At 41.0% G+C, this 49,781-nt stretch carries 50 protein-coding genes, 1 tRNA gene, 1 other RNA gene and 4 pseudogenes; 19 read left to right on the top strand and 37 right to left on the bottom strand.

The features are described from left to right. Positions 1–1,760 precede the first annotated feature (1,760 nt). A complete protein-coding gene (locus ACFIMM_RS09545; RefSeq protein WP_375681374.1) occupies positions 1,761–2,132 on the top strand; it encodes a helix-turn-helix domain-containing protein in 372 nt (123 codons plus the stop codon). 428 nt (positions 2,133–2,560) lie between these two features. Here the strand turns inward: ACFIMM_RS09545 and ACFIMM_RS09540 are convergent, their stop codons facing one another. The 4 genes from ACFIMM_RS09540 to infA all read right to left on the bottom strand — a co-directional run bounded on the left by ACFIMM_RS09540 (position 2,561) and on the right by infA (position 6,401). Beyond that, positions 2,561–3,769 (bottom strand): MFS transporter, encoded by a 1,209-nt coding sequence (locus ACFIMM_RS09540; protein WP_375682723.1) that lies wholly within the window; start codon positions 3,767–3,769, stop codon positions 2,561–2,563. A gap of 1,151 nt (positions 3,770–4,920) precedes the next feature. Continuing rightward, the gene (yacG, locus tag ACFIMM_RS09535; RefSeq protein ID WP_375611670.1) at positions 4,921–5,205 is read right to left on the bottom strand and encodes a DNA gyrase inhibitor YacG; all 285 of its coding nucleotides are present in this window, start codon (positions 5,203–5,205) and stop codon (positions 4,921–4,923) included. A gap of 21 nt (positions 5,206–5,226) precedes the next feature. After that, positions 5,227–5,940: a Maf family nucleotide pyrophosphatase gene (locus ACFIMM_RS09530; protein WP_375611669.1), complete on the bottom strand. Its 714-nt coding sequence runs from the start codon at positions 5,938–5,940 to the stop codon at positions 5,227–5,229. A 242-nt stretch (positions 5,941–6,182) separates the two neighbouring features. Beyond that, positions 6,183–6,401 carry a translation initiation factor IF-1 gene (gene infA, locus ACFIMM_RS09525; RefSeq protein ID WP_004857577.1) on the bottom strand — a complete coding sequence of 73 codons (219 nt, stop codon included), beginning with the start codon at positions 6,399–6,401 and terminating at the stop codon, positions 6,183–6,185. Between the two features lie 2,014 nt (positions 6,402–8,415). Here infA and ACFIMM_RS09520 point away from each other — a divergent pair. Beyond that, positions 8,416–8,787, top strand: a complete 372-nt coding sequence (locus tag ACFIMM_RS09520; RefSeq protein WP_375682724.1) for a helix-turn-helix domain-containing protein — start codon at positions 8,416–8,418, stop codon at positions 8,785–8,787. Between the two features lie 745 nt (positions 8,788–9,532). Then, on the top strand, positions 9,533–9,898 hold the full coding sequence (locus ACFIMM_RS09515) for a helix-turn-helix domain-containing protein (protein WP_375638485.1): 366 nt from the start codon (positions 9,533–9,535) through the stop codon (positions 9,896–9,898). Positions 9,899–10,958: 1,060 nt separating this feature from the next. Here the strand turns inward: ACFIMM_RS09515 and ACFIMM_RS09510 are convergent. From ACFIMM_RS09510 to ACFIMM_RS09500, 3 genes are all read right to left on the bottom strand, one after another. Continuing rightward, complete coding sequence (locus ACFIMM_RS09510; protein WP_375638483.1) at positions 10,959–11,102, bottom strand: hypothetical protein; 144 nt, start codon at positions 11,100–11,102, stop codon at positions 10,959–10,961. A gap of 708 nt (positions 11,103–11,810) precedes the next feature. Continuing rightward, a complete protein-coding gene (locus ACFIMM_RS09505) occupies positions 11,811–12,392 on the bottom strand; it encodes a disulfide bond formation protein B (protein ID WP_375610657.1) in 582 nt (193 codons plus the stop codon). Positions 12,393–12,402: 10 nt separating this feature from the next. Then, the gene (locus tag ACFIMM_RS09500) at positions 12,403–12,555 is read right to left on the bottom strand and encodes a DUF5993 family protein (RefSeq protein WP_273790835.1); all 153 of its coding nucleotides are present in this window, start codon (positions 12,553–12,555) and stop codon (positions 12,403–12,405) included. An 821-nt stretch (positions 12,556–13,376) separates the two neighbouring features. Between ACFIMM_RS09500 and purE the strand changes: the two genes are divergently transcribed. Further along, positions 13,377–13,874: a 5-(carboxyamino)imidazole ribonucleotide mutase gene (purE, locus tag ACFIMM_RS09495; protein WP_375692708.1), complete on the top strand. Its 498-nt coding sequence runs from the start codon at positions 13,377–13,379 to the stop codon at positions 13,872–13,874. A gap of 1 nt (position 13,875) precedes the next feature. Continuing rightward, positions 13,876–15,111, top strand: a complete 1,236-nt coding sequence (locus tag ACFIMM_RS09490; protein WP_375682671.1) for a 5-(carboxyamino)imidazole ribonucleotide synthase — start codon at positions 13,876–13,878, stop codon at positions 15,109–15,111. Between the two features lie 220 nt (positions 15,112–15,331). Here ACFIMM_RS09490 and ACFIMM_RS09485 read toward each other — a convergent pair whose 3' ends face one another. After that, positions 15,332–15,496, bottom strand: a complete 165-nt coding sequence (locus ACFIMM_RS09485; protein WP_375613595.1) for a hypothetical protein — start codon at positions 15,494–15,496, stop codon at positions 15,332–15,334. 990 nt (positions 15,497–16,486) lie between these two features. On the opposite strand from ACFIMM_RS09485, the gene ACFIMM_RS09480 reads away from it, so the two are divergent. The 3 genes from ACFIMM_RS09480 (at position 16,487) to ACFIMM_RS09470 (ending at position 19,316) form a co-directional block, all read left to right on the top strand. Continuing rightward, positions 16,487–16,867, top strand: coding sequence for a hypothetical protein (locus ACFIMM_RS09480; RefSeq protein WP_375613596.1), 381 nt, complete (start codon positions 16,487–16,489; stop codon positions 16,865–16,867). A 1,381-nt stretch (positions 16,868–18,248) separates the two neighbouring features. Beyond that, positions 18,249–18,374: a type B 50S ribosomal protein L36 gene (gene ykgO / locus ACFIMM_RS09475; protein WP_004863016.1), complete on the top strand. Its 126-nt coding sequence runs from the start codon at positions 18,249–18,251 to the stop codon at positions 18,372–18,374. A gap of 156 nt (positions 18,375–18,530) precedes the next feature. Continuing rightward, positions 18,531–19,316, top strand: coding sequence for a tetratricopeptide repeat protein (locus ACFIMM_RS09470; protein ID WP_375611659.1), 786 nt, complete (start codon positions 18,531–18,533; stop codon positions 19,314–19,316). Positions 19,317–19,783: 467 nt separating this feature from the next. On the opposite strand, the gene ACFIMM_RS09465 is transcribed toward ACFIMM_RS09470, so the two are convergent. Further along, positions 19,784–19,951, bottom strand: coding sequence for a hypothetical protein (locus ACFIMM_RS09465; protein WP_375682673.1), 168 nt, complete (start codon positions 19,949–19,951; stop codon positions 19,784–19,786). A gap of 178 nt (positions 19,952–20,129) precedes the next feature. Between ACFIMM_RS09465 and ssrS the strand changes: the two genes are divergently transcribed. The 3 genes from ssrS (at position 20,130) to ACFIMM_RS09450 (ending at position 22,282) form a co-directional block, all read left to right on the top strand. Next, a non-coding RNA gene (gene ssrS / locus ACFIMM_RS09460) (6S RNA) lies at positions 20,130–20,290 on the top strand. A gap of 546 nt (positions 20,291–20,836) precedes the next feature. Beyond that, a complete protein-coding gene (locus ACFIMM_RS09455) occupies positions 20,837–21,442 on the top strand; it encodes a 5-formyltetrahydrofolate cyclo-ligase (RefSeq protein ID WP_375682725.1) in 606 nt (201 codons plus the stop codon). 18 nt (positions 21,443–21,460) lie between these two features. Beyond that, a complete protein-coding gene (locus tag ACFIMM_RS09450; protein WP_375607046.1) occupies positions 21,461–22,282 on the top strand; it encodes a TIGR00282 family metallophosphoesterase in 822 nt (273 codons plus the stop codon). A gap of 343 nt (positions 22,283–22,625) precedes the next feature. Here ACFIMM_RS09450 and ACFIMM_RS09445 read toward each other — a convergent pair. The 8 genes and pseudogenes from ACFIMM_RS09445 to ACFIMM_RS09410 all read right to left on the bottom strand — a co-directional run bounded on the left by ACFIMM_RS09445 (position 22,626) and on the right by ACFIMM_RS09410 (position 30,475). After that, positions 22,626–22,981 (bottom strand): annotated as a pseudogene (locus ACFIMM_RS09445) (helix-turn-helix domain-containing protein). A gap of 895 nt (positions 22,982–23,876) precedes the next feature. Beyond that, positions 23,877–25,784, bottom strand: a complete 1,908-nt coding sequence (gene traG / locus ACFIMM_RS09440) for a Ti-type conjugative transfer system protein TraG (protein ID WP_375682674.1) — start codon at positions 25,782–25,784, stop codon at positions 23,877–23,879. 527 nt (positions 25,785–26,311) lie between these two features. Then, positions 26,312–26,680, bottom strand: a complete 369-nt coding sequence (locus ACFIMM_RS09435) for a helix-turn-helix domain-containing protein (protein WP_375682675.1) — start codon at positions 26,678–26,680, stop codon at positions 26,312–26,314. Positions 26,681–26,960: 280 nt separating this feature from the next. Next, positions 26,961–27,353: a helix-turn-helix domain-containing protein gene (locus tag ACFIMM_RS09430; protein WP_375682676.1), complete on the bottom strand. Its 393-nt coding sequence runs from the start codon at positions 27,351–27,353 to the stop codon at positions 26,961–26,963. 392 nt (positions 27,354–27,745) lie between these two features. Then, a pseudogene (locus ACFIMM_RS09425) lies at positions 27,746–28,077 on the bottom strand (UDP-N-acetylglucosamine 1-carboxyvinyltransferase); the annotation flags it as partial. Positions 28,078–28,431: 354 nt separating this feature from the next. Next, positions 28,432–28,759 (bottom strand): annotated as a pseudogene (locus tag ACFIMM_RS09420) (UDP-N-acetylglucosamine 1-carboxyvinyltransferase); the annotation flags it as partial. Positions 28,760–28,850: 91 nt separating this feature from the next. Next, positions 28,851–30,146 (bottom strand): UDP-N-acetylglucosamine 1-carboxyvinyltransferase, encoded by a 1,296-nt coding sequence (gene murA / locus ACFIMM_RS09415; protein ID WP_375682677.1) that lies wholly within the window; start codon positions 30,144–30,146, stop codon positions 28,851–28,853. A 176-nt stretch (positions 30,147–30,322) separates the two neighbouring features. Next, positions 30,323–30,475 carry a hypothetical protein gene (locus ACFIMM_RS09410; RefSeq protein WP_375607050.1) on the bottom strand — a complete coding sequence of 51 codons (153 nt, stop codon included), beginning with the start codon at positions 30,473–30,475 and terminating at the stop codon, positions 30,323–30,325. A 172-nt stretch (positions 30,476–30,647) separates the two neighbouring features. Between ACFIMM_RS09410 and ACFIMM_RS09405 the strand changes: the two genes are divergently transcribed. After that, positions 30,648–30,722, top strand: a tRNA-Thr gene (locus ACFIMM_RS09405). A 185-nt stretch (positions 30,723–30,907) separates the two neighbouring features. Here the strand turns inward: ACFIMM_RS09405 and ACFIMM_RS09400 are convergent. Together ACFIMM_RS09400 and ACFIMM_RS09395 are read right to left on the bottom strand one after the other, a co-directional pair. Then, a complete protein-coding gene (locus tag ACFIMM_RS09400; protein WP_375682678.1) occupies positions 30,908–31,096 on the bottom strand; it encodes a hypothetical protein in 189 nt (62 codons plus the stop codon). Between the two features lie 763 nt (positions 31,097–31,859). Beyond that, positions 31,860–32,048 carry a hypothetical protein gene (locus tag ACFIMM_RS09395; protein ID WP_375646966.1) on the bottom strand — a complete coding sequence of 63 codons (189 nt, stop codon included), beginning with the start codon at positions 32,046–32,048 and terminating at the stop codon, positions 31,860–31,862. Between the two features lie 479 nt (positions 32,049–32,527). Here ACFIMM_RS09395 and ACFIMM_RS09390 point away from each other — a divergent pair, with 479 nt between their 5' ends. The 3 genes and pseudogenes from ACFIMM_RS09390 to ACFIMM_RS09380 form a co-directional block, all read left to right on the top strand. Further along, entirely contained in the window at positions 32,528–32,833 is a 306-nt protein-coding gene (locus tag ACFIMM_RS09390; protein WP_375682679.1) for a hypothetical protein, read from the top strand. 31 nt (positions 32,834–32,864) lie between these two features. Continuing rightward, positions 32,865–33,041 (top strand): hypothetical protein, encoded by a 177-nt coding sequence (locus tag ACFIMM_RS09385; protein ID WP_375682680.1) that lies wholly within the window; start codon positions 32,865–32,867, stop codon positions 33,039–33,041. A gap of 228 nt (positions 33,042–33,269) precedes the next feature. Beyond that, positions 33,270–33,509 (top strand): annotated as a pseudogene (locus ACFIMM_RS09380) (DnaJ domain-containing protein); the annotation flags it as partial. A 659-nt stretch (positions 33,510–34,168) separates the two neighbouring features. Here the strand turns inward: ACFIMM_RS09380 and ACFIMM_RS09375 are convergent. From ACFIMM_RS09375 to ACFIMM_RS09360, 4 genes are all read right to left on the bottom strand, one after another. Then, a complete protein-coding gene (locus tag ACFIMM_RS09375) occupies positions 34,169–34,363 on the bottom strand; it encodes a hypothetical protein (protein WP_375682681.1) in 195 nt (64 codons plus the stop codon). Between the two features lie 146 nt (positions 34,364–34,509). Then, on the bottom strand, positions 34,510–34,758 hold the full coding sequence (locus ACFIMM_RS09370; protein WP_375682682.1) for a hypothetical protein: 249 nt from the start codon (positions 34,756–34,758) through the stop codon (positions 34,510–34,512). Positions 34,759–34,964: 206 nt separating this feature from the next. Continuing rightward, positions 34,965–35,729: a lambda exonuclease family protein gene (locus tag ACFIMM_RS09365; RefSeq protein WP_375646990.1), complete on the bottom strand. Its 765-nt coding sequence runs from the start codon at positions 35,727–35,729 to the stop codon at positions 34,965–34,967. 464 nt (positions 35,730–36,193) lie between these two features. Beyond that, positions 36,194–36,463 carry a hypothetical protein gene (locus tag ACFIMM_RS09360; protein ID WP_375611645.1) on the bottom strand — a complete coding sequence of 90 codons (270 nt, stop codon included), beginning with the start codon at positions 36,461–36,463 and terminating at the stop codon, positions 36,194–36,196. Between the two features lie 449 nt (positions 36,464–36,912). Between ACFIMM_RS09360 and ACFIMM_RS09355 the strand changes: the two genes are divergently transcribed. After that, on the top strand, positions 36,913–37,122 hold the full coding sequence (locus tag ACFIMM_RS09355) for a hypothetical protein (protein ID WP_375682726.1): 210 nt from the start codon (positions 36,913–36,915) through the stop codon (positions 37,120–37,122). Here the strand turns inward: ACFIMM_RS09355 and ACFIMM_RS09350 are convergent. The 3 genes from ACFIMM_RS09350 to ACFIMM_RS09340 form a co-directional block, all read right to left on the bottom strand. Continuing rightward, positions 37,064–37,252: a hypothetical protein gene (locus ACFIMM_RS09350; RefSeq protein ID WP_273790850.1), complete on the bottom strand. Its 189-nt coding sequence runs from the start codon at positions 37,250–37,252 to the stop codon at positions 37,064–37,066. The two genes, ACFIMM_RS09355 and ACFIMM_RS09350, sit on opposite strands and share 59 nt — an antisense overlap. A gap of 2 nt (positions 37,253–37,254) precedes the next feature. Further along, positions 37,255–37,644: a hypothetical protein gene (locus ACFIMM_RS09345; protein ID WP_375611644.1), complete on the bottom strand. Its 390-nt coding sequence runs from the start codon at positions 37,642–37,644 to the stop codon at positions 37,255–37,257. A 312-nt stretch (positions 37,645–37,956) separates the two neighbouring features. Next, the gene (locus ACFIMM_RS09340; protein WP_273790852.1) at positions 37,957–38,274 is read right to left on the bottom strand and encodes an XRE family transcriptional regulator; all 318 of its coding nucleotides are present in this window, start codon (positions 38,272–38,274) and stop codon (positions 37,957–37,959) included. A 416-nt stretch (positions 38,275–38,690) separates the two neighbouring features. Between ACFIMM_RS09340 and ACFIMM_RS09335 the strand changes: the two genes are divergently transcribed. Then, positions 38,691–39,761, top strand: a complete 1,071-nt coding sequence (locus ACFIMM_RS09335) for a YdaU family protein (protein ID WP_375682683.1) — start codon at positions 38,691–38,693, stop codon at positions 39,759–39,761. 253 nt (positions 39,762–40,014) lie between these two features. Here the strand turns inward: ACFIMM_RS09335 and ACFIMM_RS09330 are convergent, their stop codons facing one another. From ACFIMM_RS09330 to ACFIMM_RS09310, 5 genes are read right to left on the bottom strand one after another with little or no spacing between them, the layout of a single operon-like run. Continuing rightward, positions 40,015–40,236, bottom strand: a complete 222-nt coding sequence (locus ACFIMM_RS09330) for a hypothetical protein (protein WP_375682684.1) — start codon at positions 40,234–40,236, stop codon at positions 40,015–40,017. Then, positions 40,227–40,451 carry a hypothetical protein gene (locus ACFIMM_RS09325; RefSeq protein ID WP_375692707.1) on the bottom strand — a complete coding sequence of 75 codons (225 nt, stop codon included), beginning with the start codon at positions 40,449–40,451 and terminating at the stop codon, positions 40,227–40,229. Before ACFIMM_RS09325 ends, ACFIMM_RS09330 begins: the two co-directional genes overlap by 10 nt. Continuing rightward, positions 40,442–40,666, bottom strand: coding sequence for a hypothetical protein (locus ACFIMM_RS09320; protein ID WP_375692707.1), 225 nt, complete (start codon positions 40,664–40,666; stop codon positions 40,442–40,444). The genes ACFIMM_RS09325 and ACFIMM_RS09320 overlap by 10 nt, the downstream gene beginning before the upstream one ends. Continuing rightward, entirely contained in the window at positions 40,657–40,881 is a 225-nt protein-coding gene (locus tag ACFIMM_RS09315; protein ID WP_375692707.1) for a hypothetical protein, read from the bottom strand. The genes ACFIMM_RS09320 and ACFIMM_RS09315 overlap by 10 nt, the downstream gene beginning before the upstream one ends. Continuing rightward, complete coding sequence (locus tag ACFIMM_RS09310; RefSeq protein WP_375692706.1) at positions 40,872–41,072, bottom strand: hypothetical protein; 201 nt, start codon at positions 41,070–41,072, stop codon at positions 40,872–40,874. Before ACFIMM_RS09310 ends, ACFIMM_RS09315 begins: the two co-directional genes overlap by 10 nt. Before the next feature lie 293 nt (positions 41,073–41,365). Here ACFIMM_RS09310 and ACFIMM_RS09305 point away from each other — a divergent pair, with 293 nt between their 5' ends. Then, complete coding sequence (locus tag ACFIMM_RS09305; protein ID WP_404977375.1) at positions 41,366–43,858, top strand: toprim domain-containing protein; 2,493 nt, start codon at positions 41,366–41,368, stop codon at positions 43,856–43,858. Here ACFIMM_RS09305 and ACFIMM_RS09300 read toward each other — a convergent pair. The 6 genes from ACFIMM_RS09300 to ACFIMM_RS09275 form a co-directional block, all read right to left on the bottom strand. After that, entirely contained in the window at positions 43,849–44,409 is a 561-nt protein-coding gene (locus ACFIMM_RS09300) for a hypothetical protein (RefSeq protein ID WP_375682685.1), read from the bottom strand. The two genes, ACFIMM_RS09305 and ACFIMM_RS09300, sit on opposite strands and share 10 nt — an antisense overlap. Positions 44,410–44,468: 59 nt before the next feature. Then, complete coding sequence (locus tag ACFIMM_RS09295; protein ID WP_375682686.1) at positions 44,469–45,152, bottom strand: hypothetical protein; 684 nt, start codon at positions 45,150–45,152, stop codon at positions 44,469–44,471. A gap of 319 nt (positions 45,153–45,471) precedes the next feature. Then, complete coding sequence (locus ACFIMM_RS09290) at positions 45,472–45,795, bottom strand: hypothetical protein (protein WP_375668419.1); 324 nt, start codon at positions 45,793–45,795, stop codon at positions 45,472–45,474. Positions 45,796–45,851: 56 nt separating this feature from the next. Continuing rightward, the gene (locus ACFIMM_RS09285) at positions 45,852–46,484 is read right to left on the bottom strand and encodes a hypothetical protein (protein WP_375682687.1); all 633 of its coding nucleotides are present in this window, start codon (positions 46,482–46,484) and stop codon (positions 45,852–45,854) included. Between the two features lie 15 nt (positions 46,485–46,499). Then, positions 46,500–46,904: a hypothetical protein gene (locus tag ACFIMM_RS09280; protein ID WP_375651153.1), complete on the bottom strand. Its 405-nt coding sequence runs from the start codon at positions 46,902–46,904 to the stop codon at positions 46,500–46,502. Beyond that, positions 46,864–47,058 carry a hypothetical protein gene (locus ACFIMM_RS09275; RefSeq protein WP_375651155.1) on the bottom strand — a complete coding sequence of 65 codons (195 nt, stop codon included), beginning with the start codon at positions 47,056–47,058 and terminating at the stop codon, positions 46,864–46,866. Before ACFIMM_RS09275 ends, ACFIMM_RS09280 begins: the two co-directional genes overlap by 41 nt. 87 nt (positions 47,059–47,145) lie before the next feature. Between ACFIMM_RS09275 and ACFIMM_RS09270 the strand changes: the two genes are divergently transcribed. Beyond that, a complete protein-coding gene (locus ACFIMM_RS09270) occupies positions 47,146–47,715 on the top strand; it encodes a hypothetical protein (protein WP_375682688.1) in 570 nt (189 codons plus the stop codon). Positions 47,716–49,781 lie beyond the last annotated feature (2,066 nt).

The following is a 49,781-nucleotide window of genomic DNA, read 5'->3' as shown; positions in this document are numbered from 1 at the left end:
GCTTCCCTCCTCGATTCACAAGCTCGTTCTCTCCCCATTTATCTCACCCCATCCATGCAAAAACCCAACGTGCCCCCAAAACACGCACAATGCATAAATCCATAAATCCTCCTCTTCACTTTTACAGATTCACATTTTTACGCTTTTACATCATTACAGAAAACAGCCAACGAAAGATTCACCCCACGCACTGCTCTGTAAACACTGCTCTGCAAAAATCTGATTTTCTTGTCTATTAGATTCCCCTGCTGATTATTTCATATGGCTATCCCACATATCAAAAAATGCTGTTTCATCAGACAAGACAAATAAGCCCTTCCTCCAAATATTCTCCACATACTCTTCTCCAGAAAACGCACTTAACACCCCTTTTCATCCCAGCTTTCCCCTCTCCACTCACAAATGCATTCCCCCATTTATCTCACCACATTCCACGCCAAATAAAAGTATACACAAAGCACAAATCCCCCGCATCATTTTACGGATATACGTTTTAACGCTTTTACGTTATTACAGAAGTCAGCCAAATAAAATTTCCACATCACCACCCGCGCTGCACTGTAAACACTGTTCTGAAAACGAACCCAGCTTTTTGCCTAGTACCTTACAGTCTCCACCCCCCAAAAAAGACAGCACTTCACCAGGCTCAACAAATCAAGCCCTACCCTGAATATTCAAGCTCTTCACTCCTCCTTCAAATAGCGCCGTTTTACGGTATAACAGAATAGAAAATTTTTCATTTTTCTTGCCAACCTTCTGAAACTGCCTTATGAATAAATATCGTAAGTTTGATCGTCTACGCAGCGATCAACAGGGAACTAAAAGCCCTAAACCCTAACGTACAATTGAGCCCACTTTTGCGAATATCCTTAGAATTCCGGGAGTTTTTGTTATGTCCAGGTGCGTTTCCGCACTAAAAGCAAAAAGCTGACTAGGGTTCAGTACTTGTTACTCCCGGAATACCAATGCGAGGGCGCTCGCAACCGGAGGGGGGCTTGAAGTGCCAACTAAAAATCCACATTTTATCGACATTTCTGATTAAGCAAAAAACGCGATTTATAATCCATATTTCGCACTTTTTTAAAAAGTACCCAATTTTATAGTCTTTGAAATTATTTTCATTTCTCTTGCCAATCTCCTGAAATTACTTTATCACTTAAAGTGTGTTTTTGATCGTCCACGCAACGATCAAATAGGGAGTTGAAAACCCGAACGCTCAGTACATAAATTTATCCCGCTTTGCGGGTATCCCGGAATTCCGGGAGCTTTTGCTATGTCCAAGTGCGGTAAGCACTAAAAGCAAAAGGCTGACTGAGCTCAGTATTTTCAACCTCCCGGAATACCAATGCGAGGGCGCTCGCAACCGGAGGGGGGCTTGAAGTGCCAACTAAAAATCCACATTTTATCGACATTTCTGATTAAGCAAAAAACGCGATTTATAATCCATATTTCGCACTTTTTTAAAAAGTACCCAATTTTATAGTCTTTGAAATTATTTTCATTTCTCTTGCCAATCTCCTGAAATTACTTTATCACTTAAAGTGTGTTTTTGATCGTCCACGCAACGATCAAATAGGGAGTTGAAAACCCGAACGCTCAGTACATAAATTTATCCCGCTTTGCGGGTATCCCGGAATTCCGGGAGCTTTTGCTATGTCCAAGTGCGGTAAGCACTAAAAGCAAAAGGCTGACTGAGCTCAGTATTTTCAACCTCCCGGAATACCAATGCGAGGGCGCTCGCAACCGGAGGGGGGCTTGAAGTGCCAACTAAAAATCCACATTTTATCGACATTTTGATAGGCAAAAGAATCCGCCACAGACGCATTTCAATGAGCCTTTCCCAAAAAGAATTAGGAAGCCATTTAGGTGTCAGTTTCCAACAAATCCAAAAATACGAAAAAGGCTTAAATCGTGTAAGCGTAGGATGTTTACTCAAAATCGCCCAAAAACTGGAAGTTCCTATAAGCTTTTTTTATGCAGACATTGCTACAAAAGAAGATATCTCAACAAAAGAAAATACCCCACACCGTGATCAAGAAACCTATAGCGAAAAAGAACACACCCTTTTAAAAAATTTTAGAGACCTCCAGCCGAAAAAACAAAAAGCAATCTTGTGGTTGATTTCTGATTAAGCAAAAGCACAACAATCAACATACCCCCTGCCTAAAGTTTCCCATACCTGATATCACCATACCTCCAAGAATGATATTTTACGGCATATAAGATAATTCACACTATAGCTCCTCGTTTTCTGTTTCCATTATTGCTTCAAGTCAAGCTGATTAAGGATTGGCAGCTGAGTTTTTTAAGTTTGGCTATTCGTAGCAAAGCGGAGTTAAACAAAAATGACATTGTCGCTCAAAACCATGCCCCCTATTGCGTTTACGAGACAGTGGAACCGTATCAAGAAGGCAAAGCCCCGAAAAAAACATATGAGCGTTTAAGTAAAAATCAAAGATTAAACCTATAACGTCAAAAAAGCTGCTCTATGTTGGATTATCTCCACGTCCTCTAAATCTCAGAAAAATGATTTAAAACATTTGTTTTATTGATGAGCCAATCATTGAGATCGAACAATTAACAAAGAACGGTTCAGCAATATCCTGATAGCCAATAAACAGAATAATCCACTCAATCCAGAAAGAAGGAACAATTTTCCAGCCGAAGTGTGACCTAAAACAAACGCTCCAACAAAGGGCGCCACCAACATAGCTAAATTTTGTATAGACTGCACCCATCCGGAAGCCAATCCAATCTGTTCATTGAAATTGCTTACCAGATAAACGTTAGAAGATATGGAAAAGTAAGCGCTAACCATTCCAATAAGGAAAAAACAGAGCAACAAAGTCTCAATACGGAGTAAATCAAAGTAAAAAAAGCACACTGAGATCATGACAAAACCAATCATTGTTGACATTGCCGGCATTAACAACTCTGATATTTTGCCTGTAAGGGGTTTATGCTTTGATTGTTTCACACTCCAAAATCCATAGAGAAAATTACCGATTGCCGAAGCCGATACCAGCATCCCAAGAGCCTGTTTATTCATTTTCATTGCACTAAGAATAACCGGCAACTGATTATTCACCATAAAGATCATGGCAAAATACACAAACATCACCGCCACATAGGCATACCAAGTTGTCCCATAAAGCCTCTGCTTTGATTTTATGGTATTCGCTGTTTTTATCATGAGCGACGAGACAGGTTGTGCACCAAGACAACAAAACACCATAAAGCCTAGCAATGTCAAAAATCCAGAAAACAATAAAGTATAGGTATCTGATAAAAGTACAGACAGAGCACTCCCCAAAGCAGGTCCTATCATCTTTGCCGCGCTATTGATCATGTTAAGCACAGAATAGTAACGAGTCCGTCCGTTTTCAGGCACCGAATTTGCACTGAGAACGGAAATTGCAGGCATGGCTAGACTGTTGAATGTCGCTCGAATAACTGCCAGTATAATAAATCCTTGCAGACTCGTCGCCATCAATAAACCGACAGTACAGAGTGCCCGTAACAGCAGTGACGCCCGCAACCAATAGATCATAGAACGGTGACTTACCAACATTCCAATTGGCTTAGACAGAACGATACCAGGTAATAATGTTGCCGCTCCAATAAAAGCGACATCATATTGATCAGCTTTCCACGTGAACACAGATACGGTCAAAATCACGATATAATCAATCCAACCGCCAAATGACACCACGCCATTACCCAGCAAAAGCACCAACAAGCGATTTTTTACTGCCCCGTCTCTTTGCACCAAAACACGCGCCCCTTCTTTTTCGTTAGCAATACTGATTGAACTATCAATTTTTCCTCACACCCTAAAGGCACCAACAACTTTCACGCAACAAAGCACTAACAAGCGATTTTTTATTGCCCCGTCTCTTTGCACCAAAACACGCGCCCCTTCTTTTTCGTTAGCAATACCGATTGAACTATCAATTTTTCCTCACACCCTAAAGGCGCCAACAACTGTCACGCAACAAAGCACTAACAAGCGATTTTTTCTTGCCCAATCTCTTTGCACCAAAACACGCACCCCTGCTTTTTCGTTAGCAATACTGATTAGATGATCACTTCTTCCTCACACCCTAAAGGCACCAACAACTTTCACGCAACAAAGCACTAACAAGCGATTTTTTACTGCCCCGTCTCTTTGCACCAAAACACGCGCCCCTCTTTTTTCGTTAGCAATACTGATTAGATGACCAATTTTTCTCTCACACCCTAAAGGCACCAACAACTTTCACGCAACAAAGCACCAACAAGCTATTTTTTGTTACCCCGTCTCTTTGCACCAAAACACGCACCCCTTCTTTTTCGTTAGCAATACTGATTGAACTATCAATTTTTCCTCACACCCTAAAGGCACCAACAACTTTCACGCAACAAAGCACTAACAAGCGATTTTTTACTGCCCCGTCTCTTTGCACCAAAACACGCACCCCTTCTTTTTCGTTAGCAATACTGATTGAACTATCAAGTTTTCCTCACACCCTAAAGGCACCAACAACTTTCACGCAACAAAGCACTAACAAGCGATTTTTTACTGCCCCGTCTCTTTGCACAAAAACACGCACCCCTTCTTTTTTGTTAGCAATACTGATTGAACTATCAATTTTTCCTCACACCCTAAAGGCACCAACAACTTTCACGCAACAAAGCTCCATCGACCTTCATGCAACAAAGCAATTTATAATTATCCATGGTAAACAAAACCTCTGGAGATAAGTCTTAGATATGTATTAAAACTTCCATCGTTGATTGAACTTAATCTGCGTCTTTGCGAATGACGATAATAAGCAAGCCGTTAATCCAGCTCTTAAATACATTTACGATAATCCCGCGCGCCTCCCCTTCAGTTTCCACACAAAAAACGCTTTAGCGTTCTTTTCTCAAGAGAACTCTTTATTCTTCTTCATCACTTACTTGTGGTGGGGGTGGTAAAATATAAGAGCCTGAAAGCCAACGATTAAGATCAATAGCTCGGCACCGTGTGGAACAAAAAGGATAAGAAGATTTTTGTGACATCTGACCACAAATAGGACAAGGATGCGGAGGACGGGTCTCTTTTTGCAAATTTAGCTCTTTTTGTTCTTGGCACACCTTTGTCATTGGCTTCTTCATTAACTTTTCTTCTGTTGCTTTTTTTTCATTTTTGCTTTTCTCTTTTTGTTGCTTTTCACCTTGCATTGATCTTACCTTAGAGTTTTTCTAATGCGTTTGTTCAGCCCAGTGAGTGAAAAGTGGATAGTGATAAGCGGTCAAGAGATCGGCTGTTTCAGCCAAAGGCAATCCCACAACATTAGAATAAGAACCCGTGATATGGACAACAAAAGCCCCTGCTTTTCCTTGGATAGCGTAGCCACCCGCTTTCCCTTGCCATTCTCCTGAAGCAAGGTAAGCCTTCATCATGGCAGAGGTTAAGCGTCTAAAGCGAACACGACTTTCAACCAATTTTACGGTTATTTTTCCACGTTCATTGAGCGCACAAATGGCACCATAGACCTTATGCGAACGCCCAGAAAGGTATCGTAAACATTCATAAGCCTCATCCTCGCTTTCTGGTTTGGGGAAAATGGTCCGCCCAACAGCCACCACCGTATCAGCCGCCAAGATAATCATTTTCTGTCCAGGTAATTTTTCTTGACCATTCTGCAACTCGTCTTGACCATTCTGACTGTACCAGCGCAAAATTTTTTGGGCTTTCAGTGCTTTTTCTTTTGCCAAACGTTTGGCAAGGTTTGCAGGATGTTCTTTTAATTTTGGCGTTTCATCAATATCGCTTGCATAAACCTGCTGGGGATCAATCCCTATTTGTGCCAAGAGCGCTAAACGCCTTGGCGAAGCGGAGGCAAGCACCAAATGAATTTCTTCTGTAAGAGTATCTGCCAAACGTTTTTCCCCCCACTCTCTTATATTTCTCATTTCCACCCCTTCACAATTGACTTCCCTCTCACCCCCTTAAGCACCCCCTTTTAAGCGCCCCTTTAGCCTCCCTTTTAAGCGCTATTGATCTCCTTATCCTTTTTCCGCATCGATTTTACAGTTTTTCAAGGCTCTTCAAACACTCCCCTTTTTTCACTCATGAAAAGCAAACTAAAAAACTGTTAAAAAATAATAGAAATAATATGATAGCTTTTAGAAAAAAGTGCAAGCCACCCACGAGGCTACTTATAGCGATATGTAATACGCCCTTTTGTCAAATCATAAGGTGTCATTTCCACCATGATTTTATCACCGGCCAACACCCGTATACGATTTTTCCGCATTCTACCAGCGGTATGAGCAATAATTTCATGATCATTTTCCAGTTTCACACGAAACATCGCGTTAGGTAAGAGTTCAGTAACGATACCAGAAAATTCTAAAACTTCTTCTTTTGACATAAACAAACATTTCCTTTACAGTGCACATATTTTGTTAAGCTGCGCGTTATTTCCAGCGTTCATATCCTATTTTCTTAAGTTTGTGAATAAAAATTCCACAAAAAGGGAAAGGTTTTTCAAGTTTACTCTCTCATGTTCTCAAAAAACGTCATCCCACACCTTAAGAATAAAAACTTTTTTTTCACCAATTTTACCCGCTAATTTCCTTCAATTTTTATGATGATTTTGGTTTCAGTGTGACAAGAAATTACGCTAATTTTTTCCCCTAAAGCATTTTCCCAACACCTCTGACTAATCCCTCCACAACTTACTCACAATCATCCTCTCTCCAACTTTTCCTCACCTTCCACACCTTAAACATGCGCCCTTCAGATAAACACCACTCCCCCACGCCAGAAGCCCTTCCTTTTCTCAAAAACCTTCTCCATTCTTCACACACCATTCACAACATGCTTCACTGCCCCACACTTCATACTCTACGCATTTCCCATACAGCCTTCCCCATTTTCTCTCTCTTCACACGCTTCCTCTAAGCCACTCTTTCCATTTATGTTGTTCTTCCTACCTTCGAAAACACGATCCCTATACATTGCGTACCATTAACCACAACGCCTCTAACGACATAAAGCCTTTTCCTTTTTTACACATTTCCGTTTTTACGCTTTTACGTATTTACAGAATAAAGCCAAATGAAACTTCCACACCGCACCACTCTATAAACAATAGTATTACCCCAGCTTCTTGCCTAGCCAATCTCCCCAAGCACTTCAGATCACCCACCCACGGACTTCAGATTCCCCTCAAATGACACCACTTCATCAAGTACCATAAAAGCAAAGCGCTATCTCCTTCACACCATCCTTCACGCATCCCTTCGCACCACCGCCTCTTCCCCCTCTAGTCTGTTCATTCCTATTCCGCCCCCACACTCTCTTCTCCCTTCAATCTCCCGCAGGCTTCATCCCAGCTTACCACTCCATTCACAAAAACTCTTTCCCCCATTTATGTCACCACATTCCATGCCATGCCAAAAGCATACACAATGCACAAATCCTCTACTCCTTTTTCACGAATATACGTTTTCACGCTTTTACATATTTACAGAATAAAGCCAAATGAAACTTCCACACCGCACCACTCTATAAACAATAGTATTACCCCAGCTTCTTGCCTAGCCAATCTCCCCAAGCACTTCAGATCACCCCACATTCACGGACTTCAGCCCCCCTCAAATGACACCACTTCATCAAGTACCATAAAAGCAAAGCGCTATCTCCTCACACCATCCTTCACGCATCCCTTCGCACCACCGCCTCTTACCCCTTAGTCTGTTCATTCCTATTCCGCCCCCACAACACTCTCTTCTCCCTTCAATCTCCCGCAGGCTTCATCCCAGCTTACCACTCCATTCACAAAAACTCTTTCCCCCATTTATCTCACCACATTCCATGCCATGCCAAAAGCATACACAATGCACAAATCCTCTACTCCTTTTTCACGAATATACGTTTTTAAGCTCCCCTTCTAATCATGATTTCGGAGCCGCGTGAGAGGGACAAAACAAGCCGTTAAGTTCTGGGGGTCAAGGACGCCGTTAGGCGCCATGTAATGGTCTCCTTGACCTTAAGAACCTAGGATTGTTAGTCCCCTCATTAAACGCGGGTCTGATCTCATGATTTTGGTGAGCGTTCCGGAGAGTTTGAGAGGCGGAAAGCCTCTCATTAAAAAATAAAGTTTATAAATAAAAACTATTTTCATTTGCCAATCTTCTGAAATTACTTTATCACTTAAAGTGTAATTTTGATCGTCCACGCAACGATCAACAGGGAACTAAAAGCCCTAAACCCTAGCGTACAATTGAACCCACTCTTGTGGGTATCCCGGAATTCCGGGAGTTTTTGCTATGTCCAGGTGCGTTTCCGCACTAAAAGCAAAAAAGCTGACTAGGGTTCAGTACTTTTAGACTCCCGGAATACCAATGCGAGGGCGCTCGCAACCGGAGGGGGGGCTTGAAGTGCCAACTAAAAATCCAAATTTTATCGACATTTTGATAGGTAAAAGAATCCGCCACAGACGCATTTCAATGAGCCTTTCGCAAAAAGAATTAGGAAGCTATTTAGGTGTCAGTTTCCAACAAATCCAAAAATATGAAAAAGGCTTCAATCGTGTAAGCGCAGGGTGTTTACTCAAAATCGCTCAAAAACTAGAAGTTCCCGTAAACTTTTTTTATGCAGACATTGCCACAAAAGAAAATCTTCCCACAAAAGACACTCTCTTACACCACAATCAAGAAACATACAGCGAAAAAGAACACACTCTTTTGAAAAATTTTAGAGAGCTCCAGCCGAAAAAACAAAAAGCAATCTTGTGGCTGATTTCTGATTAAGCAAAAGAGTAACAATTAATATTATTCCATTCATATACCCCCTTAAGTCAAATTCAAACCAGCACTCCATACCCCTCCAAATCACGCCATTTTATGGGATATTGATTTTTCTTGCCAATCTCCTGAAATTACTTTATTGATAAGCACGTGTTTTTGATCGTCCACGCAACGATCAAATAGGGAGCTAAAAGCCCGAAAGCTTAATACATAAATTTATCCCGCATTGCGGGTATCCCGGAAATTCCGGGGGCTTTTGTTATGTCCAAGTGCTTTAAGCACTAAAAACAAGAGACTGTTTAAGTTCAGTGAATCCAACCTCCCGGAATACCAATGCGAGGGCGCTCGCAACCGGAGGGGGGCTTGAAGTGCAAACTAAAAATCCAAATTTTATCGACATTTCTGATTAAGCAAAAGACGCGATTTATAATCCATATTTCGCACTTTTTTAAAAAGTACCCAATCTTATAGACTTTGAGATTATTTTGATTTCTCTTGCCAATTTTCTGAAATTGCCTTATAAATGAATACTGTAATTTTGGTCGTCTACGCAACGATCAATAGGGGATCAAAAACCCGAAACCTAAAACATGAATTTATCCCACTTTTGTGGGTATCCCGGAATTCCGGGAGTTTTTGCTATGTCCAGGTGCGATGAGCACTAAAAGCAAAAAGCTGATTTAGGTTCAGTATTTTTGACTCCCGGAATACCAATGCGAGGGCGCTCGCAACCGGAGGGGGGCTTGAAGTGCAAACCAAAAATCCAAATTTTATCGATATTCTGATAGGCAAAAGAATTCGTCATAGACGCATTTCCATGGGACTTTCCCAAAAAGAATTAGGAAGCTATTTAGGTGTCAGTTTCCAACAAATCCAAAAATATGAAAAAGGCTTCAATCGTGTAAGCGCAGGGTGTTTACTCAAAATCGCCCAAAAACTGGATGTTCCCATAAGCTTTTTTTATGCAGATATTGCCACAAAAGAAAATCTTTCAACACATGCCGCACACTATGATCAAGAAACATACAGCGAAAAAGAACACACCCTTTTGAAAAATTTTAGAGAGCTCCAGCCGAAAAAACAAAAAGCAATCTTATGGTTGATTTCTGATTAAGCAAAAGCGCACACAAAGCATAAATCCTCCGCATCATTTTACGGATATACGTTTTTATTTTACGGATCAACGGTTTGATGCTTCTCCACATTTACAGAAAGCAGCCAAATGAAACTTTCAAATTCCCCCCCGCACCACTTTGTAAACATAGGTTTGTCAACAATACAGCTTCTTACTCTAGCCAATTCCCCTGCTGATTTCAGATCACGACACCACAAAGGATAATGTTGCATCAAACGCGACAGATACGTCCTATTTTAAAATATTCTTGCCCCTTCACCACCCTAAAGTAAGATCACGCAAAGCACCGGTCAATCCCACTTCAAAAACAACTTTCCCCACACCCTCTCTCCTCTCTCGTCAACACACCCGCCTCTTCATCCAAGCTTCCCCCCCTTCATAAAACTCTTCATCCCCACACCCCAATCTTCTCTCCACATTCCATGCCATGATAAAATCATACACCCCACATAAAGTCCCAGCTTCCTTTTTTACATATTTCTGTTTTTACGCTTTTACGTATTTACAGAAAGCAGAAAATCTGTAAAAAATGCATTACACAATAACGTTTTCAACAACTGTCATTAAAAACTCGCCTCCCTTTTCATCTAAATCCCCCTATTTTCACTTAAATCATAGATATAAACCGCCCTATTATTGTATTGAGCAGCATAAAATTTTTCGAAAAATTCTAACGATCAAAAGGGGTCATAAGAAGCATTTTACGACTTTTAAAAGAATTTTTATTTACACCCAGTGCTTTTTTGTAACGTAGAAGAGCACATTTAATTAATTGACTATAAGAAAGTTTGAAATGAGAGAAGCTCTTCGTTTTTCTCATTCAACATCCGCAACGATAACTTATCCTTATAAGTCAATATTTTTTCGTAATACAAAACGTGCCAAAAGGAATATACTTATGTTGCATATTCACGCGCTTGTTTTAAAGAAAGATCTCTCAACGCTCCATCACACCCATTTTGCAAAACGCTACCCGTAAAGGAATGGTAAGCTCCCATGAAGTGTATAAAATCCATTCAGCCCCCCCCTATCTTTACGCTTATGGAAAAACAAGTTTACGCTTATAGAAGAACAAGCCGGCATCATCACAAAAACTCTGCCAGCTCCCAATGTTGCAGACAGCCTTCGGTTCAAGAGACACTTCATTAAAGGCATGCCTTTCTTGTACAGTTTTGACCCACATGGCCCACTCACTTATGATGTATAAGCCAAGTAATTTTAATTGATTTAATATGAGAGAACTGGTGATGAGAAATTTTATTATATTCAGCAACGCGCTTCACGTTAAAAAATGGTTATTTATTATTATAAATCAATATATTAATAAAGAAGAGAGTCATCATCAAGACGCTTACCTTTTTCTAAAAAAGGCTTCACACTGAAAGAAAACATCTAAAACTTAGATAAAAAAAAAGGTTTGCCTCTAATAAACAAACCTCTGCAGAAAATTATTCACATAACTTTCAAAATTTTAAATTAATCCCTCTAGAAGCAATAAAAACGCTTTAGAAGCACCAAAATGAATACAAAGATCAATTTAACACAATGTTAAGAAAAATCAAGAACAAAAAATTTTTATCGTTAATACACCTTTAAAAAACGAGGCTTCTTAACCTACGCGGTTCAAAAGTCCGGGGCTTCTTCTACAAACGCCTCCAAGCCAATCAATCCCTTCATCTCTCTCAAAAGACAGCATAAAAGGTTCACAGTACAAGTCTTCGCTAAAAAAATATCAATCGCCAGCGCTCATAAAAGCCAGCGTTGGTATAAAAGATCAGATTATCGAACAATCTTGCTGAAATGTCTTCCCAATAAATAAAAAAGAAGCGGATTCTTAAATATTTCCGCCTCTTTAACAATAAAAATTATGATGAGGGATTATTAAAAAATTTCAAGACTGTGAAGGGAACCAATTTGATAACAATTCATACCTTACAGGATCATCGGCACATTGCCCACCACCACATTCCAGTATGGTAGAAATCAAATTTGCCGCAATCAAAAACACAAATAAGAAACTTGCCGTTTTACTCAAGGCTGGAAAAGGAGAAAATTCTTTGAACTTGTGTGCCAATTCGCCTAAAATCATGACAAATGAGACAGCAAAGATACAAAGGACAGAAATAATGAAAGCCCAAGTATAAAAATGCAATCCAAAGAACGTTGAACCATATCCTAAATCATCGGGTGTGATATGCAAAAACACTTGCCGTGCTGCCACAGCACTGGTTACCATACAACCAAGAATAACCATACCATAATGGGTATTTTTCACCTTATGGTGAATATTGAGTAAGAACCCACAACCTGCCAGCATCAATCCAACGCGCTGCAGCAAACAAAGGGGACAAGGTAACTCAAACTTTACCAATTGATAATAAAAAGCCACCACCAAGACAATAGATAACCCAAAGAGTCCTAGCGTATTCATAAAGATGACGAAGTGAGGATTTTTTTGTTCAACATGTTCCATGGCTATTCTCTCAAAAAGATAAATTTAAAGTAGAAGTTGCGTGATGATTGAAAGTGAGAAGAATGACAACGAATAAAATTGCCCACAAAGCATAACTTATATTTTTTTTGCCACACATAGTCGTTACTGCAGTACCTAAAGCGATTAAAAATGGAAGAAACATAGCTTTTAAATCTCCTTTACATCCGTTGTTTAACTCTTATTTATTTCAGCGTTCACCATATTACAAAATTGGGCAAAAAAGAGACCATGGATTTATTATTCACAATTCGTCACTCGCGATTGATATTGCCATTATATTTAAGTGAAAAAACGATATAATCGCTCAGAAGCACATCTCAACAAAAGCGTTAAAAGCACAAAAGCGTTGATTATTCGCTTCCCCTTATATCAGCCATTGTTAAAGATATATCGACAATTATAAAGATTATATCCCCTATAAAGATTATATCCCCCACTCACAAAAGAATCACTTGAACAACAAAATAAATAGGCTTTGAAATCGAGAGATATACATCTCTTTTTTTCTCAAAAGAATATCCTCATTTTGCAACACATTTTTGACATAAAAATCTCTTTTTCTCATAAGCAATGTTTCAAATTGCAACAGATTTTATATCATATGGTGATCTTGTTTATTTTAGCAAATAAAAAATAAGACATTTTTTTAAAAAAAACTTATAATCAATGGCTTTTCCCCAATACATTTTTCCCTCTTATCTTAAATAAAAGACAATACCGCAAGCTCAACAGCCTCATGGGTCCCACGCCACCCCGTGACATTGCCCTCCCCCCTCACAAGAAGTGCTTCATGCCTTCAATACTTTAGTTTTTCATCTCTCGAGATCCCCTTTAAATTTTTAGCTTTCCGCCTTATTTGAAAAATAACTGTTTCTCTGTCATCAATTGGCTTTGCAAAAAGAATATAAAACTTTAAAAAAATAATGATAAAGAATCGCATTGAACCTTTGAAAAGGATAGAGAATGATGAAAAAATCATGTGATGTGGCGATTTTAATGGGGAGCCAATCGGATTGGCAAACGATGTGCCATAGTGCAGATATTTTGACGAATCTTGGTATTTCTCATAGTTCGCATATTGTCTCAGCACACCGAACTCCTGAACGCCTTTATCAATTTGCCAAAGAAGCAAAAGAAGCAGGGTTTAAAGTTTTAATTGCCGGTGCGGGGGAGGCAGCGCATCTTCCAGGTATGTTAGCAGCCCTTACTCCTCTTCCTGTTTTTGGCGTTCCAGTGCATTCTCACTCTCTTTCTGGTCAAGATTCTTTGCTTTCAATCGTACAAATGCCAGCAGGGATACCCGTCGGCACATTAGCAATTGGCAAAGCAGGCGCAATTAATGCAGCCCTTTTAGCCGCAGCCGTTATGGCCGTTTATGACCATGATCTCGCCCAACGATTAGAAGATTGGCGTCAACAACAAACAGCCAATGTCGCCCAAACGCCTGTAACGGAGGTTTAAAATGGCACCGTTTTTCAACACCTCCTCAGCCAACACCACCTCGTCCAACACCACTCCCTCCAACACCACCTTAGCCAACACCACCTCGTCCAACACCACCTCGTCCAACACCTCCTCAGCCAACACCACCTCGTCCAACACCACTCCCTTCACCATGTTACCTCCAGGCAGCGTCATTGGTTTAATCGGGGGGGGACAATTAGCGCGGATGCTCGCCATAGCGGCCGCAGAATTAGGATTTCGAACCGTTATTTTTTGCCCTGAAGCCGATTGCCCAGCCGCTCAAACAGCAAACAACCATATTGTTTCCTCCTATGACGATATATCAGCTTTAGATCATTTTATTTCTCAGTGTGATGTTGTCAGCTATGAATTTGAAAATCTTTCGCTTCAAACGGTTCAATATGTAGAAAAGAGTAAGCCTGTTTATCCTTCTTCCAAAGCATTAGAGATCACGCAAGATCGACTTTTTGAGAAGCAATTTTTGCGTGATCAAGGGATTGGCACCGCGTTATGGCACGCTGTTGACAATTCTTCTTCTCTTCTTTCCGCTCTTGATACCTTAGGCGGACGTGGTCTTTTAAAGACGCGTCGTTTTGGTTATGACGGAAAAAACCAGATCAAGCTTGATCACCCAGATGAACAAACCCTTGACGAAGCCTTAAGGACTTTTCAGGAACAGCCTTGTATTTTAGAAGAAATAGTTCCTTTTTTATCGGAAATTTCGGTTCTTTCGGCACGTACAAAACAAGGAGAACATATTTTTTATGACTGCCCTGAAAATCAACACAAAAATGGAATTCTTCATAAATCCTTTGTTCCATCACATATTCCACTTGACGTGCAAAAAGCAGCTCAAGAAATCAGTGTAACAGTCATGGATGCCCTCGATTATGTTGGTGTTCTTTGTATTGAACTTTTTGTCTTAACGAATGGTCATCTTTTAGTGAATGAATTAGCACCGCGTGTCCATAATTCTGGTCATTGGACACAAAAGGCATGCATAACTTCACAATTTGAACAGCATATCCGTGCTATTTGCGGACTTCCCTTAGGCAGTCCCTATCGCCATAGCGATTGCCAAATGACCAATCTTCTTGGTAACAATTTTAGCACGTTAAAATATTTTCTGAAGCAAGAGCGCACCTCGATCCATTTATATGGCAAAAGCACTGTTCACCCCAACCGAAAAATGGGGCATATCATCCAATTACTGGGACCAGCCAACAAATCTTAAGCCCACATATATACAAATACTTTTTCACACTTTTCCCCTAAATGAACTGAAAAAACAACCTCTCCCCCCACACCGATATCCATCGGCTTCAAAAGCTCCCCTAACCTTTTAATTCTCCCCTGAAAGGGCGTGAAGCCCTCCTACAAGCTCCTTCTCTCTTAAAAACATCACCTCTTCCCCCTCCAAACCGCTTCATCCTACACGAACATCTCATCCGCCCTCAAAAACAAAGCTTCACTCCACACCAATATCCAAGCAGCACAACAAGCGCTCCCAACCCTTCAACTCCACCCCCTAGCTCTTCTCCTCTTCCTTTTCTCAAAAATATCCCCTCGGCTAAAAATAATCCACCAGCCCCCAACTTCACTACCCCTCCACCTCCCACAGCATAAATATTCCCCTATAACATACGCAGCCCCTTCATTTTTCTTTTAATGCCAATCTTTAAGAAATAGACTGATCTATTGCACCCCATAGATACCAATCCCCATGATTGCGCTTTTATTGTCTCTAGCTTCTCTTCTTATGTTCATTTTTTCACAAAAGCATTTTCACAAAAGCATCGTTTTGTTTTCCATAAAATCGCTGCAAAGAGGTAAAACGTATTACTCTCCCCAAACAACTCTCGAGAATTCGGCCCAATATCAGCCAGACGATAGCCCCCTCCAGCATAGCAACTTTCTTCTTTTTCTCCTCTCTCTTTTTCCTTCAACGGATAGAAGATTTTCTCCTTTCGTTAATTCCCCCCAACACATTCCTCGAAAAGGTTTCCTGAACTTCTCCCCAAAGGCTTAAGTTTCTTCTTTTCAGATCAATTTTTCTTCTCTCACAAAACCCTCCCCTTTTTTAGTGCATCAATTTTCTCACCTTTTAATCCTGTTAAGATAATGAATTATAAGGCACATCACCACCGTATAATGCGCATTGATTTTATGGCATCTTTTTATTGCATCTCGCACAATTCTTTATGAACTCCCCTTATCGTAAACGCACTTTGTTTACGCATATTCTTAACCACCCATAAGAGATTGTCTGTAACTCTCTAATCCTGCTCAGCAATGACATTCGTCACCCCCAACAGACCAGCGCTTCATGAAGTTCCCACAATTTTTCTCAATCCAAGCTTATTTCAAGAGCACCTAATAATTTATAAATATAAATGTTTATTTTATTATCCTGATAAAGCTAAACTATACTTTTTAATACTATTATTTTAACACTATCATTGCCTTTAAAACGCTCATTATGCGAAAAAATACTTCACTTCTAACAATAATAAAATAATTTCGCTTGTATCTTATCTTAATATGTGATTAACGTTCAGCATAAACTTAGATCTTTTTATAGCAAAAATACCATACAAAAGGGGAAAATAATGGAGGGTATCTCTTCAAACAAACTCAAAGATGAAAACAATGAAAATAAGGAAGCAACTTTAAATGAGGCACAGTCTGTTCCTCCTCAAAAACGTAAAGGGGGTCCATTTAGACATATGTTGTTCCTCTTTCTTTTAACCTTTCGTAAACCCATTGTTTTCGTAACGAAAATCCTAGCGATAGGCTTTTTATTAATGGCAGGAATTCTTTGTCTAACATACCTCGCAGTAGGAAGAGAGTCATTACCCCTATCGATCGGGATACCAATGATCATTACGTCAGCTCTCTTTGGCATTTGCAACATGTATATAAATTGGTATTATGACATGCTTTTATTACGTTTATCGCCAGACAATGTGAACCTTTCACTCTTTCAATAAACATCATCATAGACCACCCTTGGGAAGGTCAAATTTTTCTACAGCATGGATATTAAAAGGAATTCAAACTATCCACATTCAAGAGCCAAAGTATATTCTCACTATACTGGTTCCCTCACCGGATAATTTGAATTCCCCCTCCGTTTGACAATATCCAGCACTCCACCCACGTAGAAATAATAGGGTTGCAAAAAATCATAAACTATTGCCTTAAAAGAGAAATTTATGCATAATCTTTCACTCTAACAGCACAGATTTAATCCCTCATTAAAATTACCGAGCGCTCCGCTCCGTCCCTGATCTCCACGTCAAAGATATAATTACAGGATATGATTACAGCACTAAGCTTATCCATTCCCAAACCAAACATCCTCTCACCCCTCACGTAAAATAAAAAGCCTCAAACAGAAGACACTTGTGTTGCCAATTTACGCACTTGTTTTAAAGAAACACTTGGCCAATGCACATTGCCACCACTTCACAACAGCAGCCCCGGTCATAGAGCATAAAAACTCTCGATAATAACTTAAACATTCATAGTGCACCACCCTCTTTAAACTTATGAAGCGTAAACGCCAACCTCATCATACCGCTTTGCCAGTCTCCAATGTTACAACACTCTTAGCATTTGAAAGCATTCATAAAAGACCGTTTTATTCCTTATCTTCAAGTATCTTTACCATAGATCAATCCCGCTTGTGATATGCAAGCAGCGAATGCTATGCTTAAAGATACACAGATTTGCAATGAGAAAACCTTAAGACTATGCGAAACTCTTATTTTACTATGTTTTCTCTGAACAATAGAAATTTATCCTTATCAATTCATCATCTTCGTCATCATCATGCGGTTTATTTTTTAGGTTTTAAGAATAAGCCTTAAGAATATCCTCACACACGAACAAAAAACACCTCATGTTATAAATTTTACATGAGCCTTACTAAACGATGATATTTTACGAAAAAACAGGATTATTTTCTCACAAATAGGAAGCTTTTACTTTTTTCCACTCTTTGTGCTTTTTTGTGTCCTTTTTTTACGAGAAAATTTTTACCTTCAAGGCAACCATTAACACACCCTAAGGAATTTGTAAGGGATATACCCTTGACAAGAATAAGACTTCTTGTTAAATCTCTCCTACTTTTTTGCAATTTTCACTTATCGTTGTGCTAATGAAGTGGTTAATGCGTACCTTAAGAGTGCGCTTTTCTTTTTGTGATCACAGTGAAAAAGTGTATCGTGTGATGTTATCATGCAAGTACGATATCGCAATGCAATGCTCATAGAGTAAGCAGTCTATTGGGGTTGTAATATTGTATTTTCGTGTTTTAATATTGTATTATAGTATTGTGTTACGTAAACTATTTAAACGGTGAATATGATGAAAATTAAAAATTCGCTTAAAGCACTAAAAGAGCGCCACCGTAACAATCGTTTGGTGCGTCGTAAGGGTCGTGTTTATATTCTTAATAAAACGAACCCACGTTTTAGAGCACGTCAGGGCTAATTCTTTTAGGACTAATTTCTTTAGGATCAATGTTTTTATGCCTACTTTAATTGTAGGCTTAAAAAATTTTTTTGCGTTTTTTTGGTTATAAGTCCGTTGATTACAAGTCTAGTATTTGATAATATTTGGTGATTTATCTTTTGGGGGCTTGTTTTTATGGATTCTTCTATTTTTTTAAAAGCCTTTCGATTTTTTCAGCTGCGTTTTTTCTGTATTTTTCAGCGCGCGTTTTTTCTTTTTTTTGTTGGCGTTTTTTGTTTTGTTCCCTCGAGCTATGGGCAAAATCCTCCTTCTCTTCCTGAAGATCGGCCTTCTCCACAATCGCTTTTACCGTTAGATGATCTTATTCCCAATTCTCCTCCCCCTTCCTCAACGCCCTCCGATTCTGATTCCTCGGCGGTTATTCTTGAAGATCTTGACAAAGAGCAGCTTTCCCATGTTGACAGAGTTAAGCAGCGCAAAGAAGCAGAAATTTCACGTTTACTCAAAGAGTTGAAATATTGTGCTGATGTTGCTAAAGCGAAAAAGATCAGTCAACAACTTCAACATTTATGGTCCCAATCGGGGAGTGAGACGATTGATCTTTTAATGTCATGGGCCGAAAATGCACTCAACAGCGACGATTATGGACTTGCGCTTGATTATATTGACAATGCTCTTGCACTTTTACCTACTCATTCTGAAGCTTGGATAAGACGCGCTTGGATTCACATTCAACTGAACGATTTCAAACTTGCCCTGCTTGATCTCAACCATGCTCTTGAACTTGAGCCGCGCAATTATAGTGCTTTTTTTGAACTTGGCGTTGTCATGGAAGCAACGGAGCGTCCAAAACTTGCTCTTAAAGCTTATGAAACAGCATTGGATTACTATCCACAAATGCGCAGGATTCAAAAGCGCGTGCAAGCTCTGTTAGACGAACAATCACCCCAAGCTCTTTAAAACCATTCAAGAACAAGACGCTTTACGGCATCTTTTCAAACCTAGATAAGACGCAAGCCGGCTTCACATTCCACTCAATAAACTGCCCCTGCTTATAACCACCCCATCACCCCCCACACAATTCACAGTGCCTTTTTTTGAATTTGGACCTTTTTTGTATTGCAGGCATCTTCCAAACACTGCCAATATACTCCCTACAGAATTTCTTCTCATAGCAAGCATACGGGCTTCACGCCTAAGTCCTCTTCACACCGTTTCTTCTTTTCACACCTTCCATCATGGATAAAAAGATGATAAAACACGATCCTCAAAAAATATTTTTTGAAAAAAGCTTAAAACATCGCTTAGCGCCTCTGATAAACTGTCATCGTCTGTTTTTTATTTATGAGCTTCAAACCATAGCAGCACATACCGTATCGGCTCTCCTCCACCCCTCAAAGTTGATAAAACAGCCCTGAAATATGGCTTCACAAAGCAAAAACTTCAAAGGTGCAACACCAATTCAACCAACATCCTTGAATAAGAAATATTCCTTTCAAAACTCCTCCAAGCATTACCCCCGAAACATAAAAATCAAGCATTGTCGCAAAAGAGCTAATCAAGCGATTGCCAATAAACCGTTCTACGTCACTCAATCACCCACCCCCACTCATATTTTTTGCTTTTTTACTTTGAATAAGCCATCCATCATACAGCCATTTTGAGCAACCACCGACAATATCATCAATCTCTCCTGAAATACTTTATGAAAAAGAAGAGAGCGAGGTTATTTTATCTCTAGCAGAAGCTCTGAAATTGTTTTATATTAAGGAGGGTGTTCTGCGCTTCTCGACAGGAAATAATGTATTCCTGAGACCTTAATGATCTCCAAGGGAGCTGTCCCTGATCAAGCCCGTGGGCTTTTTCATATGGCGCCCACCTATTTGTATAGGTTCCCGGGATCAGCTTTTTCCATCGGCTGTTGTGGATCACCCTTTATTTATATAACTTTTTTACATCAAATTTTTCCAGCTAAAATTGAGAGCGTCCTTTTACATAAGACCAATGACGATACTCTCTTTTCAAGAAATAAAAATTACGATAAGCTTTATTTTATAAAACAGACAGCACTTACAAAATAATCCCCTCTGTGAATCTGCTTCACCCCTTCGCACGCAAGCAACGCAAAAGCGGCTTGTTGCACCAAGATACCCCCTAAAGAGCACACACTTTTTTTCATTCTTTTTTTTTCATGAGCACAGCTCTTGTCCATACAGAGATTTACAAAACGCCAACAATGGATAAAATACCAGCATCTTATAAACAGACAGCACTGACAAAATAATCCCCTCTGTGAATCTGCTTCACCCCTTCGCACGCAAGCAACGCAAAAGCGGCTTGTCGCACCAAAATTCCCCCTAAAGAGCACACACTTTTTTTCATGCTTTTTTTTCATGAGCACAGCTCTTGTCCATACAGAGATTTACAAAACGCCAACAATGGATAAAATACCAGCATCTTATAAAACAATTGACGAGACAATGACAAATAATCCCCTCTATGAATCTGCTTCATCCCTTCGCACACAGCAACGCAAAAGCGGTTTATCGCGTCGTGATGCTCTTTTAACAGAAGAGCGTGCACTCTTTTCGCAGCGTGCTTGTTGCCACTTTATTGAATACCTTGAAAAGAAGGGAACCGATTTTTCACGCCTCATTTTAGCAGGCTATTGGCCCATTAAATCGGAAATTGACCCGCGTCCTTTACTGGATGCTGTAGCGTTACGCGGTGGGCATTTAGCCTTACCAGCAGTTCTTGATTCCACCACCATGATTTTCCGTGCATTTTCGCCCAGCACAATTTTAGAGCCCATGCGTTTTGGCACCTTTGGTCCGGGTGCAGACAATGACGTTGTTGCCCCCAATAATATTATTGTTCCGCTTTCTGCATTTGATCGTCAATGTCACCGTCTTGGCTATGGAGGAGGATACTATGACCGTGCTGTTGCAGCTCTTGAAAAACAAGGGCATCAAATGATATTATGGGGCATAGGATTTTCATGTCAGGAGGTTTCCTCTATTCCCGCAGCAGAACACGATCTACAGGTACAAGGAATTTTTACAGAAAAAGGTTTCTTAAAATGTTAAAATGTGATTAAAGCGCCTATGCGTTTTTTATTTTTAGGTGACATTGTTGGTAGCACAGGCTGTAAAGCTGTTTTTGAATACCTTCCTCAACTGATTGAGAAATGGCAGCTTGATTTTGTTGTGGTAAATGGTGAAAATGCCTCTGGTGGTTTTGGTCTCACACAAGAAACGTATCAAGATCTTTTGATAACCGGTGTTGATGTTGTCACCACAGGTAATCATGCTTTTTCTCACAAAGAAGCATTGCAGTATGCCCATGAGAGTGATCGTTTTTTACGCCCTGCCAATTTTTCGAAAGAAACTCCTGGAAAAGGTTCTGGTGTTTTTACGGCAAAAAATGGCGCCCGTGTTCTTGTCGCCAATCTGTTGGGCAACGTTTTTATGCCGTGTAAAGTAGAAGATCCATTTGAAACAGCGGAAAATATTCTGCTTGCCTGTTCGTTGATGGAGCAAGCCGATACGATTATTTTTGACTTTCACGCAGAAACGACAAGCGAGAAGCAATGTTTTGGCCATTTTCTTGATGGTCGTGTGAGTGTTATCGTTGGCACACATACGCATATTCCCACGGCTGACGCGCAGATCTTAGAAGGTGGGAGCGCCTATTTAACAGATGCAGGCATGTGTGGAGATTATAACTCCTCTCTTGGAATGGATAAAGAAGAACCCTTACACCGTTTTCTTTATAAGACGAAGCAAGATCGTTTTGAACCGGCGTGTGGTCCTGCCACCCTTTGTGGTTTAGCGGTTGAGATTTCAGATCGCACCGGTTTAGCAGAAAAGGTCTCGGCAGTACGGATTGGTCCTCATTTAAAGCCTGAAGTTCCGGATTTTTGGTAGCTTCTTTTAAGCCACCCCTTTGATAGTTTCTTTCCAAGATTTTCTTTTGAGAACTCTATTTGGCAAGACGACTTTTCCAGCCCTTCCCAAATCCCTACTAAAAACACCCCACCCTCCAATTTGCCTAATACAGCAACTTTTCTAGCACAAATAAGTCACTCTTTTAAAAAAAATAAAGGATAAAAGATAAAATTTTTCGTGATTTTTAAAACGATGAGAAGGAGGTTTTATTTGGACATTTCTGCGGGGGGGGGGGAGGAGAAATGTTAACCCCCTTCTCTAGAAAAAGCTTTATATAATAATTTATTATTTAGCAAGAGCCTCTTTAATCTTTTTTTTGATTCTAACGAAAATTTAATCTTAAAATTGCTTTTTGCTTTTTAGGTTTGAGCTCTCTAAAACTTTTCAAAAGGATATGCTCTTCTTTACTTGAAATCCTTTCATCACAGTAATACAAAGCATTTTCTTTTGTCGAGAGATCAGCGTAAAAAAGGCAATAGGAACATTGAGAATATCAGCAATTTCCTGTAAACGCCCAGCTCCTATACGATTAGAGCCTTTTTCATATTTTTGGATTTGTTGAAAAGTCACACCTAACTGGCTACCTAATTTCTTTTGCGACATTCCCAGCATTGCTCTTTTAAAGCGAATTTTTCTGCCTATCGAAATATCGTTAAAGTGTGGATTTTTAGTTTGCACGTCAAGCTCCCCTGCCGGTTGCGAGCGCCCTCGCATGAGTATTCCGGGAGTCTGAAAGTACTGAGTTCGAATCAGCTTTTTTTGCTTTTAGTGCTAGAGCGCACCTGGACATGGCAAAAACTCCCGGAATTCCGGGATACCTACAAGAGTAGGTTCATTTTATGATCGAACTTTAGGGCTTTCAGACCCTACTGATCGCTGCGTAGACGATCAAAGTCACCCTTTAAAGTATAAAGTAATTTCATGAAATTAGCAATAAAATTTAAAACAGTCTTTATTTGTATTTTTATAAGAGGCAGATAACCTCTCATTTTTGATTAAATTATGTGTGAACGAAGTGAGCTCTATTTATTGAAATAGGTATAAGATCATAATCAGGAGATGCTAGACGTAGTAAAAACCTTTCATAGGCATCATTAGCAAACAAGCAAAGAAATATCATGATGATACCACCAATGACCCTTGCTGTTTGGTGTTCATAGGGTGCTGCTCCTGCCGTGTATCCGAAAAAAAGAAAAAATAGGAATAAAGCCAAGCCACCAGCAAAGAAGTTTAAGAAGGCAAAAACTGGTTTACGAATGAATAATAAAATAAGGAAGATTGCGTAAAGCAACCTTTTAAATATCACAGCCAATATTCTACGTATTGTTTTAAATATCCAAACGAATATTCTACGTGTTATGTTGAACACCCCACGCATTATAATTGATAAGATACTCTTTTTATGTCTTAATTTTTTTGGTGTTTGTATTCTTAGCAGAAAGATCGTTTATGACTCCCCCATTTTCAAGCCACTATATTATAAAATATGTATTATAAAAATGATTTATCTCTAATTATATCATCCAAAAATACAACAATACTTTATTCATTTTAACTAAAAACAAGTGCTTTATTAAGAAGAAAAGCTATTTTCATTAGCAAGAGCTGTTAAATCCTTACGTCTAAAATAGATAGAGCGTCCACAACGAACAGGTGGTTGCCCTTGCATAAGAATAATCTGTTCGTCTTTTCGCATTTCTTGTGTTATTTCATGTGGATATATTAAAGGTCTATGCTGGGTGTTTATATTTTCTGTCCCTCTTGTATGGAATCCTCCTAGAGGTTTGCTTGAATCTTTCACTTCAATGGTCATTTGACCACATGCCTTAGATATATTTTCAGCAGTTTTAATATCTTTTATTGCGGCATAGCTTACAAAAGCACAATTTTCAAACCATGTCATAACGCCTGACGAACCGAAATAGTGTTCTATTTGATCTACAGACTCGTAAAAAAGCATGAGAGATATGCCATATTTGCGTCCACGATCACGCGCTTCTTCTAAAATGTTCATATATCTTAAAAGATCAGCATTATCTAAAATAAAGAGCGCTCTTTTTGCATAATTACCATTAGCAGCTTCCATAGCTCTGAGAAAAGAGCCAACAAGGACACGCCCAACACCTGGATAAGATTTTAAAATTTTTGAGGGGATATTTAAAAAAACATCGATATCTCCTTTTGTTATATCATTAGTTTTAAAATCATGACCACTGATAAGATCTGCATAATTAGAGAGGGAAAGCCATTGTATATCTTTTGCAGCAGTAGAATAGACATCTGAGAAAGTTTGCGCCGCCATATTTGTAAAAACGCCAAGGGTTTCACGAATAAATTGGGATGGCGATGAAGCCTGTAAGGAACGCAATTTTCCAATCACAGACGGTTCTGGCATTAACATGATCGTATGAAGGGTTTTTAAATTTTTTTCCTGTAATGTGTATTCATCAGAAAAGACCACATGCGCAAGTATTCCTGTTAACAAATTATGTGCGTGTGATACAAAGAATTGGTCTGTCGAAATTGATTTGTAGTTTTCAGAAAGAAGGAGTCTAGCAACTTCAACCACACCCGCTTCTCTTTCATAAAGGGGGAGATTTTCATCTAACAGCCAATCTAAAGGATTAAAAGTTTCTGTTGAAGAACCATGGGGGTCAAGAACGTATACTCCTCTTTTTAACTGCTCCCTTGCGTCTTTAACTATTGGAGCGATTTCAGTTGAAGGGTCAAAAACGATCAGTGGACCGGAATATTTGAGACAAGTTGGAATAATATTACTGGTTGTTTTATAACCACCAGAACCAGCAAAAAATAACATATGGGTTGAATCAAAATTGAGTTTGTATGTCAACAATGGCTGGCTACCAGCTTTTCCCCATGTTGTTTTGTCTTTAGGATTAAAAGGGACATCTTTAACAATATCTTTGTCGACTCTATAGCGTTCTCCTATGACGACTTCACCATCACGAGGAAAAATCTTTTCAAGGCGTTTCATACTCATCCATTGAACACCACCAAAGATCGTATTTTTTGAAATTTTCAAAGGTGAAGCTTTAGGTAATGATAGTTTTATCGTGTAACCAAGGATAATAACGCCAATAACAACACCCCCTAAAACCATCCTATCAAAGAAAGGAAAAACATCCGCCCATGTCATATTATTTTGACCTACATAGGGACTAAGTCTGATATATTCATTTGCACTATAATAAGTTGCAAACAAACCAAAGATGATCATGGATGAAATAATGATATTTTTTCTGGTATGCCTTTTTTGTAATAAGATGAATGAAGAACATGAAAGTGCAATAAGGATTAAAATATCCAGTGGCTTTGATCTTACAAACCAATAAGCATCAGGCGTCGTTCCATTTTCTGTAATGTTATTGATGGTTATATTGACCAAAAAAGCTACAATGATTGAAAAGATGAGTGGCAATGCTAAAAATATAATCTGTTTTTTGTCTAATTTATTGACCATTTTCCCCCTGCATACCAGAAAAAGCTTCTCTTCCTATTTTTTCGAAATTTTTGAATTTTTATCAAGTTTTGAAACGTAAAGCAAACCATCTTAAGATGAAAGACTTATCTGCCTCTCTAAGACGGGCTTTTATAAAAAGCTCCCCTAAACTAATTTTTTCAAGAATTTTTCCAAAGTTTCTTTGATGCTTCACGCGCTATTTAAATTTCTTACTTAACTCTTTTACGACACTGTATATGCTTCTTAACAGAAAAAAAACCAATAACAATACGCATTAGTGTTCACTGAAAAAAAAGCGCGGTTTATCATGTTGTGCCGTAAAACATTGTTGTTTAGAGCCGTGATATAAGGCATGTAAAACTTTCCATATTAAGTGTTTTTAGAGTGTGTAATAAATGGGCATGGCTTGCCCCGTAACGCCCTTTTTAAAGTGAACCACATGAATGGGTCAGGAGTAGGTCACCCCCCCCCGCCAACAGAAGCCGGACTGTTTACAGAGCAGCCTTTAAGTCAGGAATATGCATCCTTTAGAGCGTAGAGCGGGAGGAAATCAAACACAAAATTGCTTTCTGTTTTTGAGGTTTGAGCTCTCTAAAACTTTTCAAAAGGATGTGCTCTTCTTTACTTGCGATCCCTTCATCACAGCAATACAAGGCATTTTCTTTTGTCGAGAGATCGGAGTAGAAAAAAGAAATGGGAACATTGAGAATATCAGCAATTTCTTGTAAACGCCCAGCTCCTATACGATTAGAGCCTTTTTCATATTTTTGGATTTGTTGAAAAGTCACCCCTAACTGACTGCCTAATTTCTTTTGCGACATTCCCAGCATTGTTCTTTTAAAGCGAATTTTTCTGCCTATCGAAATGTCGTTAAAGTGTGGATTTTTAGCTTTCACTTCAAGCTCCCCTGCCGGTTGCGAGCGCCTCTTATGCGTATTCCGGGAGTCAAAAACACTGAGTTCAGTCAGCTTTTTTTGCTTTTAGTGCTAGAGCGCACCTGGACATAGCAAAAACTCCCGGAATCTCGCGATACTTATAAAGCAGGCTAATGTTTCATCTTGGATTTTCAGGCTTTGGGTTTCACCATTCAACCACACTGTACGACGAGAACCCTAGTGCTTGTTCATAAAATAATTTCTGGAGACCAGCAATAAAATTTAAAACAGTGTTTTTATCTCATGAGACAATCAAACACAAAATTGCTTTCTGCTTTTTAGGTTTGAGCTCTCTAAAACTTTTCAAAAGGATATGCTCTTCTTTACTTCCGATCTTTTCATCGCAGCAATACAAAGCATTTTCTTTTGTTGAGAGACCAGCGTAAAAAAAGGCAATGGGAACATTGAGAATATCAGCAATTTCTTGTAAACGCCCCGCCCCTATACGATTAGAGCCTTTTTCATATTTTTGGATTTGTTGAAAAGTCACACCTAACTGGCTGCCTAATTTCTTTTGCGACATTCCCAGCATTGTTCTTTTAAAGCGAATTTTTCTGCCTATCGAAATGTCGTTAAAGTGTGGATTTTTAGCTTTCACTTCAAGCTCCCCTGCCGGTTGCGAGCGCCCTCGCATTGGTATTCCGGGAGTCTGAAAGTACTGAGTTCAGTCAGCTTTTTTTGCTTTTAGTGCTCATCGCACCTGGACATGGCAAAAACTCCCGGAATCCCGGGATACCCACAAGAGTAGGCTAATTTTATGTACTGAACTTTAGGGCTTTCAGACCCTACTGATCGGTTGCGTAGACGACCAAAGTTACCCTTTAAGGTATAAAGTAATTTCATGAAATTAGCAATAAAATTTAAAAACAGTCTTTATGTGTATTTTTATCAGAGGCAGATAACCTCTCAAACGCTTATACCCACTCTTCAAACCATAAGATAAGCCCCGCGTTTATTGAGAGGATTAATAACCATTGATTCTTGAGATCAAGTTCCTTAAAGGGAGTCCGAATACCTTTGAAAGCTTTACACTGTGATGCGTTGAATTTTTGCACCACAACGGACTAATTTTTCCTCTAACCTCTCAAATCCACGATAAAGGATGATAGCGATTGTTTCTCCCTTTGTCCCGCCCATGCAACAAGATAAGAGAACTGCAATCACAAGAGAAACAACAAGCACGCAAATCCGTCGCCATGACAGGAGCCCCCCTTGCAAATTCTCTGTTCCATGAGATAGTTGCCCTCTCGCCCATCAAGCTTTATTTGCGCCCTCAAGCGATTGAGTTCTTGAACATGCATAAAACGATTTTCGAAAACCGTCTCTGTAATATGCGCGATTCCTTCAGCCCGTGTCATGCACCCCGCGTCATGAGCGCCATGAACGAAACTTAGACAATAATCACGAGCCTCCTCAAGAGTGAGAGAAGCAAAACTTTACACGAAAGAAAAACCATTCCGAAAAGAAAACAGCAGCCACAAAAGCCATACCCTTGAAAGATGGAGATTTGAAAGAACTATTGAGAAAATCATCAAGAATGTACGGCTCCAAAATTCCACAAGCAAGAGAGTAAACCATTAAAAATGCACCAGCCAAGCCCAGCGCCCCAAGCCCAGCCCCTCCCAACAAGCAAACATTGTGTTAAAACGCCCCCAAGCAATCGCCCCCCCCCTCAACCACAGCGCAAAGCATTCAGCATATCTTTGAAAGCTTTACACTGTGATGCGTTGGATTTTTGCGCCACAACGAGCTAATTTTTCTTCCAATCTCTCAAATCCACGATCAAGATGATAAACACGATTGACGATTGTTTCTCCCTTTGCTACCAATGTAACAAGAGTAAGAGGGCTGCAATCACAAGAGAAACAACAAGCACGCAAATCCGTCGCCATGATGAGGCCCCCCTTGCAAATTCTCTGTTCCATGAGATGCGTTGCTCTCTCGCCCATCAAGCTTTATTTGCGCCCTCAAGCGATTGAGTTCTTGAACATGCATAAAACGATTTTCGAAAACCGTCTCTGTAATATGCGCGCTTCCCTCAACCCCGTGTCATGAAAGCATGCCGCCCACACAACAGCCACCCCCCAAGCAACCTCTCAAAGCCATTCTTTGGAGCATATCTTTGAAAGCTTTACACTGTGATACGTTGGATTTTTGCGCCACAACGAGCCAATTTTTCTTCTAATCTCTCAAATCCACGATCAAGATGATAAACACGATTGACGATTGTTTCTCCCTTTGCTGCCAATGCTGCAATCACAAGAGAAACAGAAGCACGCAAATCCGTCGCCATGACAGGAGCCCCTTGCAAATTCTCTGTTCCATAGACAGTTGCCGTCTGCCCATCAAGCTTTATCTGTGCTCCTAAGCGATTGAGTTCTTGAACATGCATAAAACGATTTTCGAAAACCGTCTCTGTAATATGCGCGATTCCTTCAGCCCGTGTCATGAGCGCCATGAATTGCGCTTGGAGATCAGTTGGAAAAGCAGGATAAGGTCCTGTTTTAATATCAACGGGCATAATTTTGGTGTTCTTTGGATTTCGCTTAACATGAATTCCATGAGGTTCTATTTGAATCTCGAGTCCTGTTTTTTGGAGAACTTTAAGCACTTTTGTGAGATGATTAGGATTTGCATTTTTAAGAAAGACATCTCCTCCCGTCATAGCAACAGCCATTGCATATGTTCCCGCTTCGATTCGATCAGCAATAACGCGTACTCTAGCACCGTTGAGTTTTTTAACCCCTTCAATTGTAAGCGTTGTTGTTCCTTCACCGGTTATTTGAGCCCCCATAGCATTCAGGGTTCGAATAAGGTTTGTCACTTCTGGCTCACAAGCCGCATTCTCAAGAGTGGTTGTTCCCTTTGCCATTGTCGCCGCCATCAGCAGCACATGGGTTCCACCAACAGTGACTTTAGGGAAACGATAGTGAGCACCTTTTAACCCCTTTAGCGCTTTTGCATGAACATATCCATTTTCGATAGTAATCTGTGCGCCTAAAGTTTTAAGTCCCTCAAGGATAAAATCGACAGGTCTTGTTCCAATAGCGCATCCTCCAGGAAGCGAAACATAAGCCTCTGCGCATCGTGCAAGCAGAGGTCCGATAACCCAAAAGCTTGCACGCATTTTTTTCACCAGTTCGTATGGTGCCCGTGTTGTGGCTATTTTTTGCGCCGTAAAATGAATTGTTCTTGAATTCACACATTCATCGTTAAACTCTTGTCCATCAACGGCATATCCAACACCATGATTATTGAGAATACGAATAAGCAATTCAACATCGGCCAGATGCGGAATATTTTCTAAAGTGAGCGTTTCTTCTGTAAGCAGCGCCGCAATCATAAGAGGCAATGCAGCATTTTTTGCCCCAGAAATAGGAATTGTTCCTTGAAGTTTTTCTCCCCCAACAATTTGAATAGAATCCATCGTGTTTTCCCTCTTTTCCTTTGTGCCTGCCCTTCCAAAGGATTGTCCCCCTTCGAGAAGTTATGCTTTATTAATCGTTTTAGAACGCATTCTAACTATGAGAACAAATTATTGAGAAGTTTGGTTGCAAAAATTTACTAAAAAACATTTTTTTGCATTTTAGAGCTTTTTGCATTTTAGAGCTCTGGTTGTGCTCTTTTTCGGCTTTGCTCTTTTCGACGTTTCAGGTTTTGACGCAATTGTTGTGCCAATCTTTCTTGACGTCGTTTTGCTTTTTCATCTTGATGATTAATTTCATTTTGTTTTTGTTTTTGATGCATTTGTGTCATTGCGCAACCTTTTAAACAGTGTTGAGCTTCTATCCAAGCAACTCATTTAGATATTTAAGCATATAAGAAACATATGTCATGACATAAGATACGTTTTCTTGCAAGAATATACAAATGTTCTCTTGCCTATTTTCTGACAATATGGCACAAGACAGCGCAAAGATTGAAAAGGGCTGCGGTAGCTCAGTGGTAGAGCACTCCCTTGGTAAGGGAGAGGTCGAGAGTTCAATCCTCTCTCGCAGCACCATTTTATTCTTCTTTTGCCTCTCTCTTTTTGCCCTTATAAGTCTTCCCTATAAGCCTAAATCTTTTCCCCCAACCTTCATCGGCTTCATCAAATCCTCCATCCTTTAAACCATGCGTTTCAATAGCCTCAAAATCAGTAGCTTCAAAATCAATAGCCTCAATGCCACACTTAATCTCTAAAATGCCTTACGAACGGCTTTTGAAATTGACCGCCCCCCAAAGAATATCCCCCCACCCCTTGCCTCCCTCCCCTTTCCTTGCCTCCCCTTTCCTTGCCTCCCCCCTCTTTCCTTTCTGTAAGATTTGCCCCCTATCCTTCTCTTTACCAAGCCTCACTGTTGCAACAGCTCTTAGCACTTGAGACGGTATAGGCATTTTTATTTTTTCAATATTTTATTTCTTGAATATTTTTCCCCACAAGCTCACCCTGTTTGTAATATGCAAACAAACGATTTTACTTGATTCAATATAAGAGCGTCTGAATAAGAAGGGTTGAAATAAGAACATCTCACACTATTTCGGGCTCTCATTGAAATTCAAATTAAATCTCAATAATGAATTATTATAAACTCATTGTTTGAACATATCCCATTGATACCTTTATCCGACCCAAAACGAATAATCTTATCTTTCTAGCCTCTCTATCCACCTCAAGCAACACAAGTATTCCCTGTAAAAATTAGAATAAGCTTCATCGATCCTATTCGTCATTTACAACAAATCTAACAGAGCCATTTCCAGAACCTCCTCTCAACGCCTTTCCCATTCTCCCCACCCCTTACCAAAAGCAAAAACCAAACAGTGATAAAATCCCCCTCAATAAAGCTTTCAAGAAGCCACCCCACGCTCGCATATGCCAAACATCCCATATGCCAAACATCCCATATGACAGGCATCCCCATATACTAGACATCCCATATGGCAGAAAATTGAGAGCCCGCCTTTTCAAAGAAGATCCCTCATTACCAATTTTATACACTATGGTTTTCCACGTGCTCTAAGCCTCCCTCTTTCAACACGCATCTTTTTTATACGAATACTTTGATTGATACGGATAGCGTTATTCGTCTTGCATAAGAGCCCCAAGAGCGAAAAGCTCTCTCCCTCTGTTCTATTGAAATCAATCACCCCTCTTCGCTTACACTTCACAAGCAGAAAGATCCGTATGGCGTAAAACTTTCCAAGAAAAGCATATCTCTTCGTAAGAAGCCTCCCAGTAAACGAGATTATGAATCGTCTCAAGAGCTACAGCCCATGCCGCAATTTTGGCAACGGCCCCCCAATAGTACCAACTTACTTTTTCATAAAGTAAAAATAGGGTGCGCAATGTTTATAATCTCTGGGGGGGTATAATCTACGGGGCTTGACCGTTATACCCCTCACGATATTATTCACAGGCGCCAGTATGAAATTTATGAACGCCGGCATAAAATGGCTGTGAAATGAGCTTAGAGCGAGATATCTTTATTAAAACAAGTGCGTGAATGTACAACAACAAGTATATTTCATTTGGAGTATTTTGGATATTGCCTACTCTCCCCACCCTAGGACAACCATTTTGGCTACAGATCCCCTTATATATTCTGCATATTTTCTGCTGTCATACCTCCTCCAATAAGCTAAAACCCCACATATGCGGGGTTTTAGCCAGTACCACACCTTTATTTAGACACATTATGATCATTATAACCATTTTTATTAAATACGTTTTTACGTATATTTTCAACACAAAAATAACACATATTGATTTATTCAACAGAAATGACTTATAAAAGCTCATCAGAAACAAACGACAATAAATACCTTATGTTTAAACACTTTATTTTCTTCGCTATCGTAATAAGCGCTGTTTTATTTACGCATCATACAACGAGTGGATGTACAACAGATGGTCTTTTTGTTGGAAGTACTTCTCCGATCAATTGTATTTCAAAAGAATATATAAGACAGAAAATAAAAAAGAAGCTATTAGAAAAAGAACGCGAAAGAGAATGGTTAGAGCTTGAACAATTTTCTGTTAGCGCTTGTCCAGGTGAAAAATTTCCTGTTTATTATGGCTTTTCTATTATCGATTGTGTTTTGAGAGGAAGAACTAAAACAAAATCGTCTTAATCAAAATCATTTTAATAATGAAATTAATATAATGAACTTATTCCTGCAATGGTTTATCGTAGCATTCGTAATAACAACGATAATGTCTGTTCCCATAAGTTTACTTTGGCGTTTTAGATTTAAGGTTCCTGCCTGTTTATTTACAATAATGACAACCTTGGCTATTATTGCCGTCCCTTTTACATTTGATTTATCGTCTCTCTTTTAATCTATTTTTGTAAAAAATATTTCTAAAATATTAAAAACACCCTGCATTTTTAAGCGTTTTGAACTGTATCTCCTCTCATTTAGAGACAATAGCCCCAAGTACAGCCATGCCACTCAATACAATGTTCACCATATTTCTAACATAAAAATAACACATGTCGATACATTCAAAAGAGATCAATTAAACGATCTTATAAAATAAGAGCAATACACAAAGTGGCTGTATTTAATGATAGTAAATGAAGACGATTATTATGGAATTCTTGGTGTAAGCTACGCATGCAACGATAAACAGATAAAATCTGCTTTTCGTAAATTAGCTCTGCAATACCACCCTGATCATAATTCTAGTACCGAAGCAGAACAAAAATTCAGAAAAATTTGTGAAGCCTATGAAGTTCTTAAAGATCCTCAAAAGAGAGCTGCTTACAATCAGTTCTATCATAAAACTTTTAAAGATAATGACAAGGCTTCTGAAATTAGTAGAAAGCAAGAGAACAGACGACAAGATAATACCGAGCATGTAATTGGTAGTATCATGAATGTAATTTTCATTATTTGTGGAATAATACCTATATTTCGTTTTTTACGTGGAATATACCACTAGGAATAATAAGTATAGGGTTATTAATTTTCATCAGTATAAAAGGATATTTGGTAAATATTGGTACATTTATCTTCGGGATCATACTAATATCATTTATCAAAGTTATATGGAGAAGTATCTATTGATCAGTGCTTTTGAAGAGCTTTAAGATCAGTCCCACAGTGAATTCACAAGGTGTGGTAATTTTTGATTTTCTATAACAAGGTAGTGTAGAAAAACATAGAGATTATAATGTCTCTATCCGTTCTTTTCTTATTCTCCCGTTTCCTCCACCCCTCTATTTTTTTCCACAACCTGCCCCCAATCTTTTCCCCAACAAGCCCACTTGACTCCACACAGACTTTTTCTCATGCCCCTAACATCCTTTTCCATATCGGCTAAAAAAAATCCCCCAAGCCCCCGCAAAGCTCTCTCCCCCCCAAGAACGAAAGCATAACGTACACCATTGTCACAGCAATGAAAAAAGCAATTGGCCCATCATTGCCACTCCCCCACAGTACTCACCACAAAAGCACCCAAAATCACACCACCATATCTCTAAACAACTTGGCCTTACTCCCCATTCTCGTTTTCCCCTCCAGCATACCGCGCCGCCTTGCATGCGCTCCAAGCACCCTTTCTTCCCACATTTTCCCACCATGCCTTTCACATTCATGACCAAGCTCTTTGCGCTCCCTGCACTCTTTGCGCTCTTTGCTTGCACCCTCCTCAAACACAAAAACCAGCTCTTTTCCTCCTTGAACGTGCCTTTTTATAGGTTGGAACCTGTCTGCACTGCTGCTTCCCTTCCCCCTAAACCTCATTTTTGTTCTCTAGCATGCTTTCGTGTCACTCCAAGTCACAGGATAACGACCTGCCCCCTTCATCCCCACCATTTCCTCCTCATCCCGCTCCAACATTTCTCTTCCCAAAGCCGCGTATCTCCCCCTTTTCCATATCGGCTAAGAAAATCCCCCAAGCCCCCGCAAAGCTCTCTCCCCCCAAGAACGAAAGCATAACGTACACCATTGTCACCACAATGAAAAAGCAACTCAGCCCTTTCATTGCGGCTCCCCCCCCCCACACTCACCACAAAAGCACCCAAAATCACAGCCTCCATACCTCTGAACACTTAGCCTTACTCCCGATTCTCGTTTTCCCCTCCAGCATACCGCGCCGCCTTGCATGCGCTCCAAGCACCCTTTCTTCCCACATTTTCCCACCATGCTTTCACATTCATGACCAAGCTCTTTGTGCTCCCTGCACTCTTTGCGCCCCCTTATTTAGCACCCTCTTCCAACATATGCTTTGCTCTTTTCCCCCTCTGCTCTTTCCTTTTTATAGAACTTTGCCTCTCCTCAACGCTACACAAGATCCCTTTCTTGCCCGCCTCATTCTTGTTTTGCCCTCCAGCATACGTCTTGCATGCGCTCCAAACTCCCCGCTTTCTCCCTCCTTCAAAGCAATTTCTGTTCTTATATGAAAACCTGTCTCAACCGATTTAATTTGCTGTACCATCTTCTCCAAAGCCTCATTAAAACGGCTAATTTCATTTTCAAGCTTGCAAATATATGCTTCATCACGATAAGCCCGTTTAATCAAAGGAGGCATATCCGGCCAATAGAGCATTAAATCCACCCATTCGCGTTGAGAAATCCATAATCCCCCTTGACATTGTGCTTTATGTTCTGCTGGAAAGCTCTTTTGCATGAAATGAGGGATCAAAATTTCAGGTTTTTTTGTTTTAATTTCTAATAAGCCATTTTTTCCCACAAAAGCATCGGGGGAAAATCCTTGTCTGCGGTCATCTGCCAAAACAAAGCCAATACATTCAGGTTCTGTATGTGTAAGTTCCCCATAAAGCTGTCGTGCGATTGGTTCTAATTCTGTCCCACGTCGCATAGAAAGTGTTGCCCCTTCATCAACAGTTTTTCCTGTAATTCTTTCTCCCGCCAATTTCATCATCACACTCTGATAGCGTGACGTTTTTTGCCCTTGTTTTGTTCGTGCCATAACCATCTCAAACAACGAAGCCGTAATCAAACCATTACGCGCTTGCTGCCATTCTTCTGTTCCTTGAATACAATCGATAATGATTGGCATAGTATTTCTCCCCTTCTTTAAGGTGCTTTTTTGCAACATATTCTCTTTGAAACATTCATATCTTTTAAGATGCATTCCCCACTAAGAATGACAGCATCCTTAAATATTGTGCTGCTGAAATCACAAAAGCTTTTGGAAACGCCCCCTCAACATCCCCCTCCCCACAAGTTTCTCATCCCCTCCTTTTCCATATCGGTTAAGCCCCCAAGCGGCGCCCTCCCTAGACGAAAGCATAACGCGTGATATTTTCTCCCCGATAAAAAAACCTCTCGCCCATCATTGCCCCCTAAGGCTCAATACAAAAACGGTCAGAACCGCGCTCCCATAGCGCCTTCCTCTTCTTCCCTCTCAAACACCTTCCCTCATTTCCCAACATGCTTTCACATTCATATCCAAGCTCTTTGCACTCCCTGCGCTCAAAGCCCTCTGCTTTCTCCCCTCCTCCAACACTCTACTCCTTCCCCCTACACGGAACTTTTTTTAAAGATTGACATCTCCTCAACGCTTGTACGGCTGCCCCTTTTCCACACCTCATATCTCCCCTCCAGCATATGCCTTACATACGCTTCAAGCTCTCCTCTCCCCCCACTCGTTCTCCCTCTTAACCAGCCAACCACCAACATTTTCCCCAACAAGCTTCCCCCCAACATCCCTCCTCCCCACAAGTTTCTCATCCCCTCCTTTTCCATATCAGCTAAGCCCCCCCAAGTCGTCTCCCCCAAGAACGAAAGCATAACGCACACCATTGTCACCACAATGAAAAAGCACTTGGGCCCATCATTGCGCTCTCCCAGCACTCAACACAAAAGCACCCCAAAGCCCCCCCCCACGTGTCCCAATATGTCTAAACAAGCTTTAACGACCTCCCCCGTCAAACACCTCCTTCCATTTTCCAGCATGCTTTAGGTATCATTCCAAGCTCCCTACTTGCGTGCCGCAAAAACACAAAAACCGGCTCTTTTCCCCCTTGAACTTGCCTTTTTATAGGTTGGAACCTGTCTGTACTGCTGCTTCTCTTCCCCCTAAGCCTTCATTTTTGTTCTCCAGCATGCTTTCATATCACTCCAACCCCACTGGATAACCCGCTGCTGCTTCATTGCCTTACCCCCCCCAATGAACCAGCCGGCAACTGCCCCCTACACACAAGCGTCCGCAATTCCCCATATATAGGGCTCTTTTCTTCATGCCCTCCTTTCCATATCGGCTAAGAAAATCCCCGCAAAGCTCTCCCCCAAGTCGTCCCCCCCCCCAAGAACGAAAGCATAATGTGCACCATTGTCACCGCAATGAAAAAGCACTTGGGCCCATCATTGCGGCTTCTTTTTTCAACCCTGCTACTGCACGACGGAAAAATCATGGCGGCAATATTCTTCCTCCAATTTTTTTGCCATAGACTGAGCCACCTCTTGCGATATAAAAAGTATAGCGTTGTGTTTTTGTGGTTCGAGTCTGATTAAATTCCGCATATTTCCAGCATAATAAAGTGGAATCCCTTGATACGAAGTCTTGAGATAACTTGGCATGTTTACCACCAATAATCTGTCAAGACATCACATGGGCGTAAACGATGCTGTTTTTCATAAGAGCCATAGAGATTATCTTCATAATCGCAAGCCGCTCTTTCATTTAAACAAGCATGATAAGCTTCACTATTCAAAATGAAGGGCTGCAATTGTGTATTTTCTTCATTTATTTCATGATTTTCGACATAAAAATCAGCGATTTGTTCCGTAATATCTTCAGCATGAGAAGTTGTCAGATCGAGTCGTAAAACTCTATAAACAGTTTCACATTCTTCAATCAGTTCGAGCACTTCTTCGATTTCGTCGATTGGTCCTTCATAAGTACAAGGATTTTCCTCTTCGCATAAAACGACAATGATTTCATCCTCTTTAACGAATGAAATATTTTTCATGATTTCCCCCTTTAGATAGTTGATAAAGCATAGCCTTGTCTTGACAAGACTAAATATAGCGTTAGTCTTATATCCTCTATAGGAGAGATGTCAACCATTTTATCCTTCATAAAAGATATATTTTAAATATCTACGGGGTTCAAATGACATATGTAAAGAAAAATCTATTATTCTTTGTTCCTCTCATGCCCCTTTGTTGTTCTCTATTTGTTCTTACAAAATTGCAATTATAAACACACAGGAGAGATAAAATGAGTGACATAATATTAATAAAACACTGGAGTCGCCTTGACTCAAAAGCACAGAAGGAAGTTATTTTGAAGCTTCGTCAATTGGTCGCCGCAAAAGAGTCAAAATCGCCTGTCTCTCTTGCGGAGAGAGTTTCGAAATAAGCTCTATAAATTCTTTATCTTCAGGGCTAGCCCCTTTCCCGTAAAGAATATAATTCATACTGATATTAATTTCGTGACAAATTCGCGAGAGAGATTCGATTGTTGGTTCTTTTCCTTCAGAAAGAATAGAATGAAGGTACCCCGCGCCTTTACCGGCAGCGAGGGAGATAGATCTTTTTGACCGCCCACTTTTTTCCAAAGCGATTCTTAATCTTTGACGCCAACCATCGATATTCATAATTTCACCATATAGCGCGTCTTTTTAAAAAAACACGTCCTTTTTATAAAACGGGCTTGCATTATCCTCTAAAAAGGATAAAATTAAGGAAACAAATTTTACTTTTTCGGGGGAAATTTTTTTTATTTTTAGATCATAAAAACACTTTAACCACCCTACCGGATATAAAAGACCACCTCCAAAGCTTCTGCCCAAAAGCAAGTACGTTGAGAATGTGTGGTATTCTTTATTTTTTCCATCACCGCAATCTTAAATCGTAAGTTTGCATGCTCTTCAAGCACAGCCAATCATTTATAAGCATCGTAAAGAAGCCTCTAGTCATCATCGAACAGAGCCAAAAGCAACACAAGTTAAATCCTTATTTGAGCTTTTATCATCAATAAAAATGTATAAAAAAGAAGAAAGTAGATTGCAGTATGAAACACGCTAATCAACAAGAAACTCCTCATTATGAATCGTCTAGGCTTCCATATGTTTGTTGGTATCAAAATGACTTTCTAGGAGGTGTACGTGGGATGCGCGCACACGAAATTGGAATCTATACGATTCTTCTCAATGAAATGTATGCCCGTGGCCGACCTTTAGAAATATCGAAAGAACGTTTAGCGCGTCTTTGTGGTTGTGACAAGCGAACTTTTGTTAATGTTTTAGAGATGCTCATCCAAGAGGGTAAGATTTTAAATTTAGCCAATGGATTATGGAACAAGCGTTGCGAAAATGTTTTTCAAGAGCGTGAAAAATTGCTTGAACAAAAATCCTTTGCGGGTCGTTCTTCGGCAAAAAAACGCAAGAAAATCAATGCAGAGATGCAACAACTGCTTAACGAAAGTCCAAAAGATGTTGCACAAAACTCAAAAGCTCAAAAGGCAGAAGAAAAGGAAACACCTTACGGTGTTTTAGAAAAGAAAATTTTGTTTGATGAGACAGAACCTTGTTTTTCCTGCGAAGAGAACTTTGAACAAAGCGATCATCCATCCCCCTCACCGGCTCTTGATTCACCTCTCCCTTTGCCTGCCCAAGCAGAAGCGGAGCAAAAAAACGCCTCCCCTTTAAAAGCTCCCCAAGACGAGTTCACTCCCGCCCCTATCGCGCAAATTGTCACGGGGGAAAAAACAAAATCCGCCACCACTCTTCCCCCCAGCAATCTTCCTGCCTCCATCCCGCTTTGCACCAACAAAAAAACCACAACCTCAGTTACCAAAGGACACCGCCTTCCTGAGCATTGGCAAGCAGACATCAAGGCGGCAGTTTCAGAAGGCTTGAGTGAAAGCCAAGCTCTTTGGCAAGCCAAGAAGTTTCGCGACTATTGGCAAGCCAAGAGCGGCAAAGAAGCACTCAAAGTAGACTGGCAAGCCACATGGCGCAACTGGTTTCGCCGTGAGATCGAACGGCAAGAACAGCAAAAACAGGGAGGCTCCTCATCTTTTACCTCTGAGAACAATGACACGCTTTACCGCAGTTTGATCAACTATAACGACAATTTTTGAATCACACAAACAACGTATTTTTCAAGCAAGCGCGGGGACAAAAATGCTTCAAAACCACAACAGCATCGGACAAAACAAAAGGCGGCAAAACAACATTTGGATAGGCGATTCACACAGCAAAACGCGTCAACATCGACCATTTTGCTCTCATCACAAAAGCGTTTTCCCCACGCAAAAGACCCCCACAGGCACCCCAACATACACACCCCAACATGCACCCCAATACACCAGGACTCCAGCATGCACCACCCCCTCAGGCATATCCACCCCGCCCTTCTTTCACCCCCTTCCTCCTTTCCACCTTCCTCCTTTTCCCAAGGCGCCACTTCCCATGCTCTTGGCAAGCAGACATCAACAGAGCAGCTTCAAAAACCTTCAATGAAAAGCAAACTCTTTGGTAACAAAACACCCCTCCACACAGGCACCCCACCCCCCCAAAACAGGACTCCAGCATGCACCACCCTCTCACAGACATATCCACCCCACCCTTCTTTCACCCCCTTCCTCCTTTCCGCTTTCCTCCTTTTTCTCAAGGCGCCACTTCCCATGCTCTTGGCAAGCAGACATCAACAGAGCAGCTTCAAAAACCTTCAATGAAAAGCAAACTCTTTGGTAACAAAACACCCCTCCACACAGGCACCCCACCCCCCCAAAACAGGACTCCAGCATGCACCACCCTCTCACAGACATATCCACCCCACCCTTCTTTCACCCCCTTCCTCCTTTCCGCTTTCCTCCTTTTTCTCAAGGCGCCACTTCCCATGCTCTTGGCAAGCAGACATCAACAGAGCAGCTTCAAAAACCTTCAATGAAAAGCAAACTCTTTGGTAACAAAACACCCCTCCACACAGGCACCCCACCCCCCCAAAACAGGACTCCAGCATGCACCACCCTCTCACAGACATATCCACCCCACCCTTCTTTCACCCCCTTCCTCCTTTCCGCTTTCCTCCTTTTTCTCAAGGCGCCACTTCCCATGCTCTTGGCAAGCAGACATCAACAGAGCAGCTTCAAAAACCTTCAATGAAAAGCAAACTCTTTGGTAACAAAACACCCCTCCACACAGGCACCCCACCCCCCCAAAACAGGACTCCAGCATGCACCACCCTCTCACAGACATATCCACCCCACCCTTCTTTCACCCCCTTCCTCCTTTCCGCTTTCCTCCTTTTTCTCAAGGCGCCACTTCCCATGCTCTTGGCAAGCAGACATCAACAGAGCAGCTTCAAAAACCTTCAATGAAAAGCAAACTCTTTGGCACTCCCCCTCCCACACAGGCACCCCAACACATGCCCCAACAAGGTATCCCAAAACAGGACTCCAACATGCACCACACCCTCACAGATATATCCACCCACCTTCTTGCATCATCCACCCTACCTGCTTCCAACGCGCCCCTCTCAAAGGGCTCCACCTTCCTAAACCCTTGGCAAACAGATACCAACACAGCCATTTCAAAAACTTTCAGGATAGAGCAAGTCCCGCGCAAAAAAGGACCGTATAGCATAAGACCTTTCACCATGTGATCGAACAACGAGAACAGCAAAAACAGAATCCTCACCTCCCACATCTTGAGAAAAACGACAATAATATCACGAATGACCATGAGCACAATTTTTGAAATCAAACAAAAACTTATCTCACAAGCAGATAGAATAGCAGAAATGCTTCTTCCCCAAGGGCACAAACGAGGCAACAATTGGATTGTAGGCAACACACGTGGTGAAGCTGGTCAAAGTTTATCGATTTGCTTAAGTGGTAGTAAAGCAGGACTTTGGTATGATTTTGCAGAAAGCACAGGAGGAGATCTTTTAGACCTTTGGTGTGAAGTCAAAGGCATTAGCCTCTCTCAAGCCTTAGAAGAAGCACGCGCGGCTCTCAATCTGACACGCCCCAAACCCTTTATGGCACCCCATCGTTCCTATCGCCGTCCACCGGTCCCTACAGGGCGCCCCCCGCAAAATCTTGTAAAAACCTATCTCCACAAAGAACGCCACATTCCTTTAGAGATTATAAAGCGTTACCGCATAGGAGAAGATGGCGAAAAAATCATTTTTCCCTTTTATAAACCCGATGGCACCCTTGCTTTAGTTAAAGAACGGCTTGCGCAAGCGGGAGCAAAAACCAAACCAACAGCCTCCCAATGTGAACCGATTTTATTTGGTTGGCAAGCCCTTTACCCCACAAACCACGCCTCCACGCACACATCCCAGCAGGTACCCTCAACCAACCCCACCTCCACACAGGCACCCCAAAACACCGCCACAATCAACCCCGCCTCCACAAAGGCATCCCTGCACACATCCCAACAGGTAACCCAACACGCACCTCAGCAGGTACCCCAAAACACCGCCCAGCAGGTACCCTCAACTAACCACCCCTCCACGCAGGCGCCCACGCACACATCCCAACAGGCAACCCAGCACACACCTCAGCAAGTATTCCAACACACACCTCAGCAGGCATCCCAACACACACCTCAGCAGGTACCCTCAACCAACCACGCCTCCACACAAGCGCCCCAAAACACTGCCTCAACTAACCTCACCTCCACGCAGGCACCCCAACACACACCTCAGCAGGTACCCTCAACCAACCCCACCTCCACACAGGCATTCCAAAACACCGCCTCAACTAACCTCACCTCCACGCAGGCATCCCCGCACACATCCCAGCAGGTAACCCAACACACACCTCAGCAGGTACCCTCAATCAACCCCACCTCAACCAACCCCGCCTCTACACAGGCATCCCAAAACACCGCCTCAACCAACCCCGCCTCCACAAAGGCGCCCCAAAACACCGCCTCAACCAACCCCACCTCCACACACACACACCAACAGGCACCCACACACCCCCCCCAACAGGCGCCATTTCCCATTCTTTCTTCAACAAACCGTACCATTGTTATCACTGAAGGAGAAATTGATGCGCTATCCTTAGCCGCCTATGGATATCCGGCGGTTTCTGTTCCCTTTGGAGGAGGCAGTGGAGGAAAACACAACTGGATTGAAAATGAATTTGATCATTTAGAATCTTTTGAAACGATTTTTTTAGCCACCGATATGGACAAGCCCGGAGAAGAAGCAGCCCGTGAGATTGCCAGCAGGCTTGGACGCCACCGTTGCTACCGTGTCCGTTTACCCCTTAAAGATGCCAATGACTGTTTAACCGCAGGGATCGATAAAGCCACCATAAAAGCCGCCTTTTCCTCAGCACAAAGCTTTGCACCAGAAGGTTTACGGCGCGCCTCAGACTATAAAGATCAAGTGATTGGGCTTTTTTGGCCAGAGCCTGAAAAACATCTTGGTTATACGGTTCCCTATCCTAAACTGAAGGACAAATTGCATTTCCGCCCAGCAGAATTAACGCTCTGGAGCGGTGCGAGTGGTGCAGGTAAAAGCCAATTATTATCAGATTGTATTCCCCATTGGATTGCACAAAAGAGTCGCCTTTGCTTAGCGTCTCTAGAAATGAAAGGAGAACAATCGCTTCGCCGTTTAACCAAACAAACGGGCGGCTTAGAACAGCCTACAAAAGAAACGATTGAACGGATTCTTCATTTTTTAGACGATGGGCTTATTCTTTATGAGCATGTTGGCAAATCAAGCGTTGACACCTTGCTTGATGTCTTTGACTATTGTCGTGCGCGCTATGGCTGCGATCAATTTATCATCGACAGTTTGATGCGGCTTGGCATTGCCTCTGATGATTATGCAAGACAAGAACAAGCCGTTTATAAAATGGTTGATTGGGCTGTTTTAAACAATGTACATATTCACCTTGTAGCCCATGCCCGAAAAGGCGGTCTGGATAAAGATATCCCCAGCACAGAAGACATTAAAGGCGCCTCAGAAATTGGTGCCAATGCCTTTAACATCATCACCATTTGGCGCAATCGACCGTTGGAAGATAAAATCTTTGCCGCCTCTCTCGCACAAGAAAAAGCAGATTTAGCCAAACGCCCAGGTGTCATTATGAATATTGCCAAACAACGTTCTGGTGATTTTGAAGGCAAAATAGGGCTTTGGTTTGATCCCCAAACTTATCGCTATCGCTGTTCTTTTGAACAATCATTCCCTCGACGTTATCTGTAATGCCCCATAAACCCCACTCTCTTTAAAAACGCCTCCACTTTCAAACGCGCACGTCTTGCTCCCACAGAAACAACAGGAAGGATCAATCCACAAATGATGAAAAACACCCAATCCTTCGCGAACCAAAGCCTGCTCAACCCTAGATTCTCTGCTCCCAGACGGAAACAAAAAAAGGTCGCTCCAACAACGGCGCAAAACACCCCCCCCTTCAATAACCACAAACAACGCGTCACCACCCCATCTCGCCGCCCCCTCATATGCAAAATCAAGAACCACTCCAACAGTGCAGCAAACACGATCCCCATCAAGGACAGGAGTCCCCATGGTATGTCCATATTCTCCATCCCCACAAGAGCTAAAAAAAGGACGACTCCTAAAATGCCGTAAAACAGCACTTCCTTCAAAAAGAGGGAAACACCAAAAATACAATAAAACGCCGCTCGCCACCACGGAATATCGAAGCGCTTGGAAACCTTATAAGTACCAATAACGACAACAATAAAAAGGTAGGAAAACACCAACAACAGCAAAAAAAACAAATCGTTCGACATCACATACCCCTCACAGCAAGCCCATTAAAGATCACACCCATAAGACAAAAAAACACACCCTACTTTAAGAACCAAGCCCCTAAAACACGCGCACACCTTGCTCCCTCACAAACAAAAGGAAGGGTAAATCCAAAAATGAATAAAAACACCCTCTCATCCGAGAACCAAAGCCAGCTCAACCCTAGATTCTCTGCTCCCAGACGGGTAAAAAAAAGAATTGGTGCCAAAATGCAGCAAAACAGCACAAAATTCAAAGCACGCAACGACCTCTGTAGCACCGTATCACCTTGCTCGCGTATAAAGAACCCCAAGAGCACTTTCAACAATAAAGACAAGAGCAAAACCTTTAAGAATACCGCCCTTATGCTATCCATATCCCTGACGCCCACAGCAGCGAACCACAGGATAAAGCCCATCATGCAACAAAACATGACCGCCTTTAAGAACACTTGCCCCGCCACAGGCATACTCTTGACGCCCAGATGCACCAAACCAAGGACAGTTGCAAAAATGCAAGAAAACACCGCCCCCTTCAAGAGCAGCTCCCCGTCAACAGCGCGCCTGCCCACGCCCACATAAACAAAACCAAGGTAGGTGGCAAGGGCGCCATAAAGCACCACCCATCTCCAAAACATCCACTCTGTAACAGAGCGACGCTTTGCTCCCTTATAAATAAAAATCAAGGCCAGAGCAAAAAAGCAGAAAAACCAAGGCAACAGCCAAAACATCACATCGTTCGACATCAAATACCCCTCACAGAAAGAACATCAAAGACCACGCCCGTGGGAAAGAAAAATGCTCATTTTTTTAAGCCCCCCAACAGTACACGCACACACCGTACCCCTTCCAAAACAAACAAAGGAACGAATCCAACACTGCTCACAAACACCCCATTGTTAAAGATCAAAAACCAGTGCCCCCATATGCTTGGCTCCGTTATACGCCAATCCAACAACGCAGGAAAACACCGCTAACTTCAAAAACATGTCCCGCGCAACCACCATACGCCCCGCTCCTTTATTAAGCAAAAATCAGAGACCATGCCAAAAATGCAGCAAAAGATCAATCCTTTGCAAAGAATGAAAGCCTAAACCCAAGACGCTTTGCCCCTAGACAAATAAGCCCAAGGATAAGACCAAAGATAACGCCAAAAAGAATGTAAAAAACCCACTTGTTTGAAAACCACACCTGAGCCAAACCAAAATGCTCAGCTTTCGCATAAACAAACTTAGAGGTCACGCCAACAAAGAATGCAAGCACCCCACCCTTAAAAAAGTCCTTCCTTGTAAACCCGAAAAACCTTATTCCCACATAAATAGAAACAAAGGCGAGAGCCAAAGGGCAGAAAAACCCCAACCACTGCAAAAACATCACATCGTTCGACATCAAATACCCCTCACAGAAAGAACATCAAAGATCACGCCCATGGGAAAGAAAAATGCTCATTTTTTTAAGCCCCCCAACAGTACACGCACACACCGTACCCCCTCCAAAACAAACAAAGGAACGAATCCAATAGTGCTCACAAACACCCCATTGTTCAAGAACCAATGCGTGCTCCAGCCCATATGCTTTACTCCCACATGCGCCAACCCAACGACAGTGCCAATAATACAAGAAAACACCACCCACTTGAAGCACCACACCCCACGCGATATCCATTTACCTCGAACCCTCATAAGCAAAACCAAGGACAGGTCCAGCAATGCAACAAACACCGCTCCTATCACTAAAAATTCCCATGATATATCAAAACGCTTCACTCCCTTATAAGCAAAGCCAAGAACCACTACAGCAATGGCGCAAAACACCACAGCCTTGAAAAACACGCCCCACGATACAGTTCTACTATTTGCTCCCACAACAATAAAACAAAGGACAGCGCCAGCAATGCAAGAAAGCTCCATCCCCTGCCAAAACACCTCCCACGTAATAGCCGGTCGCCCCGCATCTTCATAAGCAAAACCAAGAACCAAGCCAATAACGCAGAAAAACGCCAGCCCCTTCAAAAACATGTCCCGCGCAACCACCATACGCCCCGCTCCTTCATCAATAAAAATCAGAGACCATGCCAAAAATGCAGCAAAAGATCAATCCTTTTCAAAGAATGAAAGCCTAAACCCAAGACGCCTTGCCCCTCTATAAATAAGAGCAAGGACAAAGCCCAAAAGGACATAAAACACCCACTTGTTTGAAAACCACACCTGAGCCAAACCAAAATGCTCAGCTTGCTTATAAACAAAATCAGAGACAGCAGCCAAAATGAAGCTCAACAACACCATCTTGAGGAACAAACCCTTCGTTACACCACGCCGCTGCATTACTTCATAACCCAACATAAGGAAAATACTGGGAATGCCATAAAACGCCACAGCTCGTAAAAATACGCCCCACGTCATCCCCAACGCCTTCATTTCCACATAAACAGCCACAGAGACATAAGCTACAATACAGCTAAACACCAATCCCTTCAAAGACAAAAGCCCGCGCGCCATCACTCACCTCCCTCATCAAGTCATTCAAGGAAAATCCACCATGCGACAAAACACCCCTCTTTTCAAGAGCCAAATCCATGGGGCTCCCACACACAAGCGCAACAGTCCAAGTCACCCCCAAGAGCGCATACCCCCACGGCACACTCCAACACATGTCTTCCTCTCACCCCCCTCTTTTGCCTAGATCAAGCAACATTTTTTAAAAAACGAGAAGCAAAATTAAAATTTTTAAGGAGATGCTATGACCCATAAGCAGAAAAAAAATACGCAAACCTGCCCGCTTGATCATCAAAATCAAGAAAAGCACATTGGTCATTTAAAGACGCAAGAAATCCCTGTAGAAACGCGTAATCCTTATTTTAAACCCAATCATCGAGAAAGTTCCAGCAACCCGCGCACTATCAATGCCATTGCCAATGCACAAAGCCATCCCATTGCCCTTTTATATGCGAAAGGACATCTCAGCAAAGCCCAATATAAAGCGGCAGAACGTTTTTATTTTTACTGGCGTCAAAGCCAAGCCGATCTCCACATGAGCCTTGACTACACCCGTGAAAAGGTTTCCTGTAGCCAAGGGTACACACAGCCCATTGAACGTCAAATAGAAGCCTCCAATCAATTAAAAACCATTAAAGTTCAACTGGGTATTCTTGGCTATTCACTGCTTGAACGCGTTATCGGCTATGGACAAGCGATCAAAGAATTAAGTTCTTCAAAACGCAAACAAAACTCCCTTGCCGATCATTTACGAGATTGTTTAGACTTGCTCGCATTTCATTGGGGATATGCAAACCATAAACATTTTGAATAATCTCCCTCGCCATTTTAAGCGGCCTCCCATCCTTCCCGCTCCCTATTTCCATCACCTTGCCCCACACCCAAAAGGACAATACTTCACCCCCCTCACACATACTTAAGATACACCCCACACTCTTAAAAACAAAAAGCCTTCCCCCATATCAGTCCTATAATCATGAGGGGCTCTTAATTCGTTTTTGATTGAAGAATATTCTCAAGATGCTTGCATGTATCATAATATTTTTAAATATAGTTTAATTAATATCGAGTCTTAAAACAAATATTCAATTGAAAAAAGTATTAAGTTTTAATGCAAAATGACAAAATTTTTTGTAAAAAGTATTTTTTATATTGCTATTTTTTCAATTCTCTGCTAACTATAATATGGTAGGTTCTTTAAGTATGATTTTTTTGTATTTAGTACGGCCTTTTAAATTTATTCTTTTTTGACACGTCCTGCGAGTCAATGTTAAAATTCTCCTGCTTTTTGGTCCTCTGATTGCGACGGAGGACTTTTTTTTATGACTGTACTTTTTATAACTGTATTGTCTTAAATCACTTCCTTATGAGCTTTGTGATAATTCCTCCATAAGGTTTACCCGCAAAATAGATCATTCTTTTGTCAAATTGACTTGCGTTCCATTCTTAAAGAACACAGATTCTTAACTCAATCTGATTTACAAACAGCTTGGATACACTTCCCTCTTGGTTTGCCATTCCCTCTTGGCTTCTATTCAGGTTTTTCCGCTAAACTCAAGGCGCAACAGAATCTTGCTCTGTCTTAAAGATTCACCACGCCCTTAAAAAAACACTTAAAACATATCCAAGGAAGCTTGCTTCATATCACCAAACCTCAAATGACCGTGTTTTACGGCATAACAGAATGACTTAACTATTGGATAACTTTCTTTATCGCCCCCCAACAGGTTGATGTATCACGACAACATATTGATTTATAATCATCATATCCCGTTATCCATATAAAATTAAGAGACGCAGATATCATAGGGATTCTCTCATTTTAAATTTATTTCATGTTGCATCAATCAACACCTTGTCTTTTCCACATTACAAACATAAGAGACATATGAAATAAAGCACTTCAAAGATTTCAAAGATAAAGAATCAAAATGCCTCTTATGAACACGCTCAAGAGCCAAAGGCTGTCATCATATGAGGCGCGAATAGTATGATAATGTGCTGGCTTTTCCTTATGAGAATTTAAAGAAAGGCTTATCCACTTCACAAGAGATTTCTCCATTATCAGATTTACCAATATCCCCAATCACCAATATAATTGTGATAATAAGATCACATAATGTTTTTAAACAAGTAGGTAAATGTGCAACACAAATATATTCTATTTAGAATATTCTGTTTTATGTGAGTCGCGTAAACTCCCATTAAAAAACAAAATCCCCCATTAAAAAACAAAATCCCCCATTAAAAACAAAATCCCTATGAGAAAAAATCTAAAGCGTGAGAATAAAAACATGAGACAAGTGTGATTCCATTCAGATATTGCTCTTTAACCGTCAAACCGAATAAAAATAGATCCGGAAAGTATGTTAATCTTCCTACCTTAAGAGATAAACTGAGAATATAGACAACATCTCTCCTAACATTCCCCTTTTTCTAGCATCGCTTAAGAATCAAAAGTTATACAACTTATTTTGTCATATTATAAAGCACTGTTTTTTAAGGCGGTATTGAAGCAGTTAAAACAATTGAAGTGTTTAGCCAACGCCATCGCCCTTAGCAAAGCTAAAAAAACAAACTGTTGAAAAGCCGTGCATATCTTGTGTAAACACAGAAAAAACAAGAAAAAGGCACAAAAATATCTCAATTTTTATAAAAATACATCAGCGTCTTTTACGATTGTATTGACGAACAACCCTTATCACATAATCATCTTAAATATTGAGAATAAAGAATGAATAGCCCTCGCAAATACAGCAACCTATCAATAAAAATATAAAAACAAATCTTTTTGTTATCTCTGTTTCTTATGGAATATGCCTTTCCCTATGGATGCACTTTAGCCTCCAAAGAGTGCATTCAATCCATGGAAAGGATGCA

Origin of the sequence: Bartonella sp. AP258QHHD, assembly GCF_042196145.1 — a bacterium.
In the GTDB taxonomy this organism is placed as follows: Bacteria; Pseudomonadota; Alphaproteobacteria; order Rhizobiales; family Rhizobiaceae; genus Bartonella.
The sequence above is the reverse complement of the archived record's forward strand: the minus strand, read 5'-3'. Positions and strand labels throughout refer to the sequence as shown.

What these genes read in the sequence shown, in the direction of transcription:
- yacG (WP_375611670.1), bottom strand. Translation starts at nt 5,205, where the DNA reads ATGCAAGGTGAAAAGCAACAAAAAGAGAAAAGCAAAAATGAAAAAAAA.
- ACFIMM_RS09530 (WP_375611669.1), bottom strand. Translation starts at nt 5,940, where the DNA reads ATGAGAAATATAAGAGAGTGGGGGGAAAAACGTTTGGCAGATACTCTT.
- infA (WP_004857577.1), bottom strand. Translation starts at nt 6,401, where the DNA reads ATGTCAAAAGAAGAAGTTTTAGAATTTTCTGGTATCGTTACTGAACTC.
- ACFIMM_RS09510 (WP_375638483.1), bottom strand. Translation starts at nt 11,102, where the DNA reads ATGTGGGTCAAAACTGTACAAGAAAGGCATGCCTTTAATGAAGTGTCT.
- ACFIMM_RS09505 (WP_375610657.1), bottom strand. Translation starts at nt 12,392, where the DNA reads ATGGAACATGTTGAACAAAAAAATCCTCACTTCGTCATCTTTATGAAT.
- ACFIMM_RS09500 (WP_273790835.1), bottom strand. Translation starts at nt 12,555, where the DNA reads ATGTTTCTTCCATTTTTAATCGCTTTAGGTACTGCAGTAACGACTATG.
- purE (WP_375692708.1), top strand. Translation starts at nt 13,377, where the DNA reads ATGATGAAAAAATCATGTGATGTGGCGATTTTAATGGGGAGCCAATCG.
- ACFIMM_RS09490 (WP_375682671.1), top strand. Translation starts at nt 13,876, where the DNA reads ATGGCACCGTTTTTCAACACCTCCTCAGCCAACACCACCTCGTCCAAC.
- ACFIMM_RS09480 (WP_375613596.1), top strand. Translation starts at nt 16,487, where the DNA reads ATGGAGGGTATCTCTTCAAACAAACTCAAAGATGAAAACAATGAAAAT.
- ykgO (WP_004863016.1), top strand. Translation starts at nt 18,249, where the DNA reads ATGAAAATTAAAAATTCGCTTAAAGCACTAAAAGAGCGCCACCGTAAC.
- ACFIMM_RS09470 (WP_375611659.1), top strand. Translation starts at nt 18,531, where the DNA reads ATGGATTCTTCTATTTTTTTAAAAGCCTTTCGATTTTTTCAGCTGCGT.
- ACFIMM_RS09455 (WP_375682725.1), top strand. Translation starts at nt 20,837, where the DNA reads ATGACAAATAATCCCCTCTATGAATCTGCTTCATCCCTTCGCACACAG.
- ACFIMM_RS09450 (WP_375607046.1), top strand. Translation starts at nt 21,461, where the DNA reads ATGCGTTTTTTATTTTTAGGTGACATTGTTGGTAGCACAGGCTGTAAA.
- traG (WP_375682674.1), bottom strand. Translation starts at nt 25,784, where the DNA reads ATGGTCAATAAATTAGACAAAAAACAGATTATATTTTTAGCATTGCCA.
- ACFIMM_RS09430 (WP_375682676.1), bottom strand. Translation starts at nt 27,353, where the DNA reads ATGCGAGGGCGCTCGCAACCGGCAGGGGAGCTTGAAGTGAAAGCTAAA.
- murA (WP_375682677.1), bottom strand. Translation starts at nt 30,146, where the DNA reads ATGGATTCTATTCAAATTGTTGGGGGAGAAAAACTTCAAGGAACAATT.
- ACFIMM_RS09410 (WP_375607050.1), bottom strand. Translation starts at nt 30,475, where the DNA reads ATGACACAAATGCATCAAAAACAAAAACAAAATGAAATTAATCATCAA.
- ACFIMM_RS09400 (WP_375682678.1), bottom strand. Translation starts at nt 31,096, where the DNA reads ATGCCTATACCGTCTCAAGTGCTAAGAGCTGTTGCAACAGTGAGGCTT.
- ACFIMM_RS09390 (WP_375682679.1), top strand. Translation starts at nt 32,528, where the DNA reads ATGTTTAAACACTTTATTTTCTTCGCTATCGTAATAAGCGCTGTTTTA.
- ACFIMM_RS09385 (WP_375682680.1), top strand. Translation starts at nt 32,865, where the DNA reads ATGAACTTATTCCTGCAATGGTTTATCGTAGCATTCGTAATAACAACG.
- ACFIMM_RS09365 (WP_375646990.1), bottom strand. Translation starts at nt 35,729, where the DNA reads ATGCCAATCATTATCGATTGTATTCAAGGAACAGAAGAATGGCAGCAA.
- ACFIMM_RS09360 (WP_375611645.1), bottom strand. Translation starts at nt 36,463, where the DNA reads ATGCTTTCGTTCTTGGGGGAGACGACTTGGGGGGGCTTAGCTGATATG.
- ACFIMM_RS09355 (WP_375682726.1), top strand. Translation starts at nt 36,913, where the DNA reads ATGCCCTCCTTTCCATATCGGCTAAGAAAATCCCCGCAAAGCTCTCCC.
- ACFIMM_RS09350 (WP_273790850.1), bottom strand. Translation starts at nt 37,252, where the DNA reads ATGCCAAGTTATCTCAAGACTTCGTATCAAGGGATTCCACTTTATTAT.
- ACFIMM_RS09345 (WP_375611644.1), bottom strand. Translation starts at nt 37,644, where the DNA reads ATGAAAAATATTTCATTCGTTAAAGAGGATGAAATCATTGTCGTTTTA.
- ACFIMM_RS09340 (WP_273790852.1), bottom strand. Translation starts at nt 38,274, where the DNA reads ATGAATATCGATGGTTGGCGTCAAAGATTAAGAATCGCTTTGGAAAAA.
- ACFIMM_RS09335 (WP_375682683.1), top strand. Translation starts at nt 38,691, where the DNA reads ATGAAACACGCTAATCAACAAGAAACTCCTCATTATGAATCGTCTAGG.
- ACFIMM_RS09330 (WP_375682684.1), bottom strand. Translation starts at nt 40,236, where the DNA reads ATGTCTGTGAGAGGGTGGTGCATGCTGGAGTCCTGTTTTGGGGGGGTG.
- ACFIMM_RS09325 (WP_375692707.1), bottom strand. Translation starts at nt 40,451, where the DNA reads ATGTCTGTGAGAGGGTGGTGCATGCTGGAGTCCTGTTTTGGGGGGGTG.
- ACFIMM_RS09320 (WP_375692707.1), bottom strand. Translation starts at nt 40,666, where the DNA reads ATGTCTGTGAGAGGGTGGTGCATGCTGGAGTCCTGTTTTGGGGGGGTG.
- ACFIMM_RS09315 (WP_375692707.1), bottom strand. Translation starts at nt 40,881, where the DNA reads ATGTCTGTGAGAGGGTGGTGCATGCTGGAGTCCTGTTTTGGGGGGGTG.
- ACFIMM_RS09305 (WP_404977375.1), top strand. Translation starts at nt 41,366, where the DNA reads ATGAGCACAATTTTTGAAATCAAACAAAAACTTATCTCACAAGCAGAT.
- ACFIMM_RS09300 (WP_375682685.1), bottom strand. Translation starts at nt 44,409, where the DNA reads ATGTCGAACGATTTGTTTTTTTTGCTGTTGTTGGTGTTTTCCTACCTT.
- ACFIMM_RS09295 (WP_375682686.1), bottom strand. Translation starts at nt 45,152, where the DNA reads ATGTCGAACGATGTGATGTTTTGGCTGTTGCCTTGGTTTTTCTGCTTT.
- ACFIMM_RS09290 (WP_375668419.1), bottom strand. Translation starts at nt 45,795, where the DNA reads ATGTCGAACGATGTGATGTTTTTGCAGTGGTTGGGGTTTTTCTGCCCT.
- ACFIMM_RS09280 (WP_375651153.1), bottom strand. Translation starts at nt 46,904, where the DNA reads ATGGCGCGCGGGCTTTTGTCTTTGAAGGGATTGGTGTTTAGCTGTATT.
- ACFIMM_RS09275 (WP_375651155.1), bottom strand. Translation starts at nt 47,058, where the DNA reads ATGTGTTGGAGTGTGCCGTGGGGGTATGCGCTCTTGGGGGTGACTTGG.
- ACFIMM_RS09270 (WP_375682688.1), top strand. Translation starts at nt 47,146, where the DNA reads ATGACCCATAAGCAGAAAAAAAATACGCAAACCTGCCCGCTTGATCAT.